64 protein-coding genes (2 of these 64 only partly in view) are annotated in these 56,919 nt (G+C 44.9%); 46 read left to right on the plus strand and 18 right to left on the minus strand.

Going from position 1 to position 56,919, the window contains the following annotated elements:
- From purT to sbcB, 5 genes are all read right to left on the minus strand, one after another.
- On the minus strand, positions 1 to 1,031 hold the 5' portion of the coding sequence (purT, locus tag R7H07_RS04395; RefSeq protein ID WP_021033842.1) for a formate-dependent phosphoribosylglycinamide formyltransferase. Its footprint begins 145 nt before the window's first position; only the first 1,031 of its 1,176 coding nucleotides appear in the window; it begins with the start codon at positions 1,029 to 1,031; its stop codon lies beyond the left edge, outside the window.
- A gap of 143 nt (positions 1,032 to 1,174) precedes the next feature.
- Entirely contained in the window at positions 1,175 to 2,062 is an 888-nt protein-coding gene (cdd, locus tag R7H07_RS04400; RefSeq protein WP_206959126.1) for a cytidine deaminase, read from the minus strand.
- 431 nt (positions 2,063 to 2,493) lie between these two features.
- On the minus strand, positions 2,494 to 3,171 hold the full coding sequence (locus R7H07_RS04405) for an LrgB family protein (protein WP_005377888.1): 678 nt from the start codon (positions 3,169 to 3,171) through the stop codon (positions 2,494 to 2,496).
- 1 nt (position 3,172) lies between these two features.
- Positions 3,173 to 3,547, minus strand: coding sequence for a CidA/LrgA family protein (locus tag R7H07_RS04410; RefSeq protein WP_005397786.1), 375 nt, complete (start codon positions 3,545 to 3,547; stop codon positions 3,173 to 3,175).
- Positions 3,548 to 3,602: 55 nt separating this feature from the next.
- Positions 3,603 to 5,024, minus strand: coding sequence for an exodeoxyribonuclease I (gene sbcB, locus R7H07_RS04415; RefSeq protein WP_206959128.1), 1,422 nt, complete (start codon positions 5,022 to 5,024; stop codon positions 3,603 to 3,605).
- Between the two features lie 180 nt (positions 5,025 to 5,204).
- Between sbcB and R7H07_RS04420 the strand changes: the two genes are divergently transcribed.
- From R7H07_RS04420 to R7H07_RS04430, 3 genes are all read left to right on the plus strand, one after another.
- On the plus strand, positions 5,205 to 6,401 hold the full coding sequence (locus tag R7H07_RS04420) for a tyrosine-type recombinase/integrase (RefSeq protein ID WP_206959129.1): 1,197 nt from the start codon (positions 5,205 to 5,207) through the stop codon (positions 6,399 to 6,401).
- A 181-nt stretch (positions 6,402 to 6,582) separates the two neighbouring features.
- Positions 6,583 to 6,987: a hypothetical protein gene (locus tag R7H07_RS04425; RefSeq protein ID WP_206959131.1), complete on the plus strand. Its 405-nt coding sequence runs from the start codon at positions 6,583 to 6,585 to the stop codon at positions 6,985 to 6,987.
- Between the two features lie 134 nt (positions 6,988 to 7,121).
- Complete coding sequence (locus tag R7H07_RS04430; protein ID WP_206959133.1) at positions 7,122 to 7,865, plus strand: HNH endonuclease; 744 nt, start codon at positions 7,122 to 7,124, stop codon at positions 7,863 to 7,865.
- Positions 7,866 to 8,197: 332 nt separating this feature from the next.
- On the opposite strand, the gene R7H07_RS04435 is transcribed toward R7H07_RS04430, so the two are convergent.
- The 7 genes from R7H07_RS04435 to R7H07_RS04465 form a co-directional block, all read right to left on the minus strand.
- Positions 8,198 to 8,965 (minus strand): hypothetical protein, encoded by a 768-nt coding sequence (locus R7H07_RS04435; protein ID WP_206959135.1) that lies wholly within the window; start codon positions 8,963 to 8,965, stop codon positions 8,198 to 8,200.
- Positions 8,966 to 9,395: 430 nt separating this feature from the next.
- On the minus strand, positions 9,396 to 9,698 hold the full coding sequence (locus R7H07_RS04440; RefSeq protein WP_206959137.1) for a helix-turn-helix transcriptional regulator: 303 nt from the start codon (positions 9,696 to 9,698) through the stop codon (positions 9,396 to 9,398).
- A 65-nt stretch (positions 9,699 to 9,763) separates the two neighbouring features.
- Entirely contained in the window at positions 9,764 to 9,907 is a 144-nt protein-coding gene (locus tag R7H07_RS04445) for a hypothetical protein (protein ID WP_318079056.1), read from the minus strand.
- Entirely contained in the window at positions 9,897 to 10,298 is a 402-nt protein-coding gene (locus R7H07_RS04450) for a hypothetical protein (RefSeq protein WP_206959139.1), read from the minus strand. Before R7H07_RS04450 ends, R7H07_RS04445 begins: the two co-directional genes overlap by 11 nt.
- Positions 10,295 to 10,537, minus strand: a complete 243-nt coding sequence (locus R7H07_RS04455) for a hypothetical protein (protein WP_025632642.1) — start codon at positions 10,535 to 10,537, stop codon at positions 10,295 to 10,297. The genes R7H07_RS04450 and R7H07_RS04455 overlap by 4 nt, the downstream gene beginning before the upstream one ends.
- Positions 10,538 to 10,691: 154 nt before the next feature.
- Complete coding sequence (locus tag R7H07_RS04460) at positions 10,692 to 10,961, minus strand: hypothetical protein (protein WP_064490398.1); 270 nt, start codon at positions 10,959 to 10,961, stop codon at positions 10,692 to 10,694.
- A 185-nt stretch (positions 10,962 to 11,146) separates the two neighbouring features.
- Positions 11,147 to 11,806 carry a LexA family protein gene (locus tag R7H07_RS04465; RefSeq protein WP_308414589.1) on the minus strand — a complete coding sequence of 220 codons (660 nt, stop codon included), beginning with the start codon at positions 11,804 to 11,806 and terminating at the stop codon, positions 11,147 to 11,149.
- Between the two features lie 117 nt (positions 11,807 to 11,923).
- Between R7H07_RS04465 and R7H07_RS04470 the strand changes: the two genes are divergently transcribed.
- The 34 genes from R7H07_RS04470 (at position 11,924) to R7H07_RS04635 (ending at position 42,188) form a co-directional block, all read left to right on the plus strand.
- Positions 11,924 to 12,163 carry a helix-turn-helix domain-containing protein gene (locus R7H07_RS04470; RefSeq protein WP_074191183.1) on the plus strand — a complete coding sequence of 80 codons (240 nt, stop codon included), beginning with the start codon at positions 11,924 to 11,926 and terminating at the stop codon, positions 12,161 to 12,163.
- Between the two features lie 111 nt (positions 12,164 to 12,274).
- Positions 12,275 to 12,823, plus strand: coding sequence for a toxin YdaT family protein (locus R7H07_RS04475; RefSeq protein WP_025632637.1), 549 nt, complete (start codon positions 12,275 to 12,277; stop codon positions 12,821 to 12,823).
- Positions 12,824 to 12,882: 59 nt separating this feature from the next.
- Positions 12,883 to 13,014 (plus strand): hypothetical protein, encoded by a 132-nt coding sequence (locus R7H07_RS04480; protein WP_255201246.1) that lies wholly within the window; start codon positions 12,883 to 12,885, stop codon positions 13,012 to 13,014.
- Positions 13,011 to 13,796, plus strand: a complete 786-nt coding sequence (locus R7H07_RS04485; protein WP_313895345.1) for a hypothetical protein — start codon at positions 13,011 to 13,013, stop codon at positions 13,794 to 13,796. Before R7H07_RS04480 ends, R7H07_RS04485 begins: the two co-directional genes overlap by 4 nt.
- A complete protein-coding gene (locus R7H07_RS04490; RefSeq protein ID WP_064368129.1) occupies positions 13,793 to 14,524 on the plus strand; it encodes an ATP-binding protein in 732 nt (243 codons plus the stop codon). The genes R7H07_RS04485 and R7H07_RS04490 overlap by 4 nt, the downstream gene beginning before the upstream one ends.
- The gene (locus tag R7H07_RS04495) at positions 14,525 to 15,106 is read left to right on the plus strand and encodes a hypothetical protein (RefSeq protein WP_206946623.1); all 582 of its coding nucleotides are present in this window, start codon (positions 14,525 to 14,527) and stop codon (positions 15,104 to 15,106) included. It begins immediately after the preceding gene.
- A gap of 162 nt (positions 15,107 to 15,268) precedes the next feature.
- On the plus strand, positions 15,269 to 15,949 hold the full coding sequence (locus R7H07_RS04500; RefSeq protein WP_206959141.1) for a hypothetical protein: 681 nt from the start codon (positions 15,269 to 15,271) through the stop codon (positions 15,947 to 15,949).
- Between the two features lie 156 nt (positions 15,950 to 16,105).
- Positions 16,106 to 16,804 (plus strand): hypothetical protein, encoded by a 699-nt coding sequence (locus R7H07_RS04505; protein WP_206959145.1) that lies wholly within the window; start codon positions 16,106 to 16,108, stop codon positions 16,802 to 16,804.
- Between the two features lie 132 nt (positions 16,805 to 16,936).
- A complete protein-coding gene (locus R7H07_RS04510) occupies positions 16,937 to 17,776 on the plus strand; it encodes a hypothetical protein (RefSeq protein ID WP_206959147.1) in 840 nt (279 codons plus the stop codon).
- A 374-nt stretch (positions 17,777 to 18,150) separates the two neighbouring features.
- Complete coding sequence (locus tag R7H07_RS04515) at positions 18,151 to 18,576, plus strand: hypothetical protein (protein ID WP_206959149.1); 426 nt, start codon at positions 18,151 to 18,153, stop codon at positions 18,574 to 18,576.
- Positions 18,577 to 18,705: 129 nt separating this feature from the next.
- Positions 18,706 to 20,130 carry a hypothetical protein gene (locus tag R7H07_RS04520; RefSeq protein ID WP_206959255.1) on the plus strand — a complete coding sequence of 475 codons (1,425 nt, stop codon included), beginning with the start codon at positions 18,706 to 18,708 and terminating at the stop codon, positions 20,128 to 20,130.
- Positions 20,131 to 20,356: 226 nt separating this feature from the next.
- Complete coding sequence (locus R7H07_RS04525) at positions 20,357 to 20,638, plus strand: hypothetical protein (RefSeq protein ID WP_206959150.1); 282 nt, start codon at positions 20,357 to 20,359, stop codon at positions 20,636 to 20,638.
- Positions 20,638 to 21,069, plus strand: a complete 432-nt coding sequence (locus R7H07_RS04530) for a M15 family metallopeptidase (RefSeq protein WP_069540028.1) — start codon at positions 20,638 to 20,640, stop codon at positions 21,067 to 21,069. The genes R7H07_RS04525 and R7H07_RS04530 overlap by 1 nt, the downstream gene beginning before the upstream one ends.
- 41 nt (positions 21,070 to 21,110) lie before the next feature.
- Positions 21,111 to 21,296 (plus strand): hypothetical protein, encoded by a 186-nt coding sequence (locus R7H07_RS04535; RefSeq protein ID WP_065299540.1) that lies wholly within the window; start codon positions 21,111 to 21,113, stop codon positions 21,294 to 21,296.
- 585 nt (positions 21,297 to 21,881) lie between these two features.
- Positions 21,882 to 22,838 carry a tyrosine-type recombinase/integrase gene (locus tag R7H07_RS04540; protein ID WP_242539575.1) on the plus strand — a complete coding sequence of 319 codons (957 nt, stop codon included), beginning with the start codon at positions 21,882 to 21,884 and terminating at the stop codon, positions 22,836 to 22,838.
- Positions 22,839 to 23,286: 448 nt separating this feature from the next.
- Entirely contained in the window at positions 23,287 to 23,856 is a 570-nt protein-coding gene (locus R7H07_RS04545) for a terminase small subunit (RefSeq protein WP_025632836.1), read from the plus strand.
- The gene (locus R7H07_RS04550) at positions 23,810 to 25,801 is read left to right on the plus strand and encodes a terminase gpA endonuclease subunit (RefSeq protein ID WP_242539576.1); all 1,992 of its coding nucleotides are present in this window, start codon (positions 23,810 to 23,812) and stop codon (positions 25,799 to 25,801) included. The genes R7H07_RS04545 and R7H07_RS04550 overlap by 47 nt, the downstream gene beginning before the upstream one ends.
- Positions 25,795 to 26,322, plus strand: coding sequence for a hypothetical protein (locus R7H07_RS04555; RefSeq protein ID WP_206959152.1), 528 nt, complete (start codon positions 25,795 to 25,797; stop codon positions 26,320 to 26,322). The genes R7H07_RS04550 and R7H07_RS04555 overlap by 7 nt, the downstream gene beginning before the upstream one ends.
- Positions 26,322 to 27,881: a phage portal protein gene (locus tag R7H07_RS04560; protein WP_053807289.1), complete on the plus strand. Its 1,560-nt coding sequence runs from the start codon at positions 26,322 to 26,324 to the stop codon at positions 27,879 to 27,881. Before R7H07_RS04555 ends, R7H07_RS04560 begins: the two co-directional genes overlap by 1 nt.
- Positions 27,847 to 29,820 (plus strand): phage major capsid protein, encoded by a 1,974-nt coding sequence (locus R7H07_RS04565; protein ID WP_206928576.1) that lies wholly within the window; start codon positions 27,847 to 27,849, stop codon positions 29,818 to 29,820. Before R7H07_RS04560 ends, R7H07_RS04565 begins: the two co-directional genes overlap by 35 nt.
- 59 nt (positions 29,821 to 29,879) lie before the next feature.
- Positions 29,880 to 30,071, plus strand: coding sequence for a hypothetical protein (locus R7H07_RS04570; protein ID WP_025632827.1), 192 nt, complete (start codon positions 29,880 to 29,882; stop codon positions 30,069 to 30,071).
- Positions 30,064 to 30,342 carry an ATP-binding sugar transporter from pro-phage family protein gene (locus R7H07_RS04575; protein WP_025632825.1) on the plus strand — a complete coding sequence of 93 codons (279 nt, stop codon included), beginning with the start codon at positions 30,064 to 30,066 and terminating at the stop codon, positions 30,340 to 30,342. The genes R7H07_RS04570 and R7H07_RS04575 overlap by 8 nt, the downstream gene beginning before the upstream one ends.
- On the plus strand, positions 30,339 to 30,971 hold the full coding sequence (locus R7H07_RS04580; protein ID WP_206959153.1) for a phage tail protein: 633 nt from the start codon (positions 30,339 to 30,341) through the stop codon (positions 30,969 to 30,971). The genes R7H07_RS04575 and R7H07_RS04580 overlap by 4 nt, the downstream gene beginning before the upstream one ends.
- Positions 30,961 to 31,407 carry a phage tail terminator protein gene (gpU, locus tag R7H07_RS04585; RefSeq protein ID WP_025632822.1) on the plus strand — a complete coding sequence of 149 codons (447 nt, stop codon included), beginning with the start codon at positions 30,961 to 30,963 and terminating at the stop codon, positions 31,405 to 31,407. Before R7H07_RS04580 ends, gpU begins: the two co-directional genes overlap by 11 nt.
- A gap of 2 nt (positions 31,408 to 31,409) precedes the next feature.
- Positions 31,410 to 31,913 carry a phage tail tube protein gene (locus tag R7H07_RS04590; RefSeq protein WP_206959154.1) on the plus strand — a complete coding sequence of 168 codons (504 nt, stop codon included), beginning with the start codon at positions 31,410 to 31,412 and terminating at the stop codon, positions 31,911 to 31,913.
- A gap of 3 nt (positions 31,914 to 31,916) precedes the next feature.
- Positions 31,917 to 32,396 carry a phage minor tail protein domain-containing protein gene (locus tag R7H07_RS04595; RefSeq protein ID WP_206959155.1) on the plus strand — a complete coding sequence of 160 codons (480 nt, stop codon included), beginning with the start codon at positions 31,917 to 31,919 and terminating at the stop codon, positions 32,394 to 32,396.
- A gap of 65 nt (positions 32,397 to 32,461) precedes the next feature.
- On the plus strand, positions 32,462 to 32,746 hold the full coding sequence (locus tag R7H07_RS04600; RefSeq protein WP_025500496.1) for a phage tail protein: 285 nt from the start codon (positions 32,462 to 32,464) through the stop codon (positions 32,744 to 32,746).
- Positions 32,727 to 34,979, plus strand: coding sequence for a hypothetical protein (locus tag R7H07_RS04605; RefSeq protein WP_206959156.1), 2,253 nt, complete (start codon positions 32,727 to 32,729; stop codon positions 34,977 to 34,979). The genes R7H07_RS04600 and R7H07_RS04605 overlap by 20 nt, the downstream gene beginning before the upstream one ends.
- Complete coding sequence (locus tag R7H07_RS04610; protein ID WP_206959157.1) at positions 34,979 to 35,530, plus strand: hypothetical protein; 552 nt, start codon at positions 34,979 to 34,981, stop codon at positions 35,528 to 35,530. The genes R7H07_RS04605 and R7H07_RS04610 overlap by 1 nt, the downstream gene beginning before the upstream one ends.
- Before the next feature lie 10 nt (positions 35,531 to 35,540).
- Positions 35,541 to 35,993, plus strand: coding sequence for a DUF1833 family protein (locus tag R7H07_RS04615; RefSeq protein WP_229652147.1), 453 nt, complete (start codon positions 35,541 to 35,543; stop codon positions 35,991 to 35,993).
- Complete coding sequence (locus tag R7H07_RS04620) at positions 35,990 to 36,412, plus strand: hypothetical protein (protein WP_239945437.1); 423 nt, start codon at positions 35,990 to 35,992, stop codon at positions 36,410 to 36,412. Before R7H07_RS04615 ends, R7H07_RS04620 begins: the two co-directional genes overlap by 4 nt.
- Positions 36,369 to 39,128 (plus strand): host specificity factor TipJ family phage tail protein, encoded by a 2,760-nt coding sequence (locus R7H07_RS04625; RefSeq protein ID WP_206959159.1) that lies wholly within the window; start codon positions 36,369 to 36,371, stop codon positions 39,126 to 39,128. The genes R7H07_RS04620 and R7H07_RS04625 overlap by 44 nt, the downstream gene beginning before the upstream one ends.
- A 54-nt stretch (positions 39,129 to 39,182) precedes the next feature.
- A complete protein-coding gene (locus R7H07_RS04630) occupies positions 39,183 to 41,900 on the plus strand; it encodes a hypothetical protein (protein ID WP_206959161.1) in 2,718 nt (905 codons plus the stop codon).
- 27 nt (positions 41,901 to 41,927) lie between these two features.
- On the plus strand, positions 41,928 to 42,188 hold the full coding sequence (locus R7H07_RS04635; RefSeq protein WP_206959163.1) for a hypothetical protein: 261 nt from the start codon (positions 41,928 to 41,930) through the stop codon (positions 42,186 to 42,188).
- Between the two features lie 395 nt (positions 42,189 to 42,583).
- Here R7H07_RS04635 and R7H07_RS04640 read toward each other — a convergent pair whose 3' ends face one another.
- Together R7H07_RS04640 and R7H07_RS04645 are read right to left on the minus strand one after the other, a co-directional pair.
- Positions 42,584 to 43,957 (minus strand): L-cystine transporter, encoded by a 1,374-nt coding sequence (locus tag R7H07_RS04640; protein WP_005377885.1) that lies wholly within the window; start codon positions 43,955 to 43,957, stop codon positions 42,584 to 42,586.
- 200 nt (positions 43,958 to 44,157) lie between these two features.
- Positions 44,158 to 44,847: an NAD(P)H-binding protein gene (locus R7H07_RS04645; protein WP_065274408.1), complete on the minus strand. Its 690-nt coding sequence runs from the start codon at positions 44,845 to 44,847 to the stop codon at positions 44,158 to 44,160.
- Positions 44,848 to 45,096: 249 nt separating this feature from the next.
- Here R7H07_RS04645 and cobT point away from each other — a divergent pair, with 249 nt between their 5' ends.
- The 8 genes from cobT to btuD all read left to right on the plus strand — a co-directional run bounded on the left by cobT (position 45,097) and on the right by btuD (position 53,162).
- A complete protein-coding gene (gene cobT, locus R7H07_RS04650; protein WP_085569560.1) occupies positions 45,097 to 46,140 on the plus strand; it encodes a nicotinate-nucleotide--dimethylbenzimidazole phosphoribosyltransferase in 1,044 nt (347 codons plus the stop codon).
- On the plus strand, positions 46,140 to 46,946 hold the full coding sequence (locus R7H07_RS04655; RefSeq protein ID WP_065274410.1) for an adenosylcobinamide-GDP ribazoletransferase: 807 nt from the start codon (positions 46,140 to 46,142) through the stop codon (positions 46,944 to 46,946). The genes cobT and R7H07_RS04655 overlap by 1 nt, the downstream gene beginning before the upstream one ends.
- Positions 46,943 to 47,476 (plus strand): bifunctional adenosylcobinamide kinase/adenosylcobinamide-phosphate guanylyltransferase, encoded by a 534-nt coding sequence (gene cobU, locus R7H07_RS04660; protein ID WP_065274411.1) that lies wholly within the window; start codon positions 46,943 to 46,945, stop codon positions 47,474 to 47,476. Before R7H07_RS04655 ends, cobU begins: the two co-directional genes overlap by 4 nt.
- A gap of 11 nt (positions 47,477 to 47,487) precedes the next feature.
- Complete coding sequence (cobC, locus tag R7H07_RS04665) at positions 47,488 to 48,102, plus strand: alpha-ribazole phosphatase (RefSeq protein ID WP_005389801.1); 615 nt, start codon at positions 47,488 to 47,490, stop codon at positions 48,100 to 48,102.
- Positions 48,103 to 48,230: 128 nt separating this feature from the next.
- Positions 48,231 to 50,027, plus strand: coding sequence for a M3 family oligoendopeptidase (locus tag R7H07_RS04670; RefSeq protein ID WP_054729866.1), 1,797 nt, complete (start codon positions 48,231 to 48,233; stop codon positions 50,025 to 50,027).
- 274 nt (positions 50,028 to 50,301) lie between these two features.
- Positions 50,302 to 51,330, plus strand: coding sequence for a succinylglutamate desuccinylase (locus tag R7H07_RS04675; RefSeq protein WP_005377878.1), 1,029 nt, complete (start codon positions 50,302 to 50,304; stop codon positions 51,328 to 51,330).
- A gap of 82 nt (positions 51,331 to 51,412) precedes the next feature.
- Positions 51,413 to 52,408, plus strand: coding sequence for a vitamin B12 ABC transporter permease BtuC (gene btuC / locus R7H07_RS04680; RefSeq protein WP_053306934.1), 996 nt, complete (start codon positions 51,413 to 51,415; stop codon positions 52,406 to 52,408).
- Positions 52,395 to 53,162, plus strand: a complete 768-nt coding sequence (gene btuD / locus R7H07_RS04685; protein WP_080996857.1) for a vitamin B12 ABC transporter ATP-binding protein BtuD — start codon at positions 52,395 to 52,397, stop codon at positions 53,160 to 53,162. Before btuC ends, btuD begins: the two co-directional genes overlap by 14 nt.
- A gap of 70 nt (positions 53,163 to 53,232) precedes the next feature.
- Here btuD and R7H07_RS04690 read toward each other — a convergent pair whose 3' ends face one another.
- From R7H07_RS04690 to R7H07_RS04700, 3 genes are all read right to left on the minus strand, one after another.
- A complete protein-coding gene (locus R7H07_RS04690) occupies positions 53,233 to 53,808 on the minus strand; it encodes a nucleoside triphosphate pyrophosphohydrolase family protein (RefSeq protein ID WP_182016178.1) in 576 nt (191 codons plus the stop codon).
- Positions 53,809 to 53,918: 110 nt separating this feature from the next.
- Entirely contained in the window at positions 53,919 to 54,491 is a 573-nt protein-coding gene (locus tag R7H07_RS04695; RefSeq protein WP_053306933.1) for a DUF1415 domain-containing protein, read from the minus strand.
- An 89-nt stretch (positions 54,492 to 54,580) separates the two neighbouring features.
- The gene (locus tag R7H07_RS04700; RefSeq protein WP_206959165.1) at positions 54,581 to 55,804 is read right to left on the minus strand and encodes an MFS transporter; all 1,224 of its coding nucleotides are present in this window, start codon (positions 55,802 to 55,804) and stop codon (positions 54,581 to 54,583) included.
- 106 nt (positions 55,805 to 55,910) lie between these two features.
- Here R7H07_RS04700 and R7H07_RS04705 point away from each other — a divergent pair, with 106 nt between their 5' ends.
- The gene (locus R7H07_RS04705; protein WP_017820887.1) at positions 55,911 to 56,780 is read left to right on the plus strand and encodes a LysR family transcriptional regulator; all 870 of its coding nucleotides are present in this window, start codon (positions 55,911 to 55,913) and stop codon (positions 56,778 to 56,780) included.
- A gap of 27 nt (positions 56,781 to 56,807) precedes the next feature.
- Here the strand turns inward: R7H07_RS04705 and R7H07_RS04710 are convergent, their stop codons facing one another.
- Positions 56,808 to 56,919, minus strand: the 3' portion of a protein-coding gene (locus R7H07_RS04710; RefSeq protein WP_005377871.1) for a glutaredoxin family protein. It continues 119 nt past the right edge of the window; the window shows 112 of its 231 coding nt (coding positions 120-231); the start codon falls outside the window, past its right edge; the stop codon is at positions 56,808 to 56,810.

Genomic DNA, 56,919 nt, shown 5'->3' on the forward strand with positions numbered 1-56,919 from the left:
TGAGCTAAAGCTTTGCTTAGGTTTTCAAAGCGAATGTTTGTGGAAGTTCCTTGTCCAAGAATAACAGCAGACGCAGATGGGCCATATTGCACAATATTATTAATTGGCATTCCGGTAAACGCGCGCACGTGGAGAGCAAACTCAGACATTTCCTGCGAAATCATTGTAACCATACCCGTATCGTGAGGGCGAGGAGAGACCTCATTGAAAATGACTTTATCGCCTTTGACAAACAGCTCTACACCAAAGATGCCGTAGCCACCGAGCGCGTTTACCACTTTCTCAGCCGTGTATTCAGCTGCTTTTACTGCGTTTTCTGACATAGCTTGCGGTTGCCATGATTCGCGGTAGTCGCCATCTTCCTGACGATGACCAATTGGAGCACAGAAATGCACACCGTCAACGGCTCTGATGGTCAATAAAGTGATTTCGTAATCGAAGTCGATAAAACCTTCCACGATAACGCGACCTGCACCCGTACGTCCGCCTTCCTGAGCGTAATCCCATGCTTTTGTAACGTCGTCTTCGGTCTTGATAACACTTTGCCCTTTACCGGAAGAGCTCATCACTGGCTTCACCACGCACGGAATACCCACATGTTCAACCGCGGCTTTGAAGTCTTCAAAGTTATCTGCAAAACGATAAGGTGAAGTCGTCAATTCCAGTTCTTCTGCTGCCAAACGTCGGATACCTTCACGATTCATTGTTAGCCTGGTTGCCTTAGCGGTTGGAACAACATTCAGTCCTTTTTCTTCAAGCTCTACCAGTTTGCCGGTTGCGATGGCTTCAATTTCTGGTACGACGTAAGTAGGTTGTTCCTTCGTAATAACTTCTTCTAAGGCGTTCCCATCTAACATGTCGATAACATAACTACGGTGAGCGACTTGCATCGCTGGAGCATTGGCATAGCGATCACAAGCAATCACTTCTAAACCAAGTCTCTGGCATTCAATGGCGACTTCTTTACCGAGTTCGCCAGAGCCTAAAAGTAATACACGGGTAGCATTTGCGCTAGTTGCAGTGCCAAACATAGTGTTCCCTTACAAAATAGAGTGATGAGACAGAAATTGCAGGAGATCATACTGAAGTTTTATGACAAAGCAAACGTTTGCTTTTGGTTTTTAGGTAATAAAAAAGCTCTACATGTTGTAGAGCTTTTTGTTGAATTTGTCGTTTATACGTTGACAAAACTAAGCGGAATATCTGGATTCAACGCTTCCAACGTTGATTGCGTATCGGCTAAATGACTGATCTTACCTTCTGAGTTCTCTACCAATGCAGCGGCTTTGATGCTGTCAAAGGTTTCACCCGCAAGTAAAACTTGGATTAGCGCAACTTGTAGCGGTGGCAAGCTAGGATTAAACGCTGCATTTTCTGCATAAGCGCCTTGGAATACACGACCGCTAGTCATCTCTAATGCTAAACCACTCAAGTTGTTGGTGTATGGAGAGTGGCTCATGTTCATCGCTTCAACTGCAGTTTGGATGAGTGCGTCTTCATCATCACATGAGAATTGGTGTTTAACTTCTGCCATTAAGCCGGACTCGATACCGAGATCATTTGGTCCAAAGGCTTCAGGCAGGTATTCATGAAGTGACTTTTCTTCGCGTTCTGGGAGCTGGATTTTAAGCTCGTTTGCGGTAGATAACTCATTCATGAACTGGCGGCAGTGACCACATGGGCTGAAGTTGATAGTGATATCCTTAACACCACGTTCGCCTTTCATCCAAGCATGGCTAATCGCAGACTGCTCTGCGTGAACCGTTTGACCCAACTGTACACCAAAGAATTCCATGTTGGCACCGAAGTAAAGGCGACCTGAAAGACCACGAACGATAGCGCCGACATAAAAGTCAGAAAGGGGAGCATAGGAGTACGCTGCGGCAAAAGGAAGTAGCGCAACACGAAGCTCTTTGTCTGATAGACCGGTAGCTGAAAGCAACTGCTCAAATTGTTGAACTGAAAGCGTAGCATCAAAATCATCAGCTTGGATGATAGGAGCAAGTTGTTTGGAAAGTGCTTCTGGAGCGCCTGCTAGCGCCTGTTCAATGCGACTTTTCATGTTGAATCCTTGTTATTGCATGGACAGTTATTCTATGTGAAAGATAGAAATGTTCCGTGCGTTAGATCACGATAAATAATGCAATTGATAATTCTGTTACATAATTAGAGTGAGCTCACACATGTATTCGATTGCACAGGTGTGAAGCGTTATCTCCGTCTCACAATTAACCATATCAGTATATATTCATATGACCAAGGAGCAGGAGTATGTTACTAACGCGACTTTTACCGCTACGCTACTTTATACCTACGTAATCTAGAGCGAGTGGTAGCACCTAGAATGCTCATGCTATGAATGTATATCTCAGTCAAGTCCCTTCACGATATTACTGGGTGAGTTTGATAGATAAGATAGGGTTTTGAAAAGGGATAAGTAAGAAACGGAAAGGCTACGGCCTGCCGGAAGGAGGGCAGACCGAGAGCGCTTAACTATTGATATAGCCAGACCGCCAAAGCAAAAAAACTTGGAGCCAAAATAGAAGTTATGATCCCACATAAAACCAATGCGAGTGATGAGAACGCGGCATCTATGGGCTGTTTCTCTGCACAAGTAGCGGTGCCTAAGGCATGAGAGACTGTACCCATTGTCAGACCACGTGCAATCGGGTGTTTAATTCCAATTAAGTTGTAAATTGGGTATGCCAAAATCGCGCCCAATAAACCAACAATCAGAACCAAGATCGCCGCAACGGCAGCTTCACCACCGAGGTGACTCGAAATTTCCATTGCTATTGGCGTAGTGACGGATTTACCCACTAGACTTGCGATTAAACTGATATCTGCTTTGAAAGCGACTGCGATCAAGGTGGTTGTCATCATCGACATCACACTGCCTACTGTGCAAGCAAAAGTGATGATTCGCCAGTTTGCTTTAATCTGTGGTAGTTGTTCATATAGCGGGTAAGCCAGAGCAACTACGGCTGGTTGAAGTAAAAAACTGATCCCTTCGTTATCCGCATAATACGTTTCAAACGGTACATTTAAGTAAGTAAGCAAAGGAATGAGCACTGCAATACTGATCAGCAAAGGATTTGCTAGAGGATTATTCACTTTGATTGCGATTTGGCGCGCGACAAGAAAAACCGCAATGGTAACAACTAACCACATATCAGTGCTTCTCCTTTAGCAAGTAGTCCAGCAGCCAAGCGAGGCTGACTAGTACAATGAGTGAGCCTCCAACTGCGCTAGCAATGATAGGGAGGGCATTAGCGAGTAGCATATCGAAATGTTGCATTAATCCCACGCTAATAGGAACGAACAACAAAATCATGTAGCGGATAAATAGCGTGGCGCCCGGTTTGACCCAATCGACCTTTACAAGCCCAAGAGTCATAGAGAAAAACAGTACGAGCATACCGATGACACTTCCTGGGACGGAAACGCCAGTGAACTTTTGAATGGTAATTCCGATGCCAAGTGCCCCCATGATGAGGAAGATTGAAATGAGCAGTTGGATCAGTTGTAAGAATCGTTCTTTAATCATTTTGACAGTATATAAACAACAAGCACACCATAAGGTGCGCTTGTATTAGGAGGAGTTAAGAAGCTAAGCTCTCTACATAACGGTACACGGATTTTAATATCGCAATCTTCTTTTCGTCACTTTCATGTTCGTGAACTAAGTTTTCTAAATTCAGCATGTACTCTTCAATTTGGCTTTCAAACACTTCTCGACAGTGTAATGCCCAGCGTCTTTGTTCTTGCTCGTTTAATGTGCCTGGGAAGTTACGCGCACGATAGCGGAACAATAGAGGTTTAATGCGCTTGTCATCAAATTCAATGTCTAATGCAGCAAGATTATTCGGATCGGTTTCGCGAATGATATCCATAGCTGCGCGATCGGCTGGAGAAAAGAACCCGTCGTAAAGTTGTGTATCGACGTCATCACTTTTATCGAATTTGCGCTCGACTGAAAAGAGGCTAATCAGCTTTTCTCTAATTTCAGGATGTTGGCGCAACAAAGCGAGATTGGCGAGACATTGTTGGCGATCAATGCCAATAGACTCTGCATTTTCAGCCGTTAACGTTTTTGCAGGGGCGAGAATAGGGCATTTGTTCAAATGAACTAGTTTAACTGGCACTGGTAGCAATTCACCAAGATCTTCGCGCTTCGTGTAGAGTCTTTCGTGCAGCTCTTCTGCGGATAGCTCAAGAATAGGTTGAGGGTCTTTCGCTAAATCGATGGTGATAACGGCGTTATTATTGGTTGGATGCCAAGCAACAGGCACAATCCAGCTAGTGTACTGGCATTCGCGCCCTAGCATGCCTGAAACGTGCATCAACGGTGTCATGTTGACGATGTCGACTAAATCATTGAGCTTGCGCTTTTGGCGCATAGAAAAAAAGTAATCAAACAATTTTGGTTGCGCTGCTTTTACTTTCTTTGCCATTTCGATAGTCGCAACCACATCTGCCATGGCATCGTGCGCGTTACTATGTTCTATGCCGTTAGCCACAGACAAGTGTTCTAATTTAAAGCTAGTGAAGCCATCTTCGTTTTCTGGCCATTCTACGCCTTCTGGGCGAAGGGCATGGCACGCGCGTAGTACATCGAGTAAATCCCAACGTGAGTTACCGTTTTGCCAACTCCATGCGTATGGATCGATAAAGTTGCGATAACAAGTATAACGGGTCACTTCGTCATCAAAGCGAATGCTGTTGTAGCCTAAACTGGTAGTATTGGGTTTCGCGAGTTCAGCGTGAATCTTAGCGATAAACTCTGGCTCAGAAAGGCCTTCTTGAACCGTTTTTTGCGGAGTAATACCAGTAATAAGTGCAGCTTCAGGAGACGGAAGATAATCAGCAGGTGGCTGGCAGTACATGACTAAAGGCTCGCCGATGATATTAAAGTTTTCATCTGTACGAACACCAGCAAACTGGCTTGGGCGATCTTTCGCGGGGTTGGTTCCCCATGTCTCATAATCAAAGAAGAAGAATGTAGGCTGTTCGGTATTATTCATGGATGTCTTTTTCTGTTCGTTATTCTTCAAAACTAGCCTTGTATATCAGTCGATTAGCAGTGTTCTATGTGCTATCTTTTCGTTAGGTTTTAATTGTTTTTACGCGTTTTACATTTGCACTTGCGTCTAAATATGTGTCCAAATTTTGTAAGTGCTGCGTCCTAATTTAAGGTAGACAACTTGAGCATTACAGACAAGCAGCTAAAAGCTATTGCAAAACTAAGCGAATATAGCGGCCCGGCAGAACTGAATGACGGCGAAGGACTAATAGCGAAGATATCACCCAAAGCAAACATCACGTTCCAATACCGTTGCAGGTTTAATGGTAAAAACAAACGCATTCGTATAGGCAAGTATCCGATAACCACCCTCAAGAATGCAAGGCAAATCCATAAAAGGATGCTTGAACTTAAAGAAGAGGGAAGAAACCCAGAGATAGCCCTTACGGGTGAGACGGATTTTGTTACCCTGAAGGACTGTCTCGATTACTGGTTTGAGCACAAAGTCTCGACTCAGAAAGAGGGGACGCAGGTGCTTTACCGCTCGGTGGCAAACAACTACTTTTACAATGCCTTTCCTGATGTCGATGTAGAAAAGATCACCGCGCGAGAATGGATGCGTTGGTTCGATGACATTGCCAAGAAGAATCCGAAGACGGCTAACTCTGCATTTTCTAAAATGCGCGCCTGTCTTAACTTCTGTAAATCCAAGTTCCTTATTGATGGTACGCACTTTGAGAAAATCAGACAGCAAGATGTTGGTGAGTCACCAAGTGCCGGTGACCGAGTTCTATCACTTCCTGAACTTGCCAAAGTTTGGATCGCGATTGAACGCAGCAAAGCAGGAACATCGACCAAGAACCTGCACTTAATAACAATGTTATGGGGTAACCGATTATCAGAGCTTCGCTTGGCCAAGCGCGAACACTTCGATATGGTCAACGACATTTGGACGGTACCACCAGAATTAAGCAAAATGGGTAACACCATTCGCAGACCCATCCCAAAACACATCAAGCCGATGCTGGAAAGGTTGATGAACATCTATGATGAATACCTTTTCCCTGGCGCATCCCTCCATAAGCCCATCTGCATATCCGCAGCAAACCGCTATATAAGAAGGTTACGCGATAACCTGAACCTACCTCACTGGCGAACCCACGACTTCCGCCGCAGTATTTCTACCACTTGTTCAGAACTTGGCACCATGCCACACGTCACCGAGAAAATGCTCGGGCATGAGCTGGTTGGTGTAATGGCTATTTACAACAAGCATGACTGGCTATCAGATCAAAAAGAAGCGTATGAAAAGTTCGCGGAAGCTTTGTTTGCTCAAGTTCAAAAAGAGTTGGAACATGAAAAAGTTGCTGTGAGTTAGTATCCTTGTTGCTTACCAGTTAGTCTCATATCTCACTAACTCACCGATTAACTTTGAACCTACCAATGAAAGGGAGCATGATAATGGGCATTATGTAGTGGGTGTCTAACAGGTCAAGGAGTTCTAATTGGATTAAGTAGTTGATAGACATTGGTTCTGGGAGCTTCCTTGGGACTCAATATTGCCCGTATTGGTTGCTATCACAGGCTATGCAATTGTGCATATTTTGTCTGCTATGAGAGATAGTAGGAATAAAAAAAGAGAAATAAGAATCAGATTTTTGTCTGATTGTTATCAGCGGCTTGCTTTGATTCTTAGCGCTTCTGAAAATTGGAGCTTTGAAAATTTACAACTAGTTTTAGTTGATATTCAATTAGTGGGAACTGATTCCCAGATTAAAAAAGCTGAACAAATAGCACAAAGAGTTCCCGTCGCTTTTAATAATCCCAATGATTCATCAATTGATCTGGAGCCTTTATTGATAGATATTAGAAATGATCTAAGATATGAACTTTCAATGGAAAAAACTAATAGTAGATTTATTTGGTTAAAAACATACAAAGCTTCAAAGCAGGTAGAAAATTAACGCAGTTAGTACCATGTAACAATCGTTTTAAATCTGATTCGTAAACGTGCATCAAACTCTTCCTGCTCAGAAATGGCGCAAGTTTACTTGCAGTTTAAGTGGGTATTGAACAAGAAACATAATAGTCGGTAATTATGCCAGATAAAAATAAACATGGATTGAGTAGATATATTCCCGAAGAAGTTAAGCGAAAAGTACGTCAGGCGTGTGGTTATGGCTGCGTAGTTTGTGGAACTGCTATTGTCGAGTATGAACATGTTGACCCTGAGTTTTCTGAAGCAAAAGAACATGACCCAGAGAAAATTGTATTGCTTTGTTCGCAATGCCACGCGAAGGTGACTCGTAATTTTTTATCTAAAGAGTCAATAAAACGTGCTAGCAAGGAACCTGTTAGTGTCAAAAACAATTATGCATCTGAAATGTTTCAGCTTTTAGCTACAACACCTAAGTTTGTTATAGGGGGAGCCTCCATAACCAATACTCCCATTCCACTGCAAGTAAAGGGCTATCCTGTTATTCAAGTCAAACCAGCAGAGGAAGAAGGGGGGCCTGCTCGACTTAGTGCTACATTCTTTAATAGTCGAGGAGAATTAAGCTTACAAATTATTGACAATGAATGGCGTGTAAACTCTGGTAACTGGGATTTTGAGGCTGTTGGTGGCACTCTTATCGTTCGTGATAATCAACGTAATGTTTCACTAAAGTTAAGGGTTTCAGACGTAGATGGTATCATTGTTGATAAAATTAATATGAGGATAGGTCGTTACAGGATTGAGGGTAATCAGGCTGAATTACTTGTTCGAGCAGATGATGGTACTAGTATTAACTGTGGCGGAATGATGATGGATAATTGTGGTGTTGGGATCTCGCTGAATTAACGAAATTGTTACTTAACAATTTGCTCAGAGTGAGTTGGTACAAGTAGCTGTAAAGTGGGGGAGTGACATTGATAAAATACAATTGCCAAGTAGGTGTGATATTGGCGAACGTTGAGTCACTGGCCTTGTAAGCCCGTTCGTCAGAGACCGAGATAATAGGCAACTGGTAAGTGGCGTCAACATCCGCAAGGCTGAATTGATCAACATTTGATAAGTACTCATAGTGAGCTTATTGGTTGGTTCTTGCTACTCTATAGTCCCCTACTTTGATGAAATTAAAAAGTATTCGTGCCAATCTAACATGATTGATTTACTTTAAACTAGTGTGCAGTCTACTTAGAGTTAGAGAATTCTCGCTTGAAGCATTCCAAACAATTTACGGCTACGTCCCTAAATGCTTCAAGAAGAGGAATTATCGGTTGATATCCTCCAAATTTACCAGTCTTTAGAAGTACTTCTACCGTTGGTTCTGAATCATAAGTCATAGACGCTGCTGTCCCGCCTATACCTGCTACCTGGCCATGTACTAGTGCATTATCTAGTCTTATTGAGCTACCATCATTAGACGTTATGAGTGTATTGTCTCCCAGTTTCGTAACAGCGAATGCAGGCACTAACATGTTATGCTTCTGCCAATTATTTAAATCATTGAGCTCTATAAGGTGTTTATTTCCTCCTGATTCAAATTGATGGTGGGGTTTTAGGGTGTCGAAAATAGATGTCATCTTTATCAGATTTTGACCATTAAGGGTCTTCTCAGCTTCTCTGACTAGCCCAGTGTCGTGTTCTCTAATTGGAAAATAGGATCTTCGACAGTCAGGATTAAGTGATCTTTGCAACCCCATCCAGCATGTGTCCATACTAGATCTAAGACCATTACAAATATCACCGATTAGACATGGTATTCTGTAGGGGATTCCTTCTTTGAGTTCGACATTTAGTATAAACATCATACCCTGTTCTGGGTCGGGCGATAAAGATATAGAATAAGGCTTTCGCTCCATGAAGCTATCAATTTCTTTAATCAGTGTACAAATTAATTCATTTGCCCATACAATTTTTACCTCAGCATGGTGTATAGATAGATCTGGTTCATTCATTTTATATCTTTCCTCAATAATGGCATTTACATGGATTATCTCAACAACCAACTAATTGCCAGTAACTCATTACTCATGGCTTAAAAATTCTAAAAGTACAGAATGATTATTCGAATAGTGAAGCATAACCACTAGCAGTACAGGAAATAGTGCACTTCTAAAGCTAGCTAAATCAAACAGACTACTTATCTCAATTTCATCCAACTAAACGAACTGGGTATATTTTGCTTCTTTACGTGTAGTGGTACTGATATTCATACTTAGAGAAAGTAGGGCCACCGGAAGTCTCACGCTGGGGTTCGTAAAGAACGTTTTTGCTCGTTAACCAGACAACCATTTGTACTTGTTTACAAATGATACTATCACTGAACTTTTTTGTTCGCATGTACCTAATAGAAAATCGTTTGCTTATGTCACAAGTTGTCTAGAATTAGTTCTGCTTAAACCCCCCTTCATGCTCGACCCATTCCATCACCGCTGCGCGAATCCAACGTAGCGGTGATTTGCTAATTGGTTCTGGAAAGTTGCGGTTCTTGCGCCAAGCAATGATGGTGGTTCTCTTCTTATTGAAGAAATCTAACACCTCTTGATGACACATGATCTTGTTGGAAGATTCTGGGTAACGCTCTACGTCATATACAGGCTTGTCTGCTTCTTTCGCAGATTCAACTACGAAAGCAGGGGCAGAGTAGGTAAAGCTCATAGGTGATGTATTCAGGTTAGAGTAAGTCATTGCACAAAGCTCCTGTATCTTGTTAGTCGTAAACCGTGGTCAATCGGTTGTGTTGGTTTAATGCTTTAGTTCTGGCGAATGCCTAAATAGACAGTCATTTTCTTGCCGTTGATTTCAATCTCTCCAAGGTCGACTTCGTTTACCGCGTAGTCACTCAGCGCGGTTTCATCTACCATGTCGTCAAATTCTTCCTTGGCCTTAACTGCCACTTGGTCTGCTTTCATTGTCTTTCTCCGATGGTTGATAAATACGAACTCGATTAGCGGTGTGCCAGCAAGTCGCATCACCTTTAAATAAACCGCCTTCGCTTAACTTTGCGCACCCTTCGGGCAGCTGTTCTCCGCACTTAGTGCATTTCCCCAATTGCGCTTTAATCACTGTAATTTCGTTATAAACACGATGGATAAGTGACTGAAGCGCTTCTTCCTTGGTGTACGGCTCAGCAGGGTAGGCGAAGAACTGGCAGATTTTCTCTAGCTTCGCCTGTTCCTGAGGGTTTAGAGATACGCGCAAATCTTGGTTATTGTTGGCTTTGCGCTTATCTCTATACTTTTGAGCGCGCTTGGCGTTTTGTTTACGTTTGCGCTCTTCAGGTGTCATTTTATTTTGCTTTTTCTAGTGCGTTTTGGCTTCTTAGGAGAGAGCATCTGTTTAGCTCTGGCTAGGCATTCATCGAACACTTTACCTTTGGCAAATCCAGCGGTATTACGATAGTGATCGATTCCGCGTTCAACGGCTCGTTTAATGTCGAGTTCTTCATGGCCGTCTTGCTCTAACAGAGAAGTTATGTGTTTACCTATAAATGCCTCTTGGCTGTTGCGGTAAGTTAAAATACTCATTGCACATGTCCTATTGGTCGTGGGGTGAATACCCGCAATCAGCCTAAATCCTTGATATTGGTGGTCAGCCGGATATATACTGATTGCGAGGCGTAAGTCTCATTGCACAAAGAACACCCCTGTTGGTTTGGTCACCGATAGGGGTTTTCTCTTTCTAGTGGGGTAGTGTTCTTGCTTCCACTGCGGCTTGCAGGCTAACCAGCTGGCTGAATAGCTCTTGCGCCTTTTCAAAATCTTCTTCGTTTACGTGAATCTCTAGCCCTTTAAAGTCTTCGGCTCCTTCAAAAATGGAAGTCGCAGCGATACGGAGCGGATCATCCTTACTTAGCTCAGCTGTCACTTCTTCAAACTGATGGCTGCATACATTGAGTAGTTGCAGGTTGTTCAGCAGTTGATGGGTTTGGTCTAACGTCATTGTTTTCATCTTTAAGCTCTCATTGCACAAAGTTCTCGGAAAACCGATTGGTCAGGTCGGTAAGTTACTTGAATGATTAAAATATACATTTCGTACATATTTGTGTCAATACAAAATGTATATTTATTTATGTGAGACAAAAAAATACCGCTATCAAAGCGGTATCTTGTAATCAACTAAACTGAGGAAAGAATCTAGAAGAGTTTCATCTTTGCGTCTACTACCACGCCTATGATTTTGCAATTACCATTGATGGGCAGTTGTGGGTAAGAGCTGTTTAACGGCTTCAAAAACTTTTGTCCTGCATCGATAACTAGCTTTTTAAATGTGGCTTCATTTACATCAACTAGTTTTGCTACAACTAGAGAGCCATTCTCTATTTCTTTCTCTGTATCGACAAGAACGAGAGTTCCTTCTGGAAAGCTAATACTTGTTGGAGACGTCATGGAGTCGCCTTTGACTCTTAACCAAAAACAGCGACCACTTGTACGTTCGGTTGTTTGGTGCCATTCACTAATCTCTTCGATAGTATAAGGCTCGACAGCCTCTGACCAGTTACCTGCTTGAACTGAACTTAGCACGGGAAAAGACTGTGTAAACGATGGTTGTATGTCTATTACAGAGGTGTTGCCCAAAGCATCATCTGGATACTCAAGTGTACCATCTGAATGCAATACCAACTTATCAAGCTGAACAGCTTTGAGGATCTTAGCTATTTGTTCTAACGTTGGTTCTCTTCGTTTGTTCAACCAATGACCCATTCCGCCAGGAGTTACTTCAACTAACTCAGCTAGTTTTTCTTGGGTGATCCCAAGTTCTTTAATTCTGGCTTTAACCAGATCTGTCCAATTCATCTTCATTCCATAAATGTACATTTCGTACAAAATGATGCAATTGACATAATGTACATTGTGTTGATCTTAATATATACATAATGTACATTGTAGTTGTTTTTTGATTTAGAGGTGTACATGCAAAGAATACGAGAAATACGGGAGCAGTTTTCTATCTCAGTAAAGTCTTTATCAGAAAAGTCAGGGATAGAACCAGGCTCTATTTACCACTACGAGAAAGGACGCCGTTGCCCAAGCTTCAATCAGTGCTGGGACATCGTAAATTCACTGAATGAGCTTGGTGCCAACTGTACTTTTGAGCAAGTGTTTCCAAACCCTAACCAGATGGTCTCTATAAACGACCATTTGCGTTTATGACCAAGTCTATGGAGTGCATTTATTCTCAAAGTGACCGTTAGAAGAATAACGCAACTTAAAAATTTAGGCTGATTCACAGCATTCTGTACAAACAACCAGTAAGGAAAAACCATGAATAACAGTTTTAAAAGCGTTATGCGTAACGCAATAGAAAGTTGGCGCACGGAACTGAGTAAAGAGTGTATTGCTCACCGTGTCGCGAGCTTGTATCACAAACTCGATCTTGAGCACGAGGTTGATGCGCAGCGTAAAGAGCTACTTAAAGTACCGGGCGCTGATGACAAGAACAATGCTCAGAACTTTTTCCGCTATGTCGAGCGCACCAGCGTAGAGGCCAAAGCCACGATGATGGATTTGTTACCTGCGGTGCTTAAGGCGATGCCTGCCAAACGCGCAAGCGACATGCTTAACCAATTTCTTAACCCGCTTGGGTTCTCTGTCACTTGCATTGGTGCGAGTGATGCAAACTTAAGCCGAGATTTGCTCTTGCATAACCACAACAAAGAAACATCTGAAGCATTCCGTGCGGTGATCTCTTTGGGGGAGAACGCGAACATTGACCAGCTGCGCGATGCGTATCGAGAAGTGCAGGAGGCGAAGGCATCTCACGCGCCACTTCTGGAATACCTTGAGTCGTTAATGGCGAAGAAAGCTGCCTAATCAAAAGCGTAGTGGCTGACCACCACATAACACGCATCTAACTAGGAGAACTTTGTGCAATGAGCCTTAGCTTACAGAACTATCACGGCTGCTATATCTGGGTGGCCAATAACGGTGTTTGTCGTTTCGTCGTATCACGGACTAAAGCGATGGAAATCTTTGAATCCATGAAAGCGGGGACTGCGGTGTGATTGAGTATTTGGATAGACCCATCGCTTTTCATCGATCGTTTGTGAAGATGGGCATTGGTATCACAGGCGCATTAATGCTTAGCCAGAGCATTTACTGGAGCCGAAGAACGAACGCTTCAGGGTGGTTTTACAAAACTCAGGAAGAGTGGCAAGACGAAACGGGCATGACTCGAAGAGAGCTTGATACTGCACGTAAAAAGCTGCGTCAGTTAGGTATTTTGGAAGAGAAAAAGCAAGGTGTTCCTTGCCGAGTTTTCTACCGCATTAATGAGCCAAACTTGATTGCACAAATGGAGCAAACTGGTTTGGCGGAATGCGCCAAACTAGAACGTACAAATGCGCCAAGCAGTGCTGTACCAATCAGCCAAACTAAAACAGAGACTACACAGAGATTACCAGAGACTACTACAGAAAAAGTAAACAAAAAGTCTCCCATCACGGGTAGCTTGGTTCCTGAGGAACAAATTCCAGCGATGCTCGATCACGATGCTTGGGCTGACTACCTGGCATTCCGTAAGCGAATCAAAAAGCCTTTCAAAACTGAGCGGGGCGAGCGCACCAAAATGCTCGACTTGCTCAAACTCTCCCAGAACGTGGTGAGCATGCAGCGCCAAATCATTGAGCAATCCATCGACAACGAGTGGCAAGGGTTGTTTAGCCTTAAATCGTCCTCGCCAAACTCGAAGCTGATTCCGGTGGAGCAGTTTTCAGACCAAACCAACCCTGATGATTACGGACCACCGCAGTGGTTCAAAGACCGCCAAGGCGGAGGTGACCAATGAATAGCTTTTTCCAAAAACTGCAGCAAGCGATGCCTGCGAACGTTGTGCCGTACACGCCAGAGCAGATGGCTCAACTTGCTCAGCAGGAAGTCGAGAAGCAAAGCCATGCGGTGTATCAGAACTACCAGCAGAGCAAAGTTCAAGATTTACTTGGTCGCAGTGGAGTAGGCAAGAAGCACTTGAAGTGTCGATTTGCCAACTACGTGACGGAGAACCAAGGCCAGCGTCAGGCGTTTAGTGTTTCTCGCCGTTGGGTTTCTGAGTTCTTGGAAGGTGATGAGAAAAACTTTGTATTTTCTGGATCGACAGGAACGGGTAAAAACCACTTGGCTTGTGCAATGGCGAACTCGTTGATGACGCGCAATCGTACGGTGTTGGTGATTACGGTCGCTGAGTTGATGATGAAAATTCGCGATAAGTACAACCGCCAATCGAACGTTACAGAAGCTCAGTTTCTGAAGTATTTAGCTCAGGTCGATTTGTTGGTGTTGGATGAGGTTGGGGTTCAGCGAATGAATGACCACGAGGCGATCATGATTAACACCATCATCGACTCACGCTACACCAACGAGAAGCCAACCGGCATTCTGACCAATCTGAAATCTGATGACCTGACTCAGGTTCTTGGAGCCCGAGTGATGGAGCGTTTGTTGGAGAGCTGTGAGTGGGTGAGCTTTACGTGGGAGAGTTTTCGAAAGCAGGTGAGGAACAGCAAGGAGGTAGCATAAATGCGACCAGAAACGTTATTGGCTAAGTTCGACTTAAAAGGCATAAATTACGAACCGCAAAAGGGCGGCAAAGGCTTATTTTCTCTGGAAGACCAGCTCGGCATGGTGGGGATAACCTGGAAGGAATCTCCGGTCGGTTTTCTGGTGTTGTTTGTGGAGTTATTGGATAACGCACAATCTCGCAGAGCATTGGAAAAGGTAGTGCTCGCGGAATTGTATACTCTAACTGATGACTGGCGTGGCCAAAAAAGCGAAGCCGCATTTGCAGCCATTGTGCGCGCTGCTGTGGAAGAGGCGATCACTCCACAAGGCCGAATTTGTTCTTGCTGTGGCGGCAGCGGTAAGTACCGAGCCCCAAACCGCCACTACCGTAAATGCATGCATTGCAACGATGGCCGAGTAGCGTGGGACTTAGAAAGCCGCTTCGCCGCAATGTGTTCTGGTAGTTTTGTTTGTACGTTCTCAGTATTCAAACGCCAGTACCATCCCGTCCTCGATGGCCTAGCAGATTGGCTAGCCGCTAAGCGCAATGCTGCGATGTTGGCGCTAATGGAAAGGATAGAGAAGGAGAGGGTGGCTTAGTTGGGTAGGCCTGTCAGTGTTTGGAGCACGATGTGATGAGGGCTAGCAGGTTTGTTTTCATTAACCTATTGATTATAAATTGAAGTGATATTGGAAAGGTTGCATTATATGAGGTGAGAAGCGGCTTTAGCCGACTTAAGCGTTATGCAAATTTGAGGAACCATGAACGACATTATTATAAGTATATTGGTGGGTGGGTTTACTGGTGTTGGGGTCGTTACTTACCTATCAAAAAGGCTCGTTGAAAATCAATTAAATAAAACGCTGAAGAAATATCAGCATGAGCTTGATATTAAGAAAGATACGCTGGCGACTGAACTCAGTTTGTATGTAAATCATCAAACTTTGAAGCTTACTAATTTTGAAGAAGCCAAGAGAAATGCAATTCATAATATTTACAACGCAGTTATTATGACTTCAAGTTCGAGAGTTGGTTTTAAAAAATCACAAGGCTTAGATAAATGTCAGAATAGCAATGATTTTGGCGCGTGTTACTTCCAGTCTTTCTCCGAAAACTTCCAGGCATTTAGCACCGCATTTCAAGCAATCTCAAATGCTTACTCAGTATTAGAAAAAGAATCAATCTATATCGACGACGCACTTGAAGAAGAGGTAAGGTTATGTCTTAAGGTTATTCACAAAACATACATTGATAATCACGATTCTCTAAATATAGGTCATGATAAAGCGAAATTATTATCAAACCAGCAAAACCTAACATTTAAAACAATGCCTTTCGACATAGACAATTTTTACGATCAGTCTACTAGAGAGTGGTCTCATAAGACTTCGGCAGCTAGACATCGGTTAAAAGCAACCATGAGAGAGCTCTTGAGTATATAAATTTATATAAAAAACTGTTTAAGATTGATTCGCAACGCTTGGTATTTTTGCTATGTTTTACGTTTTGTTTTTAAGGTGGTATGCGGCGGCTTTGGTATTGCGTTGCTCATACCTTAACTGGGCTTAGCTTATCAAATCAGCAACGGAGCAAATCAAGTGTATTCGAAATTGTTAAAAGCTATATCTAGAAGTATAGGAAATAAGAATGCCTTGTATCACGAGGAACGATGTCCAGATAAAACATGGACTTATGTAAGGTACTATGATGGTAAATTCTTTGAGAGTGATCTTTCAGAAAATGAAACACTTCAAGGTAAAATTATATTCGTATTGGAAAGTCCTCACAAACGCGAATATCTTGATCTAGAAAATATATCACCAGCTAAAGGTAAAACTGGTGACAATTTCAATAACGCACTAATCAATTTTTTAGTTTTAAGCCAGTACCATAAAAGCTGCTTTGAGTCAGGATTGTATGAAGTCGTAGTATTGAATGCAGTGCAATATCAAACGTCTCTTGGCTTACACCCAAAAGAATATAGAACCGTGATTTTTCAGTTAGCTTGGTTAACTTTTGCTCGAGAGGACTTCATAAACAGGCTTAGAAAGCATCTAACTGGTTTTGAGAAAAATAATGTTGTTTTCAATGCTTGTACTAAAGGCAATACATTGAAAGTTAATCAAGCCCGCGACCTAGTGCGCGACCTTGAGTTATCAGAGAGCATACGTTCAAAGGTTGTGTTGGGCAAAAATGATATCGATCTAAATGAGCTTGTTTCTGTCGCTATACATGAAGCGGGATTCAATTCATACAAATCCAGTCATCCAGTCTATTGGGATAAAATGATAAGCTAACAATGTATTTTAGAGTGATTCCTTATGCTTGGCACTTTGGGCTCTGGTTGGGTTTTGTGTTTAAGTCGTAATGGTTTGGTTCTGGGGTAGCGTTACTTACCGCAAACGCGGCATTAAGTTTATGGAGGAACGATGTCTTTAGATAATTTAGTCAGAGAGGTCGAAAGGAAAGTAGGTAGAAATATTCTAATGTTTCAGAGGCTTGAATTGCTAATCAAACAAGTTGTTGCTACTGGAAAGGTCTCCGGATATGTAAGTGAACTTGAAGACATTGTTGCTTCCAAAAAGGCTACTGTAAATAAAAAGACGTTGGGGCAGTTAGTTGGACAATTTATTGAAACTAGTAATTCGTCGAAATCTGAAACTTCTGCTGAACTTGGAGAGTTTGAAGAACTTAAAGAACCTCATATCTCATTTGATTTTGGTATAATAGAGTGCGATGAGAGTAGTTATATAGAGAGGAACGAGTCTTTGTCAAAATTAGTTCAAGAACGCAATGAACTAGTTCATCATCTTCTACTTGAGCTTGATATAACCTCAATCGTCAGCTGTAAAAAAGTAGAGGCTCGTCTTGATGAACAGTGTGAGAAAATACGGTTCGAAATCAAGAATGTTCAGACTGTAGCCGAAACACTTTCACGTAGTAAAAAAATATTGTCTGAGTTTTTATGCTCGGATGAAGGAAAGAAAGTGTGGTTAGATTTATTTTTTAGCCAAGATAGATTGGTTACTCTACTTGCTGAAATCGCGGATCAACCAACAAGAAATGATGGTTGGACAGTGATGAATAAGGCTGCACTATTACTTAAACAACATGCTCCTAAAGAACTGGCGTTGCTTCATAAAGGCACAGAGCATAAATCATTAAAGGCACTAATGCTTAAATCAGGTTTGTTTGAATTCTCGGAAGAAAAAACGAACAAAGGTGGTACGCGAGTTCTATACAAGCTTAAAAGTGGTTACAAGCTTTAATATAACTAACACATATGAGCCTTCTCCTGTCTTTAGGCAATTCCATTCCTTTGGCTGCTTCAGCAGCCAATCCCTCTCGAACAACAAAGTTAATTACTTCGCTTTGCCGCAATGTGCCCTGGTTGTTTTGTGTGCACTTTCTCCGTTTTTAAACGTCAGGACCATCCCACCCTAGTCGACTTAGTTGGAGCCAGACCTGCCAGTGTATTACTTATATGCAGTCAGAGTTGGCAGGTTCGTTTAACTTACTATGCTTTCACGAATCTAGTGAATATGAATTGAAGTGATATGGGAAAGGTTGCATTATAGGTCGATTAAAAACGGCCTTAGCCGACTTACACGTTTGTTGTCTATTCAAATATCAAGGGAAAATAGTGAAAATTCATAATATTAGCTTAGCTGTGTTGGGCTTAGTTACGCTCAGTGGTTGTGTGCAGATGCCGCCTGACACCGATGAGCGTTTAGGGCAGTTTACAGCGGCTTCATCGTTTAATGTTCGAAGCCTTCAGTATCAAAAAAGCAACAACACATCTTCTTATACTAAAGGTAAATCATGCTATGAAGTAAACCTTTACACATTGGCCTACATGTCAGGTCCAAAAGACAATTTACTCCAGCGAGCGATGGATGATGCAATCCGAAATGGCCAGGCTCAAGGTATTGACGGCGACCTTTTAGTCAACGCGCGAATTGAACGTAAAACAGAATACGAAGAGTCAGGTGAAATCTTTGTAGTGAAGAAAAGGTTTGAGTGTGTAGTTGTTGAAGGTGACTTAGTGAAAATTGAGACCAACAGCTAATAAAGCATTTAAGAGTAATTCTCAACGCTTGGCACTTTTAGTTCAGCGTTGGGTTTGTGTTTATGGTGTATGGATTAGTTGCTTACACCTTAATATGGCACGCTTTCAAGCGGCCATAGGAGATCATTGATGAAGAATAAGGATACTGTTGGAACTGCTGCTGGAGTCGTTGGAAGCTCAGATAATTATGCAGACAACGTTATTTTGGGTGCTAGCAGAGGACATGGTTTTGCAGCTGAGAAAGCAAATCACCTAAAAGATGTACTGTCAGGGAAAGATGCCAAAATTGTTGGTGGTGACAATGCTAAAAATGGTGCTGATAGGCAGGTCAATGGTGTAAATATACAAACAAAATATTGCAATTCAGGCTCAAAATGTATTAGCGAGTGTTTTGAAGGTGGAAGCTTTAGATACCTGAACTCTGACGGTAGTCCAATGCAGATCGAAGTACCGTCTGACAAATATGATTCAGCAGTACAGGCTATGGAGAATAGAATCAAAAAAGGTCAGGTACCTGGAGTAACCGACCCTGAACTAGCAAAAGATATTATCAGAAAAGGAGCTTTCACTTATGAGCAAGTAAGAAATATTGCTAAGTTTGGTACGATTGAAAGTTTAACTTATGATGCGGTAAATGGAATCAAGTTGGCTGGTAGCGCAATGGGGATATCTGCGGCAGTGTCTTTCGCTATTAGTTTATGGAATGGCGACGATTGGGATAAAGCCTTAGAGTCTTCCTGCTACGTAGGTCTAAAGGTTGGCGGTGTTGCTTGGGTTAGCAGTATTATTACAGCTCAACTCGGGCGGACTGGACTTGAGCAGGGGTTACGAGGGGCTACTGATTGGGTTGTTCAGCAAATGGGCCCAAAAGCAGCTGCGTGGATAGCAAATGGTTTACGATCTGGTAATGCTATCTATGGGGCAGCTGCCATGAATCACGTAAGTAAGCTTTTACGTGGGAATATCGTCACAGGTGTTGTTACTACTCTAGTTATCTCATCGGTTGATTTTGTGCGTATGTTCCAAGGTCGATGCTCGGGTGCACAATTATTTAAGAATGTAGCTTCGACTGCTTCTGGAGTTGCGGGTGGAACCGGTGGCTGGATGGCTGGTGCTGCAGGTGGGGCTGCTTTAGGCTCCGCAATTCCAGTTATAGGTACAGCTGCAGGAGGCATTATTGGTGGATTATTAGGGGCATTCACAGGTGGCGCTGCGGCAAATGCTGCAGCAAACGCGATACTTGATGAATTTATTGAAGATGACGCAAAGGAAATGCTAGCCATAGTGGAAAAAGTGTTTGGAGAACTTGCTTTTGATTATCTTCTGAATGAAGACGAGGCCGAATCAATTATTGATGAATTTAAATCTGAAGACGTTCCTGATTTTCTTCGTGATATGTACGCGGAAAGTGACCGTAGAGCTTTCGCCAGAGATAAATTTGAGCCCATGATCAAAAATATCGCAAAAAATAGAAAAGTAATTCATCTGCCTAGTGATGAGCAGTTAATCCACAAAGCAGGGCAAGTAATAGAAGAGCTCGCAACTGCTTCTTAGTGGTACTAAGAAAGCTCATAGAACATGCAAGAGTGTTTCCAAACGTTTGGCATTCTTAGCTCAAAATTGGGTTTTGTGGGGGTGAGAGTTGACATTCACCCCTAAATGGCGCACTCTTTCCAGCATGCAAAACCTCGCCAACTCGGCGGGGTTTTTTTATATATCTACAAAATTCCTTACTGGAGCGCCTTTCGGGGCGCTTTTCGCTTTTTTGTGGGCGCCATATATGTCGAATTCATGCAGTGATAAACACGCCTCAGTTCAACACGAATCACACCAAACCAAAATTCTTGTAACCGTTGCTTCGGCCGTTATCGCTGCACTCCTTCTGTGGATTGGCGGAACGGTTAGCAACAACCAAGTCTCTCTCGCAACCCTTCAAGCTGACATGCTTAACCTTCGAGTCGATATTCAGGAAGCTGCTGATAGAAGTGATGACTTTCGCAAAGAATACAACTCAGATAAGCGGGATTTAGAGAAGCGTTTACGAGCACTGGAGAGTCAATAATGCCTCAATTCTATCTAGGCAAACGAAGCCTAACTCGCTTGCACAAGCTACACCCCAAAATGGCCGCATGTGTGGCACTCGCCATCACTTATCTTGAAGAGGTTGATCTCTCTGTGAGTGAAACGGTAAGAACCAACGAACGCCAACACCGATTGTTTTACGGTAAGCCAAAGAAAACTTGGACGCTCAATAGTAAGCACCTCATTCAAAAAGATGGTTTCTGCCATGCAGTGGATCTCGTTCCCTTACTCAACGGTGAGCTAGCTTGGGACAAATGCCCAGTAATCGCTAAGGCCATGTTTAAAGCGGCTGAGGTTATCGGTATTCGTATTCGATGGGGTGGGGACTGGAACCAAAACGGCTCAAGTGCTGATGAACACAAACGGGGCTCTTACGATGGGCCGCATTTCGAATTGTTAGAGATTTTATAACCAAGCAGCCGATGAGCTGCTTTTTTTATGGAGAACGCACAATGAAGGTGTTCCTTTTTACGCTACTTAAACAACTGCTTGGCTATTGGGCTGCAAAGCTACTTAGCCCTGAATCTGTGACCGAACTGCTCATCACCATTGCAGACTCGCACGCGAAAAATACCAAAACTGATACTGATGACCGCTTGCTTACTGTGGTGAAAAAGCACCTCGGTAAAGAGCAGTAATTCTATTTTCACCACCAAGAGCAAAAACGTTAGCGTTCTGCAATGTCGTCGAGCATTGCCAGGCTTCGGCCATTTAGTAACAGTGCTTACGGTGGTGACCCTATTCCTAATGTCTTCACGGACATGCGTTGGTGCCTCGCTGTTTCTCTGTGTTAGCTATGACCATGAAGTAACCTGACCCGTTGCTTAATCCTTAACATGAGAGCGCACAAAGAAAATCAATAAGGCTCAAGCTGAGGGGCGAAGCTCCCCTTCATTACTGGAAACGTCAGCCACAGGCGAAGAAGCGGCGTGACACTGGAGAGACAGATTTAGCGGTTTAACTCTATGACTACAGTACGGTTGCGTATCTCTGATACGAAAATTAAAAGCTATTTGAAAAGTGATACTGTCACGAGGCTTAGGGATGAAAGATATGCTTTAGAGCTTCGTTTTCACAAGTCTCGCGAGAGTGCTACTTGGTGGTTGATTGATAAACGAAAGAGCAACGGAAAACACGGAAAACCAAAATGGGAACGGCTTGGACTTTGGCCTCGTCTAAGCGCTAAGGCACTGTTTGAGTTGTTACCCCAAAAGATTGCTAGGATGGCGACGGATACGGACCAAGTGGTTACAGACTGGACCTGTTTTAGTGATTGCTTGCGCTGGTATATGCAGCATATTGAGTCGAACAAGGATATCTCTTCAGAGAGGAAAAGTGCCGTTAAGTCGGTGGTCTTTAATCACTTGTTACCAGCTCTTGGGGAGTTGCCTCTTGCTAATATTCGGAAGCACCATATCAAGGACTTATTGGTTTGGCCGCTGCGTGAGCGCTATGAACTTAGAACGGTTAAAGGCTACTTTGCTATTTTAAAAGCAGCGTTTAATCAGGCATATCGAGAAGAGCATATCGCTTCAAACCCAGTGGCTGCGATGGTATTTACTGATTTTATCAGCAAGAAAATCACACCTAACGAGGGGAAAATTCAGTCTGATGATGTGAGCCAATTACTTGATAGGTTAAAGACACACTCAGTGCAAAAGCAGGTGTTTGTGTTGATGCAGTTAGCTCACGGGACACGTATTCGTGAAACCCGCTTAGCTCGATGGAGCCATATCGATTGGGACGAGAATATCTGGAGGATACCCGCCTGTAATGCCAAGAACGGTGAAGCTTTGATGTTACCGATGACCTGGCAGATTAGAAACCTACTTCAACAGTATCGCCTTACCCAAAAGGAAGGACAGAAGTTTATATTTCCCAATGCGAAAGGGGATGCACCCATCTGTAAGGACACGGCCAACAGTACATATGCGGAATGGAGTGAGGGTGAGTTTACTAGCCACCATTGCCGTAAGTTAGTTGGCACTAGGCTGACTGACTTAGGTGTCGATAAGTTTGTACGTGAACGCATTCTCAATCACAAGATGTCAGACCTAGACCAAGCTTACATACACACGACAACGGAAGCCTTGAAACTTAAGGCCTTGCAGACTTATCACAATTGGTTAGATCTGCAGGGCTTTATTTTTTTCCATGGGAAGATCGCGGGAAGATCCTAAAACATGATCATCTAGTGTGAGCTTAGAATCGATAAGGCTTCACGCATCGCTGACCGATTTAACTCTTAAGAAAATCTGTTAATTGTGGTGATTGGTGTTCATTTGGATGTTTGGACGTCTAAAACACCAAAAAACCGAGAAAGGAGTAGAAGGGAGTTTTACTGGTTTTGACCCCAAAAACGCCTGATTTCAGCGTTTTTTGAGTGGTTGAAAATCACGGTGAAAATTAGGTTTAAAAACGCTGTTCAATTAATTCCAAGTCAAATCCCACTCACGCCTTGTCCCACAAGGGCTGCGAAAGATTGCGGGTCCTTCCCAGAGGTTCAATAACCCACGGGGCTGAGACTCGCCGATTCCGCCTCATTTTAATGTCCGGTTTTTACTCCCTTCTATCGGGTGGGTCGAGAAGGGAGTGAACCATAACGCGTAACGCTAGAAGAATGTCGCTATGGCTGAAGTAAACCGAAATGAATTTGCTCGAATTATGGGTTACTCACCGAAGTGGGTGGGCGACCTCATCAAAGAGGGCTTGCCACACCAAGGCGGTGGTGGACGAGGTAAGCCTCTAATCATTGAAACAGATAAAGCCATTCAGTGGATTATCGACCGCGAAATTAAAAAGCAAATTGGCCAGTACGAGAAAGAGCACAGCAGCCCAAAAGTTGGCACCAAAGACGGTGAAGACTTATTACTCACTGCTGCCAAACGCCGCAAAGCTGAAATTGAAGCTCAAAAGGCCGAAGAAACAGTGATGGATTTGGGAGAGTTAGCCCAGTTCCTTTACATGGTTGGAAACTTATTTGGTAGTGAGCTGGATGGCATAGGGGCTCGAACAGCTTTAGAGGTAGCGTCAGAACATGAACCCGCCAAATGCAAAAACACAATTGACCGAGAAGCTCGACGTATACGCACTGCCACCGCTGACCACCTCAGTGCGTTCGTTGCTGAGTATCTTGCAAAACGTAGCAGAGATGATCAGAGCGAAGCCGCTGAGGAATGCTGCGCAGTGGGCAACTGAGAATAGAATTATGCCTCCGGGTTCGCCAATACCTGGTCCGTTTGATACGACTTCAACGCCATACATGATTCCTGTTTGCGTCGCGTTTGCCGACCCTGCTTATTCAAAAATCACCTTTGTTATGGGAACGCAGATGGGAAAGTCGGCCACGATGCAGAACGTGATTGGATGGCGCCTTGATGACCAACCTGCACCGATCATCTATGTGGGGCCGACCGAGTCGAACATTAACAACGTCGTTGAGCCAAAAATAATGGAGATGTTCCGAGAGTGCTCAACGCTGTGGTTAAAGTACGATGATAAAAGTCCCAAACATAAAAAGCGTATTGGGGGCGTGTCTCTGCGTTTTGCTTGGGCTGGTTCGGCAACTGAATTGGCATCGGATTCTGCGGTTATCACGCTAGTTGATGAGTTAGACCGTCCTGATACCAATGCAACAGGTGAAGGCTCATTAGCGGAAATTGCAGAAGCGCGTGGTGATGCTTATATCGACTCAAAGCTTGGGCTAACTAGTACGCCAACGCATGGTAAGGCAAGTACCTATGAACACCCTGAAACAGGGATGACTCATTGGGCTGTTGCACCAAAAGGAAAAGTGTCGAGCCCGATTTGGTTGGAGTGGGAACAAGGAACTCGACATGAATGGGCTGTCCCATGCCCTGACCCAGATTGCGGTGAGTATTTCATACCACGAAGTGATCTACTTTGGTGGCCAGGCAAAGGCACAGAGAATGAAAGCTCTCCCGCAGCTGCATCGCGTGAAGCCCGTTTAGTCTGCCCTCATTGTGGGGGACAGATTGAAGACAAACACCGCAAAGTAATGAACGCTCAAGGTATTGCTATTGCTCCTGGGCAATACGCTAAGAAGTACGACGATAGCTCTGTATTAATTACACAAGGCGGTGAATCAACCGTTGTCCCATTTCATTCCATGCTTCATCCACTGGAAGACAACAACCACTTCAGTATTTGGGTGAGTGGTCTTTGCTCGTTCTCCGGTAAAAAGAGTTATGGCTATCTAGCCAGAAAACTCCTTCAAGCGCAGAGAAGCGGTGACCCACACCAATTACTCTCTGTTTATAACACAGGGTTTGGAGAAATATTTGCTGTTGTTGGTGATGCTCCTGAATGGGAAGAAGTCTACAAGCTACGCTCGACGTTCTCATCAGGTGAAGTTCCTGATGGGGTACACACACTAATTTGTACTGTGGATGTCCAGAAAAACCGTCTTGTTTATATCGTACGCGGTTGGGTTGATGGTATGTCCTCACGCCTGATTGAGTTTGGCGAGCTATGGGGGGATACCGATAAGCCGGAGGTATGGAGTGAACTCGATGACCTGATGGAGCATGAATGGGGAAACTTAAAAATCAGGCAGTGCGGTGTCGATGCAGGCTACAGAACCGATGAGGTTTATGCCTGGGTTCGTCGCCATAAAACTCGTGCACGAGCGTTAATGGGTTGGCAGAAGCTCCCCAAACCTTTTCGTGTCACTCGCGTTGAAGTTGATAAGCAGGGCAAGGTTAGAAAGCGTGGTGACAAGCGATGGGACTTTGATGCCAGCTTGGCGAAAGCGTGGGTACATAACCGTGTCCGTTGGAAACGCGGCACCGTTGGTGATTGGTTACTGCCTTCCGATGTCTCAGAAGATTACTGTAAGCAGATTGTTGCTGAGGAGTTTGATGATGAAAAAGGAGAGTGGAATCGAGTCAGCAAAGACAACCACTTTCTCGACTGTGAAGGTATGAACTATATGGTGGCCAGAATGCTACGACTTGACCGAAAGAAACCAAAACCGATTGATGATGAGGAAGAAACTCAACCTGAATCGGTAGCCGATGAGGCAGACGAGCAGGAAGACGAGGAAGAGCGTAAGCCTGTTAAGTTGAAAAAACGCAAGCGCCGCTTAGTACGGCGAAAAGGAAACTTTGCTAAATCATGGTAATACCGACAAAGATCACTTCAGGTCTGTCGGTCAACTTCAAATTCTCTTATCCAGATTACCCTGCTAGTTCTTGGGTAGCCACTATCTATCTACGTTCCGCATCCGGTAAGGCAGACATTGTCGGCACACCGGAGGGTGATGCGTTCCAATTCTCAGTACCAGCAAGCGAGACAGCGAACTGGCCCGCAGAAGAATACAGCGTTGTGTTGCGTGTAACTGATGGCACCGATGTACATCAGCCTCTTACCAGCCGATTAACTGTACTGCCAGACTTGGCAGCATTGGATGTACATGACCCTCGCAGCGAAGCAGAGAAAGCATTGGCAGCTATTCAGGCTACGTTAACCAATCGTGCTACATCTGATCAGCTTAAGCTGTCGTTTGGTGGTCGTAGTCTGGAGAAGACCCCGTTGATCGAACTGCTGCAGTTAGAGCAGCGATTTCTCAATAGGGTGAATCAGGAGAAGCGTAAGAAGTCTGGCCGAGGTCTTCTGACAGTACATAAAGTGAGGATGCGCTGATGTGGAATCCTTTTAATCGCAACGCTAAGCCAGAGGCCAAAAAGAAACGTCGCAAGACGCCATATGTCAAATTGAGTCCTGTTTCTCGAAGCCTATTCTCGGCAGCGGATCCAGACAGAAACAATAGTACTTGGGATTCTTCACCTGTGCCAATTGGCAAGATGATTGATCAAAAACTCGCAGTTTTAGTCGCTCGCTCACGCGAACAGATCAGTAACAATGACTATGCCCGAGGGTTTGTCCGAGAAGTTCGTAAAAATGTACTCGGACATAAAGGTATTGTTCTTCAAGTTCGGGGCAAAGAACCTGATGGTTCATTGGATACCAACGGAAATGCTGCTGTTGAGAAAGCTTTTAAAAAGTGGGGACGACGCGAAAACTGTACTGTTGATGGGCGTCTTGATTGGCGCAGAGCCAAGCGCGTTATTCTCAATACGGTAGTGGGGAGCGGTGAAGCGTTCATACGAATCGTTGAAGGCCCACATGCTGGTCCCTGGGGATTTGCTATTCAGCTCATAGACCCTCTAAGAGTACCGATTCAGGTCAACGAAAGCCGACTAGCAAACGGAAACGTAATTCGAAACGGCATCGAAATGACCCCTTATGGACGCCTGGTTGCTTACTTAGTTGAAACAAAAGCAGGTGTTTTGGCTGAAGCATTTCGCCATGGAGGTAAAGAGTTTGAACGTGTTTCCGCTGAAGACATGCTGCACGTTTATGACCAAGAGCATCCTGAGCAATTCCGTGGTATTCCATGGAATCACACATCATTAAGTCGAATGCGTAACCTTTCTGGGTTTGAAGAAGCTTCTGTTGTAAACGCCAGAGCGGGGGCTAGTAAAACACTGGTACTTCAAGCAGACGCTGATGTTTATGAACCGGATGAATCCGAAGAGTTTGAAGAGCCAGAGATTGAGTTAGAACCAAATACGGTTGTGACTTTGCCTCCAGGCTTTACTCCTGTTGATTACTCGCCGGATTTTCCTTCAACAGAGACAGCAACGTTCTCAAAGCATATGTTGCGAGGAATGGCTACAGGTCAGGGTATGGCTTACAACACGTACGCCAATGACTTGGAAGGTGTCAACCTTAGTTCAATTCGCCAAGGCAAGCTTGACGAACGTGACGGGTGGAAAGAGTTACAAGAATGGTTCATAGAGTCGGTTTGCCATCGAGTTTATGAACGTTGGCTTCAGTATTCATTACTTGCCGGAAAAGTCATTAACTCAAATGGTAATCCTATCCCAGCTAGCCGCTTAGGCAAATTCCTAGAAGCAGATTGGCAACCTCGCCGTTGGGAATGGATTGACCCTCTTAAAGAAGAGAAAGCCATTACCGAAGCTCAAGAAAATGGTCGTAAGTCCCCTGGTGAAGCAATACGTGAATCTGGTCGTGAGCCTGTAGATGTCTGGAAGGGATATGCAGAGGACATCAAGGCAATGAGAGCGGAAGGGATTCCAGACGAAATGATAGCCCAGATTTTGGGAATAAAAGCCACCGGGCAACCTGCAGGAGTAAATCAAAGTGAGCAAGAAGAAGACGAAACTGACGACGAGTGATCTGATTCGTCAGGTCACAGGTCAACCTGTGTATCGAAACTACACGGTTGAGTCCGTGGATGAAGAAAACCGTACGGTTGAACTGGCTTTCTCTAGCGAATATCCAGTTGAGCGTTGGTTTGGCTATGAAGTCCTCGACCATTCATCTGGTGCAGTACGCATGGCACGTTTTGATGCTGGCGCTTCTGCTTTGGTCAACCATGACTGGGACGATCTAGTTGGTGTCATTGAATCAGCTCGAATCGAAAAGAATAAGGGCCGAGCGGTTGTTCGGTTCGGTACTAGCCCAAGAGCAGAGGAAATTTGGCAAGACGTTAAAGATGGCATTCGTAAGCACGTTTCTATTGGTTACATCGTCCATGCGATGGTTCTTGAAAGTGATACGGATGATGTTCGCACCTATCGTGTGACAGATTGGGAGCCGTTCGAGCTGTCTTTTGTCACGGTTCCCGCTGACCCTTCCGTTGGTGTTGGGCGCAGCTTAGATACAACCAAATACCAAAACCACCTGCGTGATATGGGGATCATCATCCCAACTGGCGCAACAGAAAATGAACGTGAAATTGAAAACCGGAGTGAATCCAATATGAAGACTAAAACCCTGCGTGATGCCAGTGGCCGCTTAGTTCGTGCAAAAGTTGATGAGAACGATGTGATTGTTGAGATTATTGAAGTTCTTGAGGAGTCCAACACAGAACGTCAAGCTGGTATTGAAGCAGAGCAAAACCGTGTGCGTGATATTTTAGACCTGTTCGAGCAATACGGAAGTCGTGGTGTTGATCCTAACCCTTATCTTCGAGACAAAAAGAAGACAGCTGCCGATTACCAACGCGCCTTACTTGATGCTGCGTCTGAGAATGGCGGTCAACCAGCGGGAGCACGTAGCGCAACACCAACGGTTGCAGACAGCCCAGACATTGGCTTGTCTGACAATGAAATTCGCCAGTATTCATTTCTGAACGTTCTGCGTTACCTGTCTCAGCCAACGAATGAAAAGTATCGTCGAGCAGCTGCATTTGAGCTTGAAGCCTCTGAAGCCGCAGCCGATAAAATGAAGCGTGAAGCACAAGGTATTATTGTACCTAACGATGTTCTTCGTGCAGCTGCGCCAGTAAGTGCTGGTGGTTCCGGTAGCAACTTGATTGCTACTGACCATATGGCCGGTAGCTTCATTGATATGCTCTATAACAAATCAGCAGTCATGAACTATGCAACTACGCTAACAGGCCTAGTAGGTGATTTATCTATCCCGACTCAAGAGGGGGGCGCTACGGGCTATTGGCTTGGTGAAGATGTAGATGCAACCTTATCTGAAATCACCTTTGGTGAGCGTGGCCTACAAAACCGTACTTGTGCTGCGCTAGTAGAAATGACTCGTAAGATGCTGATGCAGTCTTCACCAGATGTTGAGATGTTGGCTCGTGCGGATATTGCTAAAGCTCTGGCTCTTACTATTGATAAAGCTGCCTTGTACGGCACTGGTGGTGATCAACCGCTTGGTCTAGCAAACATCACGGGTGTGAACGGTGTAGATTTCGCTGCGGTTAATCCGACGTTCCAAGAAATTGTAAACATGGAAACAGAGATAACTGCTGACAATGCTGATGTTGGTTCCATGCTTTACATGATGAACGCTACTGGCCGTGGTCACTGTAAGACAACTCAAAAGTTTGCTAATACCAACGGCTCACCTATTTGGGAAGGGGGTAACACTGTAAACGGCTACGGCACGCACATTTCTAACCAGATCAACAACGGTGATTATTGGTTTGGCGTCTGGTCCGAAATGCTGATTGGTTTGTGGGGAGGCCTAGACCTGACTATTGACCCATACACTCATAGTGCGAAAGGGCGCTTGCGTGTTGTTGCATTCCAAGACGCTGATGTAACTGTTCGCCATCCTGCTTCTTTCTGCCTAGGTAAAAAACCAGCAGCCTAATCAATCAAAAACTACTAGCTAAGCCACTCAATCGAGTGGCTTTTTATTTGGAGAAACAAATGTCAGTCAAAGCAATTTTAGTTACACAACCATTTCGTTGTCGCGGTCAATTATTGAAGCCTGAAACGGCACTAGAAGTGGGGCAAGGCTGCGACATTACACCGTCTGAAGCCCGTTCTCTGGTTGGCCAAAAGAAAGCAGTCTGGATTCCAGAAGACGATCTTGAAGTCGAAGAGGACGAAGATGAGTAATTGGTCTCAATCTATGGCTGAAATGGATGCTGCTTTATTTGGTGCATTTGGAGAGTCAGCCACCATTGCGGGTCAGTCTGCAAAAGTGGTTCCAAATACATCACAAGATCAATTTGGGATGATGGCTGCCAATGTGACCCGTTTGTCTATCTCTGGTTCATCAGGTGTGAAGGTTCGCAAAGGTGACAAAGTTACCTATAAAGGCCGCAGCCATGTGGTTGCTGATGTACCTGAGTATCATGATGGCTTAATTAGTTTTGATCTGAAATGAATGAACTAGACCGCCAGTTGGCAACTGCAGTAAAGAACCTCAGTGCTTTAGACGAAAAAGCGGTACCAAGTGCAGCTTCTATGGCAATAAACCGAATCGCTAAGAGAGCTATTAGCCATTCAGTAAAAGACACCTCTAAGGCGGTCAAGGTTCAGCAAAAAGTCATCAGACGTTATGCCCGAGTATCCAAAAAAGCCTCACCAAAACAGCCTGTCGCTTATGTTCGAGTAAGGCGTACCGATATTCCAGCAATTCACATAGGGGAAGCTCGTACACAAATTCGGCGTAAAAAAGGGCGTTACCAGGTGCAAAGTGCAACCCGTGCTAAAGATGGACGTTATACCAAGCGCGAAGTTTCTGGTTTTACGTCCATAAAAGTGGGTAAACATAAGTTTGACAATGCTTTTCTGCAGAAGCTGAAGAATGGTAAATGGCACATTATGCAGCGTACTAGTGATGCTCGTTACCCAATCAAGATGTGCGCTATTCCTATTTACAAAGAGATTACGTCGGCTTTTGAAACTAACTGTAGTCGTTTGATTGATAAAGATATGCCTAAAGAGTTGATGTATGCAATGGGCCAGCAGGTTCGGTTAATCGTTCGTCGGAAGGTAGGACGTGGAAATTAACAAACAAATTCGAAAGCAGATCATTTCTGACTTGGAAAAAGCACTAATTGACAGTGAAGGGCAACCCCTTATCGCTGCTTATTTTTCTGGCCGAGGTGAACCAGTTACAGCCAGTGATGACGGTGAGACAGGATACCTCGAAGTTCCAGCCATTTCGGTCTACTTGCTTGATGGTGAATCCACTGGGCAGGATTTTGATGAAGAGGAGTGGAGCTCGGTACTTGCTGTAGAGATTATGGACTTGGCCACCAATCAACTGGATGACGACCTCGATACCTTTAGTGAGAAAGTTCGGGACGTAATTGACCGTCACTACACTGCTAATGGTTTGCTCAGTCTGTGTAATCGTTCTGGTTTTTCTTATGTACGCGAAGAGGGGGCCCCATGGGGTTCCTCGGTTTTAACATTTACTATTGAATACACCGAAGAGGTTTAATCATGTCGGACCCAACTCAACCAATCAAAGGCGCTGGCAGCACGTTTTGGCGCTTGAAAGACGCAACCGAACTGACTGCTCCTGCAGATTATCTTGAAGATACCAAATGGGACAAATTAGCAGGTGTTAAAGAGCTTCAACCAGGTGAGATCACCGTTGAAGACGAAGAAGATGACCATCTAGACGATCCTGAGTCTGATTGGGCTAAAACAACGCCTGGTCAAAAGTCAGCAGGTGAAACTAACTTAACGCTAGTTTGGAAGCCAGGGGAGCCAGGTCAGCAGCAGCTCGTGGATGATATTGATAACGGCACTGTCACCGAATATCGAATTAAGTACCCAAATGGCACGGTCGATGTTTACCCAGGCTACATCAACTCATTGGGTAAAGCGGTGACGATTAAAGAGAAGATCACTCGCTCAGTCAAATTCAAAAACGTTGGCAAGCCAAAACTAGCGGAAATGCTATTGGCTGAACAAGCGCAGCCTGCTGAAGGGGGCGTTTAATCTATGGCTACATTCCTAAAGCAAAAGACGGTTCCTGTGGGTGACGATAAAGTCACCCTCACTCAGTTGTCTGGTTTGGATCGTTACGACTTCATGGACTTCTGCTCAGAGCAGGCCTTTCCCGAGTCGGTTGAAGCGTTATCAGAAAAAGCCAGCAAGGAAGAGAAAGAAGCTCAACTGCAAAAAATGGAGAAGGTCACTCGCCAATGGAACCGTTTGAATTTCATCATGCAGGCTCGATTGGTGGCTCATGGCACGAACTTCGATATTGATGATATTGATGATATTGATGAGCGCCATCAGTACGTCATGTCTGCCATGTCTAAAGAGCAAATCAAAGAGCTTCATGACGAAGTGGCCAAGCTTTCTGGTATGTCACTGCCTGATGAAACCCCATCCATTGAAGAAGATGCGGAGCCAGAAACGCCAGAAAAAGACGGTGAGCAGGAAGACGATGTGGATCCTGTCGACCCAAAAGCTTAATTCGGGCTGAAAGGCGGTTCGCCCAAGATCTTGCTCGCGAGTTTGGTCATATCTGTTGGCGAACCATGCTGGCTTCCATTAGCTGTCAAACGGTCATCGAATGGCGAGAGTATTTCTCGGAGCAGGGCTTTTCACATCATATGGATAACTGGCGCTTTGCTGTTAGTTGTGCGTCTAACTGGAATATCACGGCCATGGCTGCAGGAGTGAAGTTAGACGAGCCTGTTTCATACCGTGATTTCCTACCCGTGACCGACGAGCCCGAAGAACCCCACGAATACACTGATGAAGAGCTGATGGCATTGAGCGAATCAGCAGGAGGATTCCGTATTGAGTGCCCAGATAGCTGATTTTAATATCCGCTTCAATACTGAAACCGCCAAGTTTCAGAAGGACGTGGATTACGCGAAAAAGATGCTGCGTGGCTACACCAAAGAAGCCAAAGCTGCAAATGATGAAAACGTAGGCCTCAGCAAATCATTAGAAAGCACCGCAGACGGCGCAAAAACAGCCGCCAAAGGTGTGTTAGAAATTACAGGTGCAGTGACCGCCGGACTTGGTGCCGTAGCTGGCGCAACGGGTTATCTCATTTCCCGTCAAGCGGAGCATGCGCGTCAAATAGAGCGCATGGCCACCGTTTCCCAAACCTCTGTCGAACAAATTCAAGCTTTGGGTTACGCCTCTGAGCAATACAACATCAGTGGCGAAACCATGGCAGACATCCTCAAGGATGTGAACGATAAGCTGGGTGATTTCTCTGAGAATGAAGGCGGTGAGTTTGCCGACTTTATGGAGAACATCGCGCCTAAAGTCGGCCTCACGATTGAGAAGCTCCAACAACTCTCCGGTCCAGAAGCTCTGATTGCGGTCAAGACTGCGATGGACGCTGCCAATGTGCCGATGAAAAGCCAGATTTTCTATCTGGAAAGCATTGCCAACGATGCCTCGGCCTTGATGCCATTGCTCGATAAGCAAGGGCAAAAACTCTACGAACTAACGGATAAGTTCGATGATTTGAACGTGTCGATGTCGGAGTATGACATTGAGAAGTTCAAAGAAATGGACCAAAAGCTCAAGGACGTTGGCCTCAAGCTAGAAAAGTCATTTGCTAACGCCGTTCTCGGAGCCAGTGATCAAATTGATTGGTTCACTGACAAAATGGTGGTGGCCACCGATTATTGGGGATCGCTGTTTGATAGTTGGTCAGACGACCCAAGAACAGTAAATGGCCTAAGTAAAAAAATACAGGAGTTGCAGTCCGAGAGAAAGGTACTTAGTGGTGAGTTGAGAGAGGTAAATAATACCTTTAAAGAGTATGAGGGTGTCGATGCTGACAGCTTACTCCGTTTTAATCCACTTGGTCGTAGTGAGAATGAGCTGTTTAATCTCAATTCCGATTTTGGACGGTTAACAAAGCAGATAGAGGAGATCGACGCAGAGATAGAGCGCCAGCAAAAGCGCTATAACAAAATGCGCTTTGGCATGAACTACGACGTGCCTCAGCCATCAGTCAAGCCTGCCAATGATGACGACGGTTCTGGCGATTCGACCAGTGCAAAAGAGATTGCACGCCAACAACAGGCAGGCCAACAGCGCCTTGCTGCGCTCGATGTTCAATACGCTGATGAACGCGAAAAACTAAAGCTTTCGCATGAGCAGCGCCTTGAAGATATTGAAAACCTCAAACTCTCAGAGCAAGAAATTGAGCAGCGTGGTTTTGATTCACTGGCTGCAATTAAAGCGGAGTACAAAGAGCGCGAGAAAGAATTCTACGACACCGAGCTTGAAGATTTCGAACGTAAGCAAGATGAAGCGATTCAGCGAGAAATTGACGCTTATATCGCAAAAGAAGATGCCAAAACCAAAGCGGCAGAGCGTGCGTCCAAACAGCGAGCCGATACAGAAAAACGCATTGAGCAATCCGTCCTCTCGATGAAGTTTGGCTTAGCGTCGCAAGGCTTATCATTGATTGAACAAACCGCCAAACAAGGCTCGTTCATTCAAAAGGCGGCATTCGCTGCGCAAAAAGCCATGGCTGCTGCTCAGGTCTATATGCAAGGTGAAGTTGCCGCGACGGCTGCACTGGCTCCACCGCCTATCGGTTTGGGTCCAATTGCAGGTGTTGGTCAAGCAATGGTCATTCGTACTTTGGCTGCTGCCAGCGCAGGCTTAATCATGGGGCAAGCTGTCGCAGGCATGGCGCACAACGGCATTGAAGAAGTGCCAATGTTTGCAGGTCGCAGTGAGTCAAACTGGACGTTAAAAGCAGGTGAGCGAGTCTACACCAACGAGTCAGCGCGCCGCATTGACCAAATGTACCGCGCCACCATGTCAATGTATCGTCAACCATTTGCTGCCAACGACCCGACCATGGCCTACCAAAACCGCATGGCCGCGAACGGGAGCGGAGCGAGCGCCCAACCTTGGACCATCATTATTCATGAAGCCGAGCCTGGTACTCACGCTGAGATTGATGACGAGAACAAAGTCCTCAACATCATGATGAAGGATGCGCAAAGTGGTGGGAAATACTTTAGCTACATTTCTAAAACGCTTGGCGTTCAGCCAGGAGGATTCAAATAATGGCAACCATCAAACCTGAAGTGTTGGCACAATTGAACCCGAACGTGATCCTTTACCCGTGCAAGTATTTTGGTAACGGTATATTGCCGTTGCCAAAATCCAAAGGGTATCAGTATCAACATGGCAAAACGGTCATACGCTCAAAGATGGATTTGGGCTTGGCCACCATGCGTCGTCGCTCTCGCATAGCCCCTGCTGAATTTGTCTTACCATTCCGGTTCACCGGAGAGCAAAAAGAGGTGTTCGAGAGCTGGGTATTCAATGAACTGGAAGCAGGCGTGGAGTGGTTCTATTTGCCGCTTCGAACGGGCGACTACGACCTTGAAGTACATAAGTGCCAGTTTACCGCCACACCAGGCGAGGACACCCCATTCGTTTATAAAGGTGGTCGCAAAGACTTTGGTTCCATATGGGAACTTAAAGCCAAAGTGCAAACCTTCCGCGCTTTAAAACTGGAGCGCTACACCGCTCGCGTACTTTCCCGAGATACTTTATCTGGCATCGAAAAGGCCGCGTTAGCTGCCGAAGAGGCCGTATTCAAAATGCCATAGTGAGGCAAACGTGATCATAGCAACGATTGAATATCAGCACCCCTCCTTACCAGGAGGGGTTTTGCGTTATGTGAAGGACGGAATTGACCTACATGCCGGAATTGAGTCAGGCGAGTGGGTGTGGTTCACAGCAGGTCAGTTTGCTTTTCAGTTGCCCGACAAGGCAACCAAAGGGCAAGAGGCTCTCACCGTGGCTGCGCCCAATACCGACCTTACGCTCTCTAAGGCGATTGAAACCGCCAAGCGACACGAACCCGTGATTCCAGTCGTGAGCATTTACCGCGAATACGACACTGACGACTTGAGTAAGCCGCGCAACAAGCGAATACGGCTCACCATGTCCTCGGCCAAAATCACTGCCATGACCGTGACCCTCACGAACTCATGGAAAGATTTGACTAACCGCCGCTTCATGCGCCCGATTTACAACAACGTTACGCACCCAGGATTGATGTACATATGAGTAAACCTTCCATGATTGCTTACTTTAAATCGCTGCCAGATGGTCACTTTCCGGTGGACGGCTGCGTCCTGCTTGTTCGTGAGGCATGGCAGCGTTTCTTGCACCTTGAAAATTTGCCCAAGCATATGGACCAGTTTGTCACACCAGACTACGCCCATGAGCTGATTGATGGCTATCAAGGGCAGTTAATCGAACCCATTCCAAAGCCAGAGCACCTGTGTATGGTCGCCGCCTCTGGGAAAGGCAAATGGCATTGCGGTGTATTCAGCGCCGAGCAAATGCCAGGTTATGTCATCCATACCCTTGGCTGCACCGTCAAGATTGAACCATTAAACCAGTTCCGCCGCCGATTTGATACCGTGGAGTTTTATCGTCATGCCACACATTGTCGAGTTTCAACATCCGATTCGAAAGGATAAACGCAAGGTCCACACCGTCGGTGCTGGCACTCGCTTGTCGGATTGGCTAGAAAAACACTTCCCGAACCAAACCTTCAATGCCACTTTAAATTTTAACCGGCTCGATGATTTCAATGTGATCATCGGCGAGCGAGATGTGGTAAGTATTCGCCCTAAAATCGGCTTTGGTGTGGATTGGCTTGTCTATGCTGCGTTAGCCCTGTCAGCGGCCTCTGCTGTCTACATGTACATGAACATGCCGGACATGAGCGGCAACCAGAACACCAAGCAGGCCAGCTCGGTGTACAACTACAACGGCCAAGGCAATAAGCCAAAACTTGGCAACCCCGTTCCAGTTCGTTATGGGCGCATGCCGCATTACCCTGACATCATTGCCCCAGATTGGTGGGAGTACGAAAACAACGAGCAGTATTACTACCAGACCTTTTCTCAGGGCATCGGCAAGTTTCTTTACCATCGCCACGTTATTGGTGAGACGGAAATCAAACCAGATAACCCCGACATTGAAATCCGAGAATATAAGCCTGGTGAAGTGGTGGATCATTTCCATCACATCGTCTGGACTTCCAAAGAGGTCGGTTCATCCGATGGCCAAGGCGGCTTAAAACTCGATGGCGTGACCTCGGATTGGGTCGCGGAGACCAGCAGCAACGAAGCGCGTTTTCGTGGCAAGGTGGTTGAACTGTGGTCTAACTACAGCATTCATACAGGCAATGGTGATTACACGTCGACATTGCGCCGCGATAAGTGGCCGTGGGATGCAGGCCAGCATGTGGTTATCACTTCTACTACTCAGGAAAGTCTCTACTTTGAGGGCAACATCCATTTTCATGATATGGGCGATGATGGCGACGTTATCGACCCTGAAGAGCTGCCAGACGAAATTGAAAACCCATTAGGTTGGGGTTCGTTAGCGGTGAATGATCGGATAATCTTCACGGGCGCAGGGGTGAACTCTGGGACATTCATTGTCACCGCTTTGCTTGCAGGAAATCGCATTCGGGTAAAGCCGGATGGTGACACTGAAGTTACGCGATTCCATCCTATGACCAACGTCTATGTTCGGATTTATGAGGCGGTGGGCAATGATGGTACCTACGTGTGCAAAGACAGTAACGGCACTCTAGCCTTGGTGGATTCCATCACTCTGGAAGAAGTAGCTGGTTGGAATGGCTTTATTACCTTAGATACGCCTAGCGCAGAAATTTCGGTGTTAGAACGGGACAGAGAAGCTGAATGGGTCGGTGACTTTCTTTGTGTGCCTAGCAATGCGACCGCGCTTGATGTGGGACTGGATTTTATCTTCCCTCGCGGTCTTGGCACCATGAACAAGAATGGTGACATCAACGCTCGAACATGTGAATGGCAAGTGCGTGTGCGGCCAGAGGGCACGAATCAGGCTTATCAAACCCATAAGTTAACCCTAACAAAAGGCGATAACACGCCGCAGCGCATCACCGTTTGGTTGAAAGAGGCGATGGGATTAACACCAGGGCGTTGGGAAGTGGGCTGTCGTCGTCTGAGCACCGTCACCAAAGCGACTAAAGTGTTTGATGAAGTGCAGTGGATGGGGCTGAAGTCCGTCATTCAGAAAACCTATACGAATGAAAAAGAGTCCATCATCACGCTGAAAATCAAAGCCACCAACTCGCTCAGTCAGCAGGCCAATAGCCAATACTGGAATGATTCGACGCGCATCCTGCCTGTTCGCCAAGACGACGGCAGGTATGTAGAAGAGCCAACTCGCTCCATTGCGGATGCGGTCATTGATGCTTGCCGCAATGATGTGTACGGGGCAGGGCTAGAAGACGATGCCATTGACCTAGATACCTTGCTGGCTTACCGAGATAAATGGGAATCGCGAGGTGATAAGTGTGATGGCTTATTTGACCAACCGACCACGTTTTGGGAAGCGCTACGTAGGCTACTCGAAACGGGACGCGCTTACCCTCGCATCGAGCTTGGCACTGTCAGCATGTGGCGCGATGAGCCAAGAGAAACGCTGTGCAAACCATACTCACCCGTGAATATGACCCCAGACAGCTTTTCTGTCGACATCGACATGGTGAAGGAAGATGACTACGACGGCGTCGAAGTCGAGTGGTTCAATCCTCAGTCTCGAAAATCTGAAACCTTGCTGTGTACCTTACCAGGGCAGAACGGGTACAACCCGAACCCACTTAAGCTGAACTTTGTCACCAACGAAGAGCAGGCCAAAAGGGAAGGGCTATTCCATGCTGCTGTTCAAGCCTACCGCCGCACTAACATCGACTTCACCACCGACATGGATGGATGGGAGTCGAACTATGGTGATGTGATTCCGGTGGCGCACGATGCGGTGAGTTGGGGTGCATCAGGTCAGGTGATCGAAACGCTAAACGCTGCCGATGGTAATCAATACCTGCAGCTTTCGGGACTGTTGGAATGGGAACCAGGCAAGCAGCATTATTTGCTGTTTAACCGAGGCAACAAAGGAACGCATGGCCCGTACCGAGTCGAGCCGACTGAGGCGCCAGATATTGTCATTCTGGTCGATGAGCCAACCGAAAAGATCATCGCCGTGGGTGAAAAGGGCAAAAAGCCAAGCGAATACATGTTTGGCCAAGCCGACACCATGTACAAGAAATGCATCCTGCAGCAAGTCAAACAAAAAGGGGAGTTCGAGGTCGGCTGCGCCGCTATCGAAGACGACCCTCGCGTGGATGCCTACGCATAAACTCAAGCACTCAATGCCCAGCCATCGCGCTGGGATTTTTTATGAGGTTTATTCATGACCCAGAATATTGAACAACGCACTCTAGCTGCTACGAATACCATGGAAACTGCGGCAAAGTCGGTGGATGAAATTGCGCATAAAGATGCTGATGTCGTTACGCCCGTCGGTACCAGAAAGTCGTTCCCGAAAATTAGCCGAGAGTGGGACGAAAAAGCAACTGAACTTAAAACGATATGGGAGAACGACAGTGCGAACTTGCGCCAAGACTGGCAGAACGAGCGCAATGAGTTAAGCACTAAAGCGCTGGGCGTCAAACCTTGGGAATCAGGTGTTAGCGAAACCAACATTAACCAACAGCGTCGATGGGACGATGGGCATACCTATTTACCTAAAGCAGTTCCAGCGGTGATGGATGTTGGTGGGCCTAATGATAATTGGATACCGTTTACAGCGGATAAGTCATCTGTACTAAGTGATGTATTTGGGACAAAGCCACTAGACTTAGTTTTAGGGATGACGTTAACGCCTAACACTAGAAATCAGTACCCTAAGTTATTATCGTTAGGTAACGTGTGGGAGCTTAATGATGGCTCTAATTCTTTTGTTGTTTCGGATTTTTTGGTCGATTCTGATGGTAGCTTACAAATAACCTCGGACAAAGGAGACATTTATCAGGCAGAGCGTCTATATGGTGCGAGCAGAGCATGGACGGAGTTTTACGTTGGTGAAATTTCTGGACGAAAGTGGATTCCAGGGGGAGTTGCAGAGCCATATCGAGACTATGTATATCTTGTTAAAGGAAAGTATCCCCAAAAGTTTTACTCAGAATCTTTTGAGGTTATGGGGGTTAGTCCTATTGGCGACCCGAACTTTAAGCCAAGAAAAGAAAATATATCTGAATTAAATGCTTATGAGTACTTTGGTCTATCACCAAACTCTGAAGAAGATCAAAGTATTGCACTTTATAACGCTTTATTAGAATGCGATAGGATGGGTGTTTTTCTAAGTATTGACTATGGAAAAATCTACGCGAATATAGAAGTTTCTGGAATTAATTTAAGAATAAAAGGTGATGGCGAAATCATACCATTCAATAAGAATTTTCCGGCTTTTGTTGGTGTTGGTGGTTTTGAAAACACAAAAAGCGTATTGAATATTGAAACGGTAACTGATGTGGTGGTTCCCACTCATGGGGTTTCAGTTTTAAGCAGACTAACCGTTCCAGGCCATAATTTTAAAGTTGATGACATTGTTAAAGTTGTAAGTGAAGATTTAATCCCAAGCGTCCTCGCTTCAGATTATACGAGAAATGGAGAATGGGCATCAATTTATTCGGTTGATGGGGACTTTGTTTATTTGAATATAATTTTGAAAAACAAATATATTACGTCACCAAGAATTGCAAAGTTGAGAGACATAACCGCAGATATTTCATTAAACTTTAATGGTATAGATGCAAGCTTGCCGTCTAAACATCTATTTCAATTGATTGGATTTAAAAAGCCTAAAGTAAAGTGCAAGCTAAAGAATAATGGTGGTGCCGGAGTTATTTTAACCTCAAATTATAATCCTATCATAGAATATGAAGTGGAAAATTTGAAAGACGATGTTGCTAATAATATGTACGGGTATGGTTTGGTCGATGTCGGTAATGCCTTTTTGGTTGCTTTGCATCCTCGTGGCCGTTCTTGTCGGCACGTTTACACTACAGGGAAGTCTGGCGTTTCTAATGAGATTTTTGATTACGGTGAGTCATTTAAGTCATTTATTCACAATGGAGTGGCTGAGAACTGTACGTCTACAGCGTGGGATACCCATAGTCAAGGTGATGGTATAAGGTTTTCTGTATGTTTAGCCGTAGGATGCCGCGCATCATTTTTATCGCGATGTAAAGATGTTGAATGGGACCATTGTCATTATGAAGATACGTATATAGGTTTTAGGGCGTTAAATGTAACTTCTAATAATTTTGTTAGTGCGACTCTTAACAAGTGTTCAGGCAAGGGAGCAGATATTCCATTATCAGCGATATCTCAAGGTGGAGGACGTTCAAAAATGATCGTTAACGGCGGGGATTTTGGTTTTAGGTTATTGCTCACGACTCCTTTACCGTTTTCAAGTGCTAATGTCATTCTTAGGGGGGACGCTACACTATGGTGTGAAAGCGCTGAATCTAAAGCTGTTTTAATGCAATCAGTTGATTCATACTTTTTAGTCGAATCAGCCAAAATATCTTTGGAAAATACTGACATGGGGCTGTTTGGTGTATTTCAGTTAGTTGGTGATAGCCACTTTGAAGTAACAGAGGAGCTTGAAGTCCCAATAAATAAAGCTTCTGGTGAGCTTTTCTTCTCTTCTGATGTTGAAAATACTTCTAAAATATCCGTAGATAAAATAATCACCAATGGTTTTAACAAGGATAGACAAGTAAATGGTATTAATGGAGAGGTTGTTTTAACTTTAGTTGATACTGAAGACATGAGCAGATCTTCTGGATATAAATATTCATCAATTAATGAAAGCGACCCAATTGTTTTTCATCCAAGTAATGATGAGAATTTATATTTAAAATTAATTACATCTATCAATGGTTCTAGTCCTACGTCAATTCCTGATGGAACATTCCCAGGCCAGCAGGCCTGCTTTCATGTAGACAGTGGTGGAGACCTGCTTATCGACAGCTCTTTACCTAATGTTGTTGTTGGTGCAAGTATTTCTCCCAAAAGTGCAAAGATAGCAACATGGCAACCAGCTGGATGGGTTTTTTCTTAATCCCCCTGATTTAATAGAGGAAATGATATGAAGCGAATTTGGTCGCTGTTTATGCGCGTCCTGTTGGCGCTGAACATGTTTGTGCTGCACTTGCTTACTGGTCAGTCTGATCTCACTATTAGCGGTTGGAGTTACATCCGTGTGCGACAAGGTAAGCGCTCGCCCATCAAGCTGATTGATTGGCTGTTCTTGAAGCTATTCAAGCAAGAGGCCCATTGCCGAAAGGCGTTTGAATGGGAAGTCGATCAGGCACGAAAGTTTTACCACAACTACCGACCCTATATTTAGGGCTGTATGCGCTGCTATGTGTCCATGGACCCAAAGCCATGACCTAGTAATAATATGAATCAAGAAGGGCCACTGCATTGCGCGGTGGCCCTTTTTTATGTCTGTTTGTTCGGCTTTTTTGTGTCTAAGTTGTGTCTCAAAATTAGATGTGTGCAATTTATATTGTTTATATTCAGTAACTTACATGATGTCACTCATAATCAAAGAAGAAAAAAGTGGGCTGATTATCTTGGTGCATTCTGCTTACCGTTTACAAAACCGATGACAGTATTAGACCATTCAACGCCTTGACTAGCAACGAAAGATGCAAGTTGAATTTTTGAAAATGAAAAAAGCCGATGGCGAACCATCGGCTTGATATTTTATGTTTTATCGCTTTGGAAGGAATTTGAGTTCTATGCTCGTGTTTCTTCCAATGTTGCTTCACTTTCTGGTGACTTCAGCACTCGGCTAGCAATTGTACCCGCAGTCATTGAGCCTGAAACGTTTAGTGCGGTACGTGCCATGTCAATCAGTGGTTCAATAGAGATAAGCAGTGCCGCGATGGTCACAGGTAAGCCCATTGCAGGAAGAACAATCAAGGCTGCAAACGTCGCACCGCCGCCGACACCTGCAATACCAAATGAGCTGATGGTGATAATCGCAATCAATGACAGGATAAAGTGTAGATCAAGTGGGTTGATGCCCATTGTCGGAGCTACCATCACTGCAAGCATTGCAGGATAGATACCCGCACAGCCGTTTTGGCCGATAGTGGCACCAAACGATGCTGATAGGTTTGCAATCGCTGGTGGTACGTTAAGCTTCGTGATTTGCGCTTCTACGTTTAGTGGAATTGTTGCTGCTGAGCTACGAGATGTAAACGCGAAGGTCAGTACAGGCCAGATTTTCTTAAAGTATTCCGCAGGGCTAACGCCGACAAAAGAGACTAATACGCCATGAACAACAAACATCAGTGCGATAGCAACATAAGACGCCACAATAAAGCCAAGTAGGTTTAGGATGTCGCCTGCGCTTGATGTCGCTACCACTTTTGCCATCAGTGCTGCGATGCCGTATGGCGTTAGGGCCATGATCATCTTCACTAGTCGCATAACGATAGATTGAGCAGCTTCTACGAAAGTACGAATCGGTGATTCCAACTCTGCTTTTTCCATCATCACTTTACGAGCGGCGATACCAGTTAACACGCCGAAAATCACAACAGCGATAATTGATGTCGAGCGAGCACCTGTTAGATCAGCAAATGGGTTGGTTGGAATGAAGCTAACTAGCATTTGAGGAATAGTTAAGTCACTTACTGTACCGGCACGGCTTTCTAAAACGGCGATACGAGCGGTTTCACGCGCACCTTCAGTTAACCCTTCTGCTGACAGGCCAAATGTCGTTGTCACCAAAATACCGATAAGTGCAGCAATTGCAGTCGTTACTAGAAGAACAGAGATGGTCAGGCCAGAAATTTTACCTAAAGATCCACCTTTCTCCAACTTAACAACTGCAGAGATCATCGATACCAATACTAGTGGCATGATGACCATTTTCAGTAGACCAACGTAGCCACTGCCTACAATGCCTACCCATTCAAGTGTTTGAGCAATTGCGCTGTTGCCTTCACCGTGAATGAGTTGCAAAGCAAGACCAAAAAGGGAACCGGTAACAAGACCGATCAAAACGAGACGTGAAAGAGTGTGTTTCTTTTGTTGTTGATTAAATAGAAAGAACAATATTCCAACAAAGACGGCTAGAGAGGCTATCACTGCAAAATTCATAATTTGACCTTATCAACCAGCCGAAGTGGCGGTTGTTTTTTATACGGGGTTTTATACGGATTTATTTATGGAGCGTAAGATAACGCTCGTGATATAACTTTAAAAATGACAAACGGGTATTAGCTAGATCTAAAATGAATATAAAAACGAGATCTAAGTCGCGTGAGAGTGTGAATTAGCACGTTAATTGTACAAAATGGTTATTCGTAGTGATGCAGTAAGTCACGCATTTCTTTCCTTTGTAAGTAAACCACCGAGTCTTCTTGATAACTGAAAAGTTGATAAACCATCGCTTTGGCGACATCTTCTGCTCGAATAGGTAAAAAGTTGGACAGTTTGCCAAGCATAAGTGGGCGAATTACCTTAAACAGAGTTTGTACTAACTTCTCGTCCATTCTTGGGTTTTGACGTTGACCAACAAGCGGGCCTGGGCGAACAAATACGATTTCCTCAAAATCCATAGCTTCGATTCGTTGTTCCATTTGTCCTTTACAAGCTAAGTAATGGGATGGCGATTTACTATTTGCACCGAGGCTAGAAACAACCGCAAGGCGTTTGACTCCGATTGTTTTCATTTGTTGGGCGACTTTGCACACCAGATCAACATCTACTCTACGCAAATTATCCTTACTGCCCGCTTGCTTAAGGGTCGTGCCTAAACAGATAAAGCCGATGGTTGGTGTTGGTTGGTTCTCATCCCATTGGTGGATAGAAAGGTCTGCATCAATGAGAGGAATAAGCTTGTTGTCCACATCTAGGACGCCATCGAGTGGGCGGCGAGAAAGATAATATAATGTTCCAACACCTGATTGATTTATGAGGTTTGCAATGACTTTTGAGCCTATTAAGCCAGTTGCACCGGCGATGATTGCGCAGGTGTTGTTATCCATATCTTTTCTCCTATATGGGAACATAGTCTAAGCTATTGTAGCGGATTTCAACGAGTTACTTATAATATCGTGCAAGAAAGGTGAGACGCTCTGCGAACTCGGCAGACTATCCTGAGATAAACTTGATTAGCGCTGCCCCAATTGGATGCAAGTGTATACAATAGTGGGGCGCGCAAAAACTGTCGCTGAACAAGACCTCTTGAACAACAGAACACCTCTCACCCAGACAACATCAAAGGAACGTAAAAAATGGATGACTCTTTTGCTGCGGAGATACAAGCACGCATAGATAACAAAACCAAACCCGTCGGTTCTTTAGGCTTATTGGAAAAGGTGGCACTGCAGTTAGCTCTTATTCAAAGTCAGGATAAACCTCAGCCAGTTGATTCCATCGCTATCTGCAAACCGAGCATGCTGGTATTTGCTGGAGATCACGGCGTTGCAGAGGAGGGTGTGAGCATTGCGCCAAGCGAAGTCACTCAGCAAATGGTGGCTAACTTTCTCGCTGGCGGCGCAGCCATCAACTGTTTTTGCGACATTAATGGCATTCAACTCAAAGTAATAGATTGCGGCATGTTGGCTCCTATTGATGTGCTGGTTCCAGAATTTAAATCCCATCCCAACTTGGTTGAACAACGGTTGGGTAACGGTACGGCTAATTTTTCTAAACAATCTGCGATGTCCCCAGAACAAGTGGCGTTAGGTTTAGAATATGGTGCGAAGATTGCTGAGCATACCATTTTGCATGGTTCAAACCTCTTAATGTTCGGCGAGATGGGCATCGGTAATACCAGTTCGGCCTCAGCACTGTTATCGGCGCTGAGCTCATTAGATATTGATTATTGTGTTGGCGTTGGCACCGGAATCAATCAACAGCAGTTGAGCCGCAAATATAAACTGGTAGCACAGGGGGTAAACCGATGTCGAGGTCTTGATACCAAAGCGATTCTCGCACAGGTTGGGGGCTTTGAAATCGTACAAATGGTGGGCGCTTTTTTAGAAGCCAAGCGGCTTAAAACTCCAGTTTTAGTGGATGGGTTTATCGTATCGGTAGCGGCTTATATTGCGACGTTGTTAGACGAAGAAACGCGTGAATACATGTTGTTTGCCCATCGCTCTGAAGAAAATGGACATAAATTTGTATTGGAACATCTTAAAGCAGAACCTCTGCTCGACCTTGGTTTACGGCTAGGGGAGGGAACAGGAGCCGCTCTTGCCTTGCCTCTGTTAAAAGCTGCCGCTCAGTTTTACAACAAAATGGCGAGCTTCGAGAGTGCAGGAGTTACAGTATAGTGTCAGTCCCTGATAATTCTGAGAAAGTCACGCCGTCATCGTTAAGATACCAGTGGGAGTTATTTCTATTAGCTACCAGTTTTTTTAGCCGCTTACCCGTGCGCCAAGCGTTGCCTTACAGTGAAGAACGCATGAATCAGGCAGGCCGTTACTTCGCGTTAGTTGGTCTCGTGCTTGGAGCACTTTGCGCTTTGGTATTCTCGCTCACCTCAATTTTTTTCCCAGAGTCGGTTGCCATAGTATTAACGATGGTGTTTAGCTTATTGTTAACTGGGGCTTTTCACGAAGACGGCTTGACCGATATGGCGGATGGCATTGGCGGTGGCATGACCGTAGAGCGACGCCTCTCTATTATGAAAGACAGTCGTATTGGCACTTATGGTGCCGCCACTCTCATTATGGCGTTATTGGCTAAGTATGTTTTTTGGAGTGAACTGGCTAACTTGCCGCACTTTTGGTTGGTCATTGTCGTCGCTTACACCGCAAGCCGAGCACTAGCAGCGACGCTTATTTATGACATGCCTTATGTCAGTGACAGTGATACGTCGAAAAGTAAACCGCTAGCAAGTCGCCAGTCTTCTCTAGAAGTCTCCATTTTGTTGTTTACTGGTGGCGTAACATTGCTTGTGCTTGGTATCGCGGATGCGATCTTGATATCGCTTGTTCTCGTGGTATTTCGTTTGATGTTCAAACGTTGGTTAACCAAGAGAATTGGCGGCTTTACGGGGGATTGCCTTGGCGCAGCGCAACAGTTGTCGGAACTGCTTATTTATCTCACTATGATTGGGTTGTATCACTCCTCATGAAGCAATTGATACTCGGTGGCGCGCGCTCTGGGAAGTCGCATTTGGCAGAAAAAACAGCTAAGCAATTATCGGTCGCTTCTCATCGATCATTACACTATGTTGCAACCGCGCTGCCATTTGACCAAGAAATGCGAGAGCGAATAGCGCATCATCAAAAGCAACGCGGGGGCGAGTGGCAAGAGCATGAATGCCCCCTTCATTTATCTGAGTTACTGACAAATTTCGCTATCACCGATGTTGTATTGATCGACTGTTTAACCTTGTGGCTCAACAATTGGATATTTGAGTTAGGTGATGAATGTTCCAATGAGAAGCTAGAAGCAGAAATTGAAAAGCTTATACAGGTGGTACGTGGCTCAGATGCGACGTTAATATTCGTCTCTAACGAGGTTGGAATGGGCATTGTACCTTTGGGGGCGGTTAGTCGTTATTTTGTGGATAATGCAGGACGGATGAATCAAAAACTAGCCAGTGTTTGCCATCGCGTTACCTTTGTTGCTGCTGGTTTGCCGTTGGTTCTTAAAGAGTAGGATGGAACAAAATGAAAACACTCAATATCTATCTTGTGCGTCATGGAAAAGTAGACGCTCCACCAGGACTCCATGGCCAAACAGATGTAAAAGTTACGCCTGCTGATCAAGAGAGTATTGCTCGGGCTTGGGCCGAGAGTGGACGAGGTGTGGGTGGAATAATTTCTTCTCCGCTTTCACGCTGTCAAGAACTGGCAAACATCATTGCTGAACAGCAATTATTACCAGTAATGACGGATGAGTCTTTACAAGAGATGGCATTTGGTGATTTTGATGGTATGCCTTTTGATATGCTCACTGAGCAGTGGAAAAAGCTAGATGCTTTTTGGCAATCGCCAGCACAACATACGTTGCCGAATGCTGAGAGCTTAAGCACATTTTCTGAGCGCATATGTCGCGTTTGGTCTCAAATCATCAACGATATCAATGACAATCTACTTATCGTCACGCATGGTGGCGTCATTCGTATGATTCTTGCTCATGTATTGGAGTTAGATTGGCGTAACCCAAAGTGGTATTCGACGTTGTCGATAGGAAACGCTTCTGTCACGCATGTAACAGTTACCATAGATGAGCAAATTTACGCCTCGGTGCGTTCGATTGGCGTACCTCTTTTAACTCGTTAATTTATAAATATTAAAATGCCCAGAACGATATTGCTTACGGGCATAGTCACGGAAGATGTCAGTAGAAGCCCATCTGCTAGGTGCAGGAAGCGAAAATTGACTCAGTTACATAAAAAGGAAATATAGAAATGACAACGCCGAGTTGGGATTTGTCCATCGTTTATAACGACCTTTCTGACCCACGAATTCAAGACGATATTGCTCTTGTGGAACAATGTATTGATCTTTTGAATAAACAATCAGCAGATTGTGGCAACGTAGAGATCATGCAAAATGCGATTTTGACCAATGAAGCCGCGAGTCGTTTAGCGGGTACAGTTGCAAATTTTGCGAGTTGTTATGCTTCTGTTGATGCAACAAACGCCGAAGCGAAATCGTTACTTGGTAAAATGACCCGCATCTTTTCGGAGCTTTCCCAAGCGTTCAGTCCCTTTGATTTGACACTAACGCATGCCGACGAAGAGTTTATCTTGCGCGTGTTAGACCATGAGAATCCTGATATCAGTGGGCAAGCTTTTTCTATCTTGAATTCTAGAAAGTTGGCGGATACTCGTCTTAGCAACGCAGAAGAACAGTTACTGGCTGCGATGAGTGTGGATGGCAAATCGGCTTGGGGTAACCTATACGATAACCTGACTGGCTCATTGAAAGTGAAGCTTGAGTACACAGATGGTAATAGTGAAGAGCTTGGGTTTTCTCAAGCGGCAAGCATTCTTTATGGTTCTGAATTCGAGCGTCAAGAAGCCGCGTGGCGAGGCGTACAAGATGCAATGCAAACGCACCAAGAATCATTCGCTGCGATTTTGAATGCGTTAGCAGGATGGCGCTTAACTGAAAACAAAAAGCGTTCTACGAAGCGTGAAGTTCACTTCCTAGAGCCGAGTTTGCATGGTAGCCGAATCCAAGCTGAAACTTTAAATGCGATGATGACCGTAGCCAAAGACAGTCGAGCTATTGGTCAGAAAGCGGGTTTATTGATGGCGCAAGTACATGGTCTGGATGAGATGAAACCTTGGAATCATCTGGCGGCTATGCCTGCTTTGAGCGGTGAAGCGAAGGTTTACGACTTTGATGAAGCGATTGATGTTATTTGTGAAGCATTTGAAACAGTAAACCCTGAGATGTCGGAGTTTGTCCGTTTGATGGTACAAAATGGTTGGATTGATGCCGCGCCAAATGCTAACAAGCGTCTTGGCGCATACTGCACCAAACTGCCAGCAACGCGAACACCACTTGTGTTTATGACTTGGAGTGGCAGTCGGTCAGACCTTATGACTCTGGCACATGAACTTGGCCATGCGTTCCATAACTGGGTTATTCGTGATTTGCCACTTTGCCAAACTTACTACCCAATGACGTTAGCAGAAACCGCCTCTATCTTTGCAGAAAACATCGTTCGTGATCATTTGATTTCGAAAGCGGAGAGCGTTGATGAAAAGCTCGAGATGTTGTGGGAAGAGTTGTCATCTGCGCTAGCTTTAATGATCAACATTCCGGTTCGCTACGAGTTTGAAAAATCGTTCTATGAACGCCGCCAGGATGGAGAGTTAACCGCAGATGAATTCTGTGAGTTGATGTCAGAAACTTGGAAAGAATGGTATGGCGACGTAATGAGCGAACCGGATCCGTACTTCTGGGCAAGCAAGCTGCACTTTTCTATTGATAGCGTGAGCTTTTATAACTACCCATACCTATTTGGTTTCTTGTTTAGCAAGGGTATCTATGCACAGCGAGAAAACAAAGGCGAAGCGTTTTACACCGATTACATCAATTTGCTGCGCGATACAGGCTGCATGATGGCGGAAGATGTCGTCGAAAAGCACCTGTCGATGGATTTAACCCAGCCAACGTTTTGGCAGCAGAGTGTTGAGCTAGTGCGTGAAAAAGTCGATGAGTTTGAGCGTTTGCTCGCACAGCGCGGCTAAGTTTTTCGCAGTGTTGATGCATAATCTGCTTTATAGCTACAAAAATTTGATCAAATCATAATGATCTTAATCAGGGCTGTGGTAAAGTTCACAGCCCTAACACTTTGTAATTGTTTGAAAATTAAACGCCTCAATGCTTGATTTGAGTGCCTGGCGCGAAAAGGCATCGGATTTTCGAGGGAAATAGTGATTTCTACTCATAAGTGAGATCGCAGCAACAAAAATCCTTTGTACAATTTATTAACATATCCGCCGTGCTATTAAGGAGTAACGCATGACGAAGTCTCTCTTTCGCCAATCGTTTTTAACTGACACGTTAGATGTTCATATTGATGTTGCACCAGCGGAGCAGGTGCTTTCTAACGGTGTAAAACTTAAACTCTATCAGCGTGGTGTATTAGAAGTAATCCCTGCGAATTATACTCAGGATACGAAGAACATCATCATCTCTTGTGGGGTTCACGGAGATGAAACCGCACCGATGGAGCTGGTGGATTCCATTATTCAAGACATAGAATCTGGGTTCCAGACGGTCGATACCCGTTGTCTGTTCATTATCGCTCACCCAGAATCCACTCTGGCGCACACGCGATTCCTCGAAGAAAATCTCAACCGTCTGTTTGACGAAAAAGAACACAAACAGACAAAAGAGCTTGTTATCGCCGATACGCTTAAGCTGCTTGTTCGAGATTTTTATCAGGATACCGACCCGACAACACGCTGGCACCTTGATTTACACTGCGCGATTAGAGGCTCGAAGCACTATACGTTTGCAGTAAGTCCTAAGACTCGTCATCCTGTGCGCAGCAAGGCATTGATCGATTTCTTGGACAGTGCACACATTGAAGCAGTGCTCCTGTCAAACTCACCATCGAGCACGTTTAGCTGGTACAGTGCCGAGAATTTTGGTGCGCAGGCTCTCACAATGGAACTTGGCCGTGTGGCTCGTATCGGTGAAAATGACCTCGATAAACTGACCGCGTTTGATTTGTCTTTACGTAATTTGATTGCGGAAACGAAGCCAGAACACTTACCAAAACCATGCATTAAGTATCGCGTAAGTCGCACAATCGTTCGTTTGAACGAAGACTTTGACTTTATGTTCGACGACAATGTTGAAAACTTCACCTCATTTGTTCACGGCGAAGTGTTTGGTCATGATGGCGACAAACCATTAATGGCGAAGAATGAAAACGAAGCGATTGTCTTCCCGAACCGCCACGTCGCAATAGGTCAACGTGCAGCTCTGATGGTTTGTGAAGTGAAAACCCGTTTTGAAGAGGGTGAGTTGGTTTACGATTAATCCAACATTGCTTTGAGAAGTTAATTGCAATTTACCGAGGCTTAACTGTAAGGTTAAGCCTCGTTTGTTTTTATCGGCCGCTATGGATTTTCAACAACTTATCCTGAACAAGGAACGACGCTGGCAACGTAACCTGATGGTTATGTCGATCGTGCTCGCTGTACTCTCTGCCATTCACTTGATGGTCGGAGAAATTTTCCTTTCTCCTTTTCAATCCTTATCTGCATTTGAACAGAAGTTATTGGTGGACTTGCGTTTACCGAGGTTAGTGTCTGCGGCAATTATTGGTGCTGCGTTAGCGGTATCTGGCGCGACGTTACAAGTGTTGCTTGGGAACGTGTTGGCTGAACCTGGCGTGCTTGGTATCTCTGGTGGCGCAAGCTTAGCAATGGTCTTAATCATGTTCGCGTCACCTGTTCTTCCTACCCCGATTGTTTTTATGTTGGCAGCGATTGCAGGCTCGATGGTATTCACGTTTGTTTTGGTGGCGATAGCAAGGGCAATGCACCTGACGACGGCTCGATTGCTTTTGGTTGGGGTCGCATTGGGTATTTTATCGAGCGCGATTGTGACCTGGGCATTTTACTTTAGTGATGATCTCAGTTTACGCCAACTGATGTATTGGTTAATGGGCAGTATTGGCGGTGCAAGTTGGTATCAACATACCGTTACTTTGGTGATGTTACCGGTGCTTACCTGGTTATGTTGTAAAGGCAAGTCGCTTGATAAATTGATGCTGGGTGAGATTCATGCGACCCAATTGGGTGTCGATGTGCATCAAATGCGTTGGAAATTGATCCTCGCCATTTCTGTTTTGGTGGGTAGTTCAGTCGCTTTGGGTGGCATCATCAGTTTTGTTGGTTTGGTGGTGCCGCACTTGTTGCGTTTGGCTTTTGGTACGGAAAACCGTTATTTATTGCCACTTTCTGCAATATCTGGTGCTGCGTTGCTTGTATTTGCTGACATCGGCGCAAGACTGTTATTGGACTCCGCAGAGTTGCCTTTAGGTGTCATGACAACATCGATTGGCGCACCTATTTTCATCTGGATGCTGGTGAAGAGTCATGATGCACGTTAAACATATGTCGGTTGGTAGTCGATTATTGCCTCTTTCTTTTGAATGCAAAGCTAGCGAAATCGTACATATCGTTGGGCCTAATGGTTCCGGTAAGAGTACTTTATTGGCTGCGATTTCTGGTACGTTAAGTCACCGAGACGGTATGAGTGGTGAAGTGTACGTTGGCAACAAAAACTTGCTTACTTTACCGTTGTCAGAGCAAGCTCATGTTCGAGGTTATTTGTGTCAGCAATCGCGCCCAGCGTTTAATGTTGATGTGTTTCAGTATCTCGCTTTATCTCTGCCAAGTGGTGCTGAGATTGCGGATATCAAAGTGCGTGATGCCGTCAATATGGTGGTGGAGCTGGTACAACTGCAAGATAAGCTTCATCGCAGTATTCAAACATTATCCGGTGGTGAGTGGCAGCGTGTCCGATTAGCAGGTGTATGTTTGCAGGTGTGGCGTACCATTAATCCTTTTTCGCAGTTTTTAATTTTGGATGAGCCAGCAGCACCGTTAGATATTGCGCAAGAGGGTCTGCTCTATCAATTGATTAACGCTATGGCGGCGCAGGGAATTGGAGTATTAGTTGCTAATCACGATCTCAATCGCACATTAAAGCACGCAGATAAAGTATTGCTGCTTAACAACGGTGTGCTGCACTCATCAGGAAGTGCCGATACTGTGCTAACGGAAGAAGCTCTCGGGGAAGTGTTCAATACTCAAGTCAAAAAGGTCATCGTAGATGAGCAACCTTATTTAATCTTTGATTAATGTTTAGGGACAATAAAAAACGACCTACTTGAGGTCGTTTTTTTTTAATCGAGATAGCCAAACTCAACGCTTATTGAGTTAACGGTTTTAGATCTGCAGGGCGGTAGTAAACAGATTTGAGTACTTTGCCTTTACGAATGGTTTTACCTTCCGATACGAAATCTTCGGCGCATTTCGCGATGATGTATTCACCTTTCTGCACCGCCATCAACTTGATGCCTTGTTCTGCGTAGAATGCTTCTGTTTCTGAGTACTCTTGCTCGTTACGGCATACTTTGCTCATGTTGCTTGAATGTACTTCATCCCAGCAAGGAATAAACTCGATACCACGGTTTACCGCAACGTTTAATAGAAGATCAATTAAGTAGTTGATCGCCAGGTTGTCTTCTACTTTGCTGTGGCCAAGATGAACGAGACGGCCCATTAATACATACACGCTGTCTACGATGGCATCTGCTTGCTCAGTTTTACAATCTGCTTCTGCTAGCTCTGTTAGCTCTTCGATCGCCAAAGAGGTGTGTAGTGTGTCTGCTTGCGTATCAAGGCTTGCAGCGTCTGCGACTGGTAAGTCGAAGGTACTACGGAACTCGGTGATATCACGGTATAAGTGATCAAAAATCTCTTGGGTTAGCTTTGACAGTTGCATTCTAATTTCCATTGAATCGATTGAAGCGGCAATGATACCAAACCGCACTTTGAACCCCAAGGGCATTGCATCTAACTGGTGATAAATCTGCCTTTGGGGAATAGTGGTGCTTAACGAAATAGGTAAGGGAACAGCTTTTTACGTTCTTCCTCTGAAAGGGAGGAAACACGAGCGATGTTCGTATCGGGAATGGATTCAGGATCAGGATAGTGTTTTAGTACCTTTTCCATACTCTCTTCGCGAATCAAATGGAAGATCGGGTAAGGAGAACGATTGGTCAGGTTTTCGTCGTCTTCAGGCCTTGCGCCACCAAAACAGTAATCAGGATGGAAAGTCGCTACTTGGAAAATACCTTCCCAGTTTTGCTGCTTAATTAATCCTTCAACCCAATCTATGCAAAAGTTGTAGTCCCAGAAATCTTGTAGCATGTTGGGAACCACAACCAACGTGGTCTCAAGCTGTTCGGGCTCTGTGTTACTCAGCTCAATCAGCTGCAATAAAATATCTTCTAGAAGCGCTTCTTCTTGAGTCGCTTCACTAACAAAGATTTTGATTTGTTTATTACGTTGCGGCTTGGCAGCAAATGGACAAAGGTTGAGACCGATTACTACATCGTTGAGCCATTGATCGACCTGTTGAGTGATCGCTTCGATATCTGTGTTTTGTGTTGAACGCGTTGACATACGACTTTCTGGTTTTTATTAAAGTAGCGCAAGCATAGCAGAGTTGGTTATCCAAGTAACCAGAGAGGTATTACGCAAATGAGCGTACCTTAGCTACTCTTTAAACTCGCAGCGTCAGGTGTTTGGTCAGTATGCTTTCTTTCGGCAATGTGTTTCAAATACGCAATTGCAGCAAACATCGCTAGGTAGACTGCGCTTCCTCCCATAAGAACACTCGACCAACCACCATGTTGCCAACAATAAAGAAGTAAGAATCCTCCTAAGCTACCGCCTACGTAGTAGTGTACTAAGTAGAGCGCTGTCGCGGTGGCTTTGGCGCGAGTGGCGTTCTGACCGACCCAACCGTAGGCGAGGGTATGAGTAAAGAAGGCACCAAAACTTATCAGCAACAACCCAAATAGCATTGCAATCAAGCTTTCAACCGCCGCAATCCACATCCCCGCCATGCTCACTATCGCGCCTAAGAACATACCGAGGATTGATGAATAACGTTTACTCCAGTGGCCTGCGCAACGAGAGGAGAAAGTCCCTCCCAAGTAACAAATAAAGATCAGTGAGGCCAACCCGACGGGCACATTGTGAGGTTCACTCACCAGACGGAAACCCATGACGGAGTAAAGGTTGACGAACAAAGCAAAGTTGAGTCCTCCTATCAGCATTGCGAACCACACGCGTTGGTTTTTAAAATGACCAATAAGCGCACGATTTTGATGGCGCAAGCTGCTTGATGACGGGGTGAAGTTGCGCTGTGTTGGCAATAAATAGTGAACGCCAATGACACCAAGAAGAGTGAACACCATCATAACTTCAATGGCGACATCAACACTGAAATTGTCCGCCAATAAGCCGCCGCTAATACGCCCTGCAATACCGCCTAATGAGTTAGCCGCAATGTACGTTCCAATTGCCATCGAGAAAGCGTGCTTGTCGAGCTCTTCTGCCATGTAAGCCACGGCGACTGCAGCAAAAGCTGCGAGCGCGACACCGATCAGTGCTCGACATACCACCAAAAACAGAAATGAGTCACCAAATAGCATCAAAGCAGAAAGGGTAGGAATCGAAAACAGACCAGCCATCATGACTGGCTTTCGTCCCACTGATTCTGACAACACAGCCATCGGAACGAGGCTAAAAGAGAGAGCGAGTGTTGAGGCCGCAAATAACCAGTTCACTTGCGTTTCTGAGATCGTGAAAATTTGGGCAAAAGTGGGCAGCATTGGCTGTAGTAGGTATAAATTTGAAAAAACCAAGAAGGAACCAAGCGCTAGCGAGAGCGTAATGCGTTTGTATTCCGGTGTGCCAAAACTGACCATGAATCCTGCCTAATGTGAGCAAATGGAGAGACTGTGATCAATCTATCAGTTCGTTGTAAATTAAAAAAATATATTAAAAATATGGACACCATATATTTTTGATCTAATGGAATCGAAACAACTTAAACATTTTCTGGCGGTCGCTGAACATGGAAACATTACCCATGCGGCGAAAGCCCTGCATATTGCCCAGCCCGCATTAAGCATTTCTATCAAAAAGTTTGAGCAGTCTTTGGGCGTTACCCTATTTCGCCGTGATGATAAAAAAATCAGCTTAACGAAAGAGGGCGAAACGCTACTTATACATGCCAAGCGGGTGATTCAACAGTTGCACGACGCGCAGCTCGCGATTGATGAGTTGAAAGGTTTAGCGAAAGGCGAAGTACGACTCGGGACGCCATCAATGATGGGCAGTTATTTCTTTCCACGAATTGTGATGGCGTTTAAAAGCCAGTTCCCGGAATTAAAATTGACCTTGGTCGAAGCTGGGACTCAATCGATTCGTCGTATGCTGCTTAATGGTCAACTCGATATCGGTGTGATCAGTTGTGATAACGTGCCTGATGACCTAGAAACTGATCATTTATTTACTAGCCAAATGGTCGCAGTTGTTTCACCTGAGCATGAGTTAGCCCAGCGACACGCTCTTACTTTTGATGAGTTCTTTGAACACGATTTGGTTATGTTTCAGCATGGCTATTTTCACCGCGAATTTTTGGATCAGGTGAGTGAGGAGCATGGGTTTACCATGAAGTCATCATTCGAGACCAACTTACTGCCTTTGATTTTGAGTATTGTAAAACAAGAGTTTGCGATTACCGCGTTACTGGAATTGGTGACTCAACATGAGTCGGGCGTTGTTGGCTTACCGTTTGAACCACCAGTGACGCTGGATCTGGCACTTGCTTGGCGCAAGCAGGGGTACTTATCAATAGCAGATCGAACGTTTATCGACTTTATCAAGCGCTACGTTTAAACGCAGCGCAGATTCATCGTCCGAGCACTAGTCGCCTTTGTACATCTTCTCGAAGTTCTTTGGGTTCCAGCCAATCATTACCCGATCACCAATTTTTAAAACTGGCACTGAACGAGCACCAAGCGCATCAAGTTCTTTG

This window comes from Vibrio sp. Vb1127 (assembly GCF_033338735.1).
In the GTDB taxonomy this organism is placed as follows: Bacteria; Pseudomonadota; Gammaproteobacteria; order Enterobacterales; family Vibrionaceae; genus Vibrio; species Vibrio alginolyticus.

Coding starts and splice junctions, on each gene's coding strand:
- R7H07_RS04690 (WP_182016178.1), bottom strand. CDS start 53,808: ATGCAACTGTCAAAGCTAACCCAAGAGATTTTTGATCACTTATACCGT.
- R7H07_RS04620 (WP_239945437.1), top strand. CDS start 35,990: ATGAGTAAACCTTCCATGATTGCTTACTTTAAATCGCTGCCAGATGGT.
- R7H07_RS04530 (WP_069540028.1), top strand. CDS start 20,638: ATGCCTCAATTCTATCTAGGCAAACGAAGCCTAACTCGCTTGCACAAG.
- R7H07_RS04470 (WP_074191183.1), top strand. CDS start 11,924: ATGCAAAGAATACGAGAAATACGGGAGCAGTTTTCTATCTCAGTAAAG.
- R7H07_RS04405 (WP_005377888.1), bottom strand. CDS start 3,171: ATGTGGTTAGTTGTTACCATTGCGGTTTTTCTTGTCGCGCGCCAAATC.
- R7H07_RS04490 (WP_064368129.1), top strand. CDS start 13,793: ATGAATAGCTTTTTCCAAAAACTGCAGCAAGCGATGCCTGCGAACGTT.
- R7H07_RS04500 (WP_206959141.1), top strand. CDS start 15,269: ATGAACGACATTATTATAAGTATATTGGTGGGTGGGTTTACTGGTGTT.
- R7H07_RS04410 (WP_005397786.1), bottom strand. CDS start 3,547: ATGATTAAAGAACGATTCTTACAACTGATCCAACTGCTCATTTCAATC.
- R7H07_RS04535 (WP_065299540.1), top strand. CDS start 21,111: ATGAAGGTGTTCCTTTTTACGCTACTTAAACAACTGCTTGGCTATTGG.
- sbcB (WP_206959128.1), bottom strand. CDS start 5,024: ATGAATAATACCGAACAGCCTACATTCTTCTTCTTTGATTATGAGACA.
- R7H07_RS04495 (WP_206946623.1), top strand. CDS start 14,525: ATGCGACCAGAAACGTTATTGGCTAAGTTCGACTTAAAAGGCATAAAT.
- R7H07_RS04430 (WP_206959133.1), top strand. CDS start 7,122: ATGCCAGATAAAAATAAACATGGATTGAGTAGATATATTCCCGAAGAA.
- R7H07_RS04600 (WP_025500496.1), top strand. CDS start 32,462: ATGCTGGCTTCCATTAGCTGTCAAACGGTCATCGAATGGCGAGAGTAT.
- R7H07_RS04555 (WP_206959152.1), top strand. CDS start 25,795: ATGGTAATACCGACAAAGATCACTTCAGGTCTGTCGGTCAACTTCAAA.
- R7H07_RS04675 (WP_005377878.1), top strand. CDS start 50,302: ATGACGAAGTCTCTCTTTCGCCAATCGTTTTTAACTGACACGTTAGAT.
- R7H07_RS04630 (WP_206959161.1), top strand. CDS start 39,183: ATGACCCAGAATATTGAACAACGCACTCTAGCTGCTACGAATACCATG.
- R7H07_RS04455 (WP_025632642.1), bottom strand. CDS start 10,537: ATGAGTATTTTAACTTACCGCAACAGCCAAGAGGCATTTATAGGTAAA.
- R7H07_RS04435 (WP_206959135.1), bottom strand. CDS start 8,965: ATGAATGAACCAGATCTATCTATACACCATGCTGAGGTAAAAATTGTA.
- R7H07_RS04510 (WP_206959147.1), top strand. CDS start 16,937: ATGTCTTTAGATAATTTAGTCAGAGAGGTCGAAAGGAAAGTAGGTAGA.
- R7H07_RS04575 (WP_025632825.1), top strand. CDS start 30,064: ATGAGTAATTGGTCTCAATCTATGGCTGAAATGGATGCTGCTTTATTT.
- R7H07_RS04480 (WP_255201246.1), top strand. CDS start 12,883: ATGAGCCTTAGCTTACAGAACTATCACGGCTGCTATATCTGGGTGGCC.
- R7H07_RS04440 (WP_206959137.1), bottom strand. CDS start 9,698: ATGACTTACTCTAACCTGAATACATCACCTATGAGCTTTACCTACTCT.
- R7H07_RS04695 (WP_053306933.1), bottom strand. CDS start 54,491: ATGTCAACGCGTTCAACACAAAACACAGATATCGAAGCGATCACTCAA.
- R7H07_RS04540 (WP_242539575.1), top strand. CDS start 21,882: ATGGCGACGGATACGGACCAAGTGGTTACAGACTGGACCTGTTTTAGT.
- btuD (WP_080996857.1), top strand. CDS start 52,395: ATGATGCACGTTAAACATATGTCGGTTGGTAGTCGATTATTGCCTCTT.
- R7H07_RS04590 (WP_206959154.1), top strand. CDS start 31,410: ATGTCGGACCCAACTCAACCAATCAAAGGCGCTGGCAGCACGTTTTGG.
- R7H07_RS04700 (WP_206959165.1), bottom strand. CDS start 55,804: ATGGTCAGTTTTGGCACACCGGAATACAAACGCATTACGCTCTCGCTA.
- R7H07_RS04460 (WP_064490398.1), bottom strand. CDS start 10,961: ATGAAAACAATGACGTTAGACCAAACCCATCAACTGCTGAACAACCTG.
- R7H07_RS04450 (WP_206959139.1), bottom strand. CDS start 10,298: ATGACACCTGAAGAGCGCAAACGTAAACAAAACGCCAAGCGCGCTCAA.
- R7H07_RS04580 (WP_206959153.1), top strand. CDS start 30,339: ATGAATGAACTAGACCGCCAGTTGGCAACTGCAGTAAAGAACCTCAGT.
- R7H07_RS04465 (WP_308414589.1), bottom strand. CDS start 11,806: ATGAATTGGACAGATCTGGTTAAAGCCAGAATTAAAGAACTTGGGATC.
- cobC (WP_005389801.1), top strand. CDS start 47,488: ATGAAAACACTCAATATCTATCTTGTGCGTCATGGAAAAGTAGACGCT.
- cdd (WP_206959126.1), bottom strand. CDS start 2,062: ATGAAAAGTCGCATTGAACAGGCGCTAGCAGGCGCTCCAGAAGCACTT.
- R7H07_RS04570 (WP_025632827.1), top strand. CDS start 29,880: ATGTCAGTCAAAGCAATTTTAGTTACACAACCATTTCGTTGTCGCGGT.
- R7H07_RS04520 (WP_206959255.1), top strand. CDS start 18,706: ATGAAGAATAAGGATACTGTTGGAACTGCTGCTGGAGTCGTTGGAAGC.
- R7H07_RS04635 (WP_206959163.1), top strand. CDS start 41,928: ATGAAGCGAATTTGGTCGCTGTTTATGCGCGTCCTGTTGGCGCTGAAC.
- btuC (WP_053306934.1), top strand. CDS start 51,413: ATGGATTTTCAACAACTTATCCTGAACAAGGAACGACGCTGGCAACGT.
- R7H07_RS04705 (WP_017820887.1), top strand. CDS start 55,911: ATGGAATCGAAACAACTTAAACATTTTCTGGCGGTCGCTGAACATGGA.
- R7H07_RS04640 (WP_005377885.1), bottom strand. CDS start 43,957: ATGAATTTTGCAGTGATAGCCTCTCTAGCCGTCTTTGTTGGAATATTG.
- R7H07_RS04670 (WP_054729866.1), top strand. CDS start 48,231: ATGACAACGCCGAGTTGGGATTTGTCCATCGTTTATAACGACCTTTCT.
- R7H07_RS04645 (WP_065274408.1), bottom strand. CDS start 44,847: ATGGATAACAACACCTGCGCAATCATCGCCGGTGCAACTGGCTTAATA.
- R7H07_RS04610 (WP_206959157.1), top strand. CDS start 34,979: ATGGCAACCATCAAACCTGAAGTGTTGGCACAATTGAACCCGAACGTG.
- R7H07_RS04560 (WP_053807289.1), top strand. CDS start 26,322: ATGTGGAATCCTTTTAATCGCAACGCTAAGCCAGAGGCCAAAAAGAAA.
- cobT (WP_085569560.1), top strand. CDS start 45,097: ATGGATGACTCTTTTGCTGCGGAGATACAAGCACGCATAGATAACAAA.
- R7H07_RS04475 (WP_025632637.1), top strand. CDS start 12,275: ATGAATAACAGTTTTAAAAGCGTTATGCGTAACGCAATAGAAAGTTGG.
- R7H07_RS04550 (WP_242539576.1), top strand. CDS start 23,810: ATGATCAGAGCGAAGCCGCTGAGGAATGCTGCGCAGTGGGCAACTGAG.
- R7H07_RS04625 (WP_206959159.1), top strand. CDS start 36,369: ATGCCACACATTGTCGAGTTTCAACATCCGATTCGAAAGGATAAACGC.
- cobU (WP_065274411.1), top strand. CDS start 46,943: ATGAAGCAATTGATACTCGGTGGCGCGCGCTCTGGGAAGTCGCATTTG.
- R7H07_RS04545 (WP_025632836.1), top strand. CDS start 23,287: ATGGCTGAAGTAAACCGAAATGAATTTGCTCGAATTATGGGTTACTCA.
- R7H07_RS04595 (WP_206959155.1), top strand. CDS start 31,917: ATGGCTACATTCCTAAAGCAAAAGACGGTTCCTGTGGGTGACGATAAA.
- R7H07_RS04525 (WP_206959150.1), top strand. CDS start 20,357: ATGTCGAATTCATGCAGTGATAAACACGCCTCAGTTCAACACGAATCA.